The organism is Corallococcus sp. AB045 (assembly GCF_003668895.1).
Lineage (GTDB): Bacteria > Myxococcota > Myxococcia > Myxococcales > Myxococcaceae > Corallococcus > Corallococcus coralloides.
In genome coordinates this window covers 1-57,207 of sequence record NZ_RAWN01000021.1, presented here as the reverse complement: position 1 = coordinate 57,207, position 57,207 = coordinate 1, and the positions used below count along the sequence as shown (strand labels likewise).

Annotated in this window: 45 protein-coding genes and 2 pseudogenes (1 of these 47 only partly in view); 24 read left to right on the top strand and 23 right to left on the bottom strand. The window is 69.2% G+C overall.

Features of this window, described 5'->3' with window-relative positions; all coding sequences use genetic code 11:
* Nucleotides 1–920: the 5' portion of a phosphatidylserine/phosphatidylglycerophosphate/cardiolipin synthase family protein gene (locus D7Y21_RS07695; RefSeq protein ID WP_120561314.1), read on the bottom strand. 349 nt of this gene lie to the left of the window's left edge; the window shows 920 of its 1,269 coding nt (coding positions 1–920); its start codon is at nucleotides 918–920; its stop codon lies off the left edge, out of view.
* 151 nt (nucleotides 921–1,071) lie between these two features.
* On the opposite strand from D7Y21_RS07695, the gene D7Y21_RS07690 reads away from it, so the two are divergent.
* The 4 genes from D7Y21_RS07690 to D7Y21_RS07675 all read left to right on the top strand — a co-directional run bounded on the left by D7Y21_RS07690 (nucleotide 1,072) and on the right by D7Y21_RS07675 (nucleotide 6,164).
* Nucleotides 1,072–3,486 carry an acyl-CoA dehydrogenase gene (locus D7Y21_RS07690; RefSeq protein ID WP_121712202.1) on the top strand — a complete coding sequence of 805 codons (2,415 nt, stop codon included), beginning with the start codon at nucleotides 1,072–1,074 and terminating at the stop codon, nucleotides 3,484–3,486.
* Nucleotides 3,483–3,998: an ester cyclase gene (locus D7Y21_RS07685; RefSeq protein WP_121712201.1), complete on the top strand. Its 516-nt coding sequence runs from the start codon at nucleotides 3,483–3,485 to the stop codon at nucleotides 3,996–3,998. The genes D7Y21_RS07690 and D7Y21_RS07685 overlap by 4 nt, the downstream gene beginning before the upstream one ends.
* A gap of 136 nt (nucleotides 3,999–4,134) precedes the next feature.
* Nucleotides 4,135–5,685 carry an MBL fold metallo-hydrolase gene (locus tag D7Y21_RS07680; RefSeq protein WP_304988558.1) on the top strand — a complete coding sequence of 517 codons (1,551 nt, stop codon included), beginning with the start codon at nucleotides 4,135–4,137 and terminating at the stop codon, nucleotides 5,683–5,685.
* Between the two features lie 29 nt (nucleotides 5,686–5,714).
* A complete protein-coding gene (locus tag D7Y21_RS07675; RefSeq protein ID WP_121712199.1) occupies nucleotides 5,715–6,164 on the top strand; it encodes a DUF3293 domain-containing protein in 450 nt (149 codons plus the stop codon).
* Nucleotides 6,165–6,299: 135 nt separating this feature from the next.
* On the opposite strand, the gene D7Y21_RS07670 is transcribed toward D7Y21_RS07675, so the two are convergent.
* From D7Y21_RS07670 to fumC, 3 genes are all read right to left on the bottom strand, one after another.
* Nucleotides 6,300–6,620, bottom strand: coding sequence for a hypothetical protein (locus D7Y21_RS07670; protein WP_233591344.1), 321 nt, complete (start codon nucleotides 6,618–6,620; stop codon nucleotides 6,300–6,302).
* 213 nt (nucleotides 6,621–6,833) lie between these two features.
* Nucleotides 6,834–7,433: an ATP-dependent Clp endopeptidase proteolytic subunit ClpP gene (gene clpP / locus D7Y21_RS07665; protein ID WP_014399808.1), complete on the bottom strand. Its 600-nt coding sequence runs from the start codon at nucleotides 7,431–7,433 to the stop codon at nucleotides 6,834–6,836.
* Between the two features lie 93 nt (nucleotides 7,434–7,526).
* Entirely contained in the window at nucleotides 7,527–8,924 is a 1,398-nt protein-coding gene (gene fumC / locus D7Y21_RS07660; protein ID WP_120561309.1) for a class II fumarate hydratase, read from the bottom strand.
* Between the two features lie 121 nt (nucleotides 8,925–9,045).
* Here fumC and D7Y21_RS07655 point away from each other — a divergent pair, with 121 nt between their 5' ends.
* Complete coding sequence (locus tag D7Y21_RS07655) at nucleotides 9,046–9,525, top strand: MOSC domain-containing protein (RefSeq protein ID WP_233612012.1); 480 nt, start codon at nucleotides 9,046–9,048, stop codon at nucleotides 9,523–9,525.
* A gap of 4 nt (nucleotides 9,526–9,529) precedes the next feature.
* Here the strand turns inward: D7Y21_RS07655 and D7Y21_RS07650 are convergent, their stop codons facing one another.
* Entirely contained in the window at nucleotides 9,530–10,072 is a 543-nt protein-coding gene (locus D7Y21_RS07650) for a Uma2 family endonuclease (protein ID WP_304988557.1), read from the bottom strand.
* A 258-nt stretch (nucleotides 10,073–10,330) separates the two neighbouring features.
* Here D7Y21_RS07650 and D7Y21_RS07645 point away from each other — a divergent pair, with 258 nt between their 5' ends.
* Complete coding sequence (locus D7Y21_RS07645; RefSeq protein WP_199724150.1) at nucleotides 10,331–10,882, top strand: PDC sensor domain-containing protein; 552 nt, start codon at nucleotides 10,331–10,333, stop codon at nucleotides 10,880–10,882.
* 37 nt (nucleotides 10,883–10,919) lie between these two features.
* Nucleotides 10,920–12,827: a methyl-accepting chemotaxis protein gene (locus D7Y21_RS07640; RefSeq protein ID WP_121712195.1), complete on the top strand. Its 1,908-nt coding sequence runs from the start codon at nucleotides 10,920–10,922 to the stop codon at nucleotides 12,825–12,827.
* Between the two features lie 34 nt (nucleotides 12,828–12,861).
* On the opposite strand, the gene D7Y21_RS07635 is transcribed toward D7Y21_RS07640, so the two are convergent.
* Nucleotides 12,862–13,221 carry a PspC domain-containing protein gene (locus D7Y21_RS07635; protein ID WP_014399816.1) on the bottom strand — a complete coding sequence of 120 codons (360 nt, stop codon included), beginning with the start codon at nucleotides 13,219–13,221 and terminating at the stop codon, nucleotides 12,862–12,864.
* Between the two features lie 241 nt (nucleotides 13,222–13,462).
* Between D7Y21_RS07635 and D7Y21_RS07630 the strand changes: the two genes are divergently transcribed.
* From D7Y21_RS07630 to D7Y21_RS07610, 5 genes and pseudogenes are all read left to right on the top strand, one after another.
* A complete protein-coding gene (locus D7Y21_RS07630; protein WP_121712193.1) occupies nucleotides 13,463–14,017 on the top strand; it encodes a very short patch repair endonuclease in 555 nt (184 codons plus the stop codon).
* Nucleotides 14,018–14,145: 128 nt separating this feature from the next.
* The gene (locus D7Y21_RS07625; protein ID WP_370038273.1) at nucleotides 14,146–15,630 is read left to right on the top strand and encodes a DNA cytosine methyltransferase; all 1,485 of its coding nucleotides are present in this window, start codon (nucleotides 14,146–14,148) and stop codon (nucleotides 15,628–15,630) included.
* Nucleotides 15,627–17,159, top strand: a complete 1,533-nt coding sequence (locus D7Y21_RS07620; RefSeq protein WP_121712191.1) for an McrB family protein — start codon at nucleotides 15,627–15,629, stop codon at nucleotides 17,157–17,159. The genes D7Y21_RS07625 and D7Y21_RS07620 overlap by 4 nt, the downstream gene beginning before the upstream one ends.
* A 135-nt stretch (nucleotides 17,160–17,294) precedes the next feature.
* Complete coding sequence (locus tag D7Y21_RS07615) at nucleotides 17,295–18,845, top strand: DUF2357 domain-containing protein (protein WP_158627250.1); 1,551 nt, start codon at nucleotides 17,295–17,297, stop codon at nucleotides 18,843–18,845.
* A 129-nt stretch (nucleotides 18,846–18,974) separates the two neighbouring features.
* Nucleotides 18,975–20,203 (top strand): annotated as a pseudogene (locus D7Y21_RS07610) (IS3 family transposase).
* A gap of 193 nt (nucleotides 20,204–20,396) precedes the next feature.
* Here the strand turns inward: D7Y21_RS07610 and D7Y21_RS07605 are convergent.
* Complete coding sequence (locus D7Y21_RS07605; RefSeq protein WP_014399816.1) at nucleotides 20,397–20,756, bottom strand: PspC domain-containing protein; 360 nt, start codon at nucleotides 20,754–20,756, stop codon at nucleotides 20,397–20,399.
* Nucleotides 20,757–21,030: 274 nt separating this feature from the next.
* Here D7Y21_RS07605 and aceB point away from each other — a divergent pair, with 274 nt between their 5' ends.
* The 3 genes from aceB to D7Y21_RS07590 all read left to right on the top strand — a co-directional run bounded on the left by aceB (nucleotide 21,031) and on the right by D7Y21_RS07590 (nucleotide 24,617).
* Nucleotides 21,031–22,653 carry a malate synthase A gene (aceB, locus tag D7Y21_RS07600; RefSeq protein ID WP_121712187.1) on the top strand — a complete coding sequence of 541 codons (1,623 nt, stop codon included), beginning with the start codon at nucleotides 21,031–21,033 and terminating at the stop codon, nucleotides 22,651–22,653.
* A 62-nt stretch (nucleotides 22,654–22,715) separates the two neighbouring features.
* Nucleotides 22,716–24,002 carry an isocitrate lyase gene (aceA, locus tag D7Y21_RS07595; RefSeq protein WP_120561304.1) on the top strand — a complete coding sequence of 429 codons (1,287 nt, stop codon included), beginning with the start codon at nucleotides 22,716–22,718 and terminating at the stop codon, nucleotides 24,000–24,002.
* A 219-nt stretch (nucleotides 24,003–24,221) separates the two neighbouring features.
* A complete protein-coding gene (locus D7Y21_RS07590) occupies nucleotides 24,222–24,617 on the top strand; it encodes a hypothetical protein (protein ID WP_147443081.1) in 396 nt (131 codons plus the stop codon).
* Between the two features lie 60 nt (nucleotides 24,618–24,677).
* On the opposite strand, the gene D7Y21_RS07585 is transcribed toward D7Y21_RS07590, so the two are convergent.
* From D7Y21_RS07585 to D7Y21_RS07560, 6 genes are all read right to left on the bottom strand, one after another.
* On the bottom strand, nucleotides 24,678–24,923 hold the full coding sequence (locus D7Y21_RS07585; protein WP_120561302.1) for a hypothetical protein: 246 nt from the start codon (nucleotides 24,921–24,923) through the stop codon (nucleotides 24,678–24,680).
* Nucleotides 24,924–25,004: 81 nt separating this feature from the next.
* A complete protein-coding gene (locus D7Y21_RS07580) occupies nucleotides 25,005–25,349 on the bottom strand; it encodes a hypothetical protein (protein ID WP_120561301.1) in 345 nt (114 codons plus the stop codon).
* 26 nt (nucleotides 25,350–25,375) lie between these two features.
* Nucleotides 25,376–26,662 carry a TIGR04013 family B12-binding domain/radical SAM domain-containing protein gene (locus D7Y21_RS07575; RefSeq protein ID WP_120561300.1) on the bottom strand — a complete coding sequence of 429 codons (1,287 nt, stop codon included), beginning with the start codon at nucleotides 26,660–26,662 and terminating at the stop codon, nucleotides 25,376–25,378.
* Between the two features lie 28 nt (nucleotides 26,663–26,690).
* Nucleotides 26,691–27,614: a type VI immunity family protein gene (locus tag D7Y21_RS07570; RefSeq protein ID WP_120561299.1), complete on the bottom strand. Its 924-nt coding sequence runs from the start codon at nucleotides 27,612–27,614 to the stop codon at nucleotides 26,691–26,693.
* Nucleotides 27,614–28,423, bottom strand: coding sequence for a hypothetical protein (locus D7Y21_RS07565; protein ID WP_121712185.1), 810 nt, complete (start codon nucleotides 28,421–28,423; stop codon nucleotides 27,614–27,616). The genes D7Y21_RS07570 and D7Y21_RS07565 overlap by 1 nt, the downstream gene beginning before the upstream one ends.
* A gap of 92 nt (nucleotides 28,424–28,515) precedes the next feature.
* Nucleotides 28,516–29,562 (bottom strand): polysaccharide lyase, encoded by a 1,047-nt coding sequence (locus D7Y21_RS07560; RefSeq protein ID WP_121712183.1) that lies wholly within the window; start codon nucleotides 29,560–29,562, stop codon nucleotides 28,516–28,518.
* 334 nt (nucleotides 29,563–29,896) lie between these two features.
* Between D7Y21_RS07560 and D7Y21_RS07555 the strand changes: the two genes are divergently transcribed.
* Complete coding sequence (locus tag D7Y21_RS07555; RefSeq protein ID WP_120561296.1) at nucleotides 29,897–30,922, top strand: arginine N-succinyltransferase; 1,026 nt, start codon at nucleotides 29,897–29,899, stop codon at nucleotides 30,920–30,922.
* On the opposite strand, the gene D7Y21_RS07550 is transcribed toward D7Y21_RS07555, so the two are convergent.
* Nucleotides 30,906–31,955: a lasso peptide biosynthesis protein gene (locus D7Y21_RS07550; RefSeq protein ID WP_121712181.1), complete on the bottom strand. Its 1,050-nt coding sequence runs from the start codon at nucleotides 31,953–31,955 to the stop codon at nucleotides 30,906–30,908. The genes D7Y21_RS07555 and D7Y21_RS07550 overlap by 17 nt on opposite strands.
* Before the next feature lie 65 nt (nucleotides 31,956–32,020).
* On the opposite strand from D7Y21_RS07550, the gene D7Y21_RS07545 reads away from it, so the two are divergent.
* The gene (locus D7Y21_RS07545; RefSeq protein WP_120561294.1) at nucleotides 32,021–35,170 is read left to right on the top strand and encodes an ABC transporter substrate-binding protein; all 3,150 of its coding nucleotides are present in this window, start codon (nucleotides 32,021–32,023) and stop codon (nucleotides 35,168–35,170) included.
* On the opposite strand, the gene D7Y21_RS07540 is transcribed toward D7Y21_RS07545, so the two are convergent.
* From D7Y21_RS07540 to D7Y21_RS07515, 6 genes are all read right to left on the bottom strand, one after another.
* Nucleotides 35,167–37,353 (bottom strand): hypothetical protein, encoded by a 2,187-nt coding sequence (locus D7Y21_RS07540; protein ID WP_121712180.1) that lies wholly within the window; start codon nucleotides 37,351–37,353, stop codon nucleotides 35,167–35,169. The genes D7Y21_RS07545 and D7Y21_RS07540 overlap by 4 nt on opposite strands.
* A gap of 91 nt (nucleotides 37,354–37,444) precedes the next feature.
* Complete coding sequence (locus D7Y21_RS07535; RefSeq protein ID WP_121712178.1) at nucleotides 37,445–38,068, bottom strand: DedA family protein; 624 nt, start codon at nucleotides 38,066–38,068, stop codon at nucleotides 37,445–37,447.
* Between the two features lie 279 nt (nucleotides 38,069–38,347).
* On the bottom strand, nucleotides 38,348–39,418 hold the full coding sequence (locus D7Y21_RS07530) for a radical SAM protein (RefSeq protein ID WP_120561291.1): 1,071 nt from the start codon (nucleotides 39,416–39,418) through the stop codon (nucleotides 38,348–38,350).
* Nucleotides 39,415–39,654: an anti-sigma factor gene (locus D7Y21_RS07525; RefSeq protein ID WP_014399836.1), complete on the bottom strand. Its 240-nt coding sequence runs from the start codon at nucleotides 39,652–39,654 to the stop codon at nucleotides 39,415–39,417. Before D7Y21_RS07525 ends, D7Y21_RS07530 begins: the two co-directional genes overlap by 4 nt.
* A gap of 65 nt (nucleotides 39,655–39,719) precedes the next feature.
* Complete coding sequence (locus tag D7Y21_RS07520; RefSeq protein ID WP_121712176.1) at nucleotides 39,720–40,334, bottom strand: RNA polymerase sigma factor; 615 nt, start codon at nucleotides 40,332–40,334, stop codon at nucleotides 39,720–39,722.
* A gap of 35 nt (nucleotides 40,335–40,369) precedes the next feature.
* Nucleotides 40,370–40,954: a DNA-3-methyladenine glycosylase gene (locus D7Y21_RS07515; protein ID WP_121712215.1), complete on the bottom strand. Its 585-nt coding sequence runs from the start codon at nucleotides 40,952–40,954 to the stop codon at nucleotides 40,370–40,372.
* 335 nt (nucleotides 40,955–41,289) lie between these two features.
* On the opposite strand from D7Y21_RS07515, the gene D7Y21_RS07510 reads away from it, so the two are divergent.
* The 3 genes from D7Y21_RS07510 (at nucleotide 41,290) to D7Y21_RS07500 (ending at nucleotide 45,776) form a co-directional block, all read left to right on the top strand.
* Nucleotides 41,290–43,020 carry a hypothetical protein gene (locus D7Y21_RS07510; RefSeq protein WP_120561289.1) on the top strand — a complete coding sequence of 577 codons (1,731 nt, stop codon included), beginning with the start codon at nucleotides 41,290–41,292 and terminating at the stop codon, nucleotides 43,018–43,020.
* Between the two features lie 78 nt (nucleotides 43,021–43,098).
* The gene (locus tag D7Y21_RS07505; RefSeq protein ID WP_121712174.1) at nucleotides 43,099–44,007 is read left to right on the top strand and encodes a hypothetical protein; all 909 of its coding nucleotides are present in this window, start codon (nucleotides 43,099–43,101) and stop codon (nucleotides 44,005–44,007) included.
* A gap of 215 nt (nucleotides 44,008–44,222) precedes the next feature.
* Nucleotides 44,223–45,776, top strand: a complete 1,554-nt coding sequence (locus D7Y21_RS07500) for a 4-alpha-glucanotransferase (RefSeq protein WP_120561724.1) — start codon at nucleotides 44,223–44,225, stop codon at nucleotides 45,774–45,776.
* Nucleotides 45,777–45,828: 52 nt separating this feature from the next.
* Here D7Y21_RS07500 and D7Y21_RS07495 read toward each other — a convergent pair whose 3' ends face one another.
* A complete protein-coding gene (locus D7Y21_RS07495) occupies nucleotides 45,829–46,143 on the bottom strand; it encodes a hypothetical protein (RefSeq protein WP_120561287.1) in 315 nt (104 codons plus the stop codon).
* A gap of 167 nt (nucleotides 46,144–46,310) precedes the next feature.
* Here D7Y21_RS07495 and D7Y21_RS07490 point away from each other — a divergent pair, with 167 nt between their 5' ends.
* Both D7Y21_RS07490 and D7Y21_RS07485 read left to right on the top strand, forming a co-directional pair.
* On the top strand, nucleotides 46,311–48,488 hold the full coding sequence (locus D7Y21_RS07490) for an outer membrane protein assembly factor (RefSeq protein WP_233612011.1): 2,178 nt from the start codon (nucleotides 46,311–46,313) through the stop codon (nucleotides 48,486–48,488).
* Complete coding sequence (locus tag D7Y21_RS07485) at nucleotides 48,485–53,227, top strand: translocation/assembly module TamB (protein ID WP_121712172.1); 4,743 nt, start codon at nucleotides 48,485–48,487, stop codon at nucleotides 53,225–53,227. Before D7Y21_RS07490 ends, D7Y21_RS07485 begins: the two co-directional genes overlap by 4 nt.
* A 46-nt stretch (nucleotides 53,228–53,273) precedes the next feature.
* Here D7Y21_RS07485 and D7Y21_RS07480 read toward each other — a convergent pair whose 3' ends face one another.
* Nucleotides 53,274–54,320, bottom strand: coding sequence for a hypothetical protein (locus D7Y21_RS07480; protein ID WP_120561285.1), 1,047 nt, complete (start codon nucleotides 54,318–54,320; stop codon nucleotides 53,274–53,276).
* Between the two features lie 134 nt (nucleotides 54,321–54,454).
* On the opposite strand from D7Y21_RS07480, the gene D7Y21_RS07475 reads away from it, so the two are divergent.
* Complete coding sequence (locus D7Y21_RS07475; RefSeq protein ID WP_233591340.1) at nucleotides 54,455–55,765, top strand: hypothetical protein; 1,311 nt, start codon at nucleotides 54,455–54,457, stop codon at nucleotides 55,763–55,765.
* A gap of 33 nt (nucleotides 55,766–55,798) precedes the next feature.
* On the opposite strand, the gene D7Y21_RS07470 is transcribed toward D7Y21_RS07475, so the two are convergent.
* Nucleotides 55,799–56,515 carry a DNA alkylation repair protein gene (locus D7Y21_RS07470; RefSeq protein ID WP_121712170.1) on the bottom strand — a complete coding sequence of 239 codons (717 nt, stop codon included), beginning with the start codon at nucleotides 56,513–56,515 and terminating at the stop codon, nucleotides 55,799–55,801.
* Between the two features lie 112 nt (nucleotides 56,516–56,627).
* On the opposite strand from D7Y21_RS07470, the pseudogene D7Y21_RS07465 reads away from it, so the two are divergent.
* Nucleotides 56,628–57,207 (top strand): annotated as a pseudogene (locus D7Y21_RS07465) (hypothetical protein); the annotation flags it as partial.

Here is a 57,207-nt window from a genome sequence, read left to right as displayed (position 1 = left end):
ATCGGCCCCGGGCCCATCACCCGCACGTCCACGCCCTGCCGGACCTTCACCTCCAACTGCTCCAGGATGTCGTTGGGCGGCGTGAAGTACGCGTTCGCGATCCACAGCCGCTTCGTCGCCGCGGCCACCACCAGCCGCACCATCCGCTCCGCCTCGGTGATGCCCAGCCGCCCGGCGCTGTCGATGAACGCCGCGCACCCGCCTCCGTCCGCCTTCAGCTCCGGGAAGCACTCGCGCGGCAGGAACCCTCCGCCTGACTCAATCCAGTGCTTGGAGAACGTCACCTGGATGCGCCGCACCTCCGGCCCCTCCACCCGGATGTGCGTGTCCCTCCAGTTGTCCTCCTTCAACCCGTCCCCCTCCCACACCTTCCAGATGCCGAAGCCGCCCGTGTACGCGATGCGCCCGTCCACCACGACGATCTTCTGGTGCGACCGGCTCAACAGCCGCCCCAGCACCTTGCCCGCCAGCAGCCGGTAGTAGTGCACCTCCACACCCGCATCCGTCAGGCGCTTCTCGATCTGCTGATCGAAGTCCTTGTCCCCGGTCGTCTCCTCGCTACCCACCGGATCCACCACCACGCGGCACTGCACACCCGCGCCGGAGCGCTCAATCAGCGCCTCCACGAACCGGTCCGACAGCTCGCACGGCCGCCAGATGTAGACGAGCATGTGCACGCTGTGCTTCGCGGCGCGGATGTCCTCCAACATCCGGTCGAAGACCTGGCTGTTCTCCAGCAGGTGCATCCGGTGCCCCGGTGACAGCCCCACGCCCGTGGTCTGGTAGAGCGCGAACGAGAAGCCCTCGGGTCCCGGTGGCAGCTCGAACGGGCCCTGCATCTCGTGCTTGCGCGTCTCGTCGCCGCCGTCGAACCCATGCGCCCCCGGCTGGGGCAGCAACTCGTCCGTAAGCTCGCTCATGGTCCCAGCAACGTAGGGACGCCCGCCCTCCCCCGGGAGTCACCGGCTACCTCCCGCTCCGGACGGTGAACAGGACCCCATTCCATCGTTGCCGGAGCCTTTCACCGTGGCGACACTGGCCGGGTTCCGTTCCCTCGTCTGGAGAGTCCGCATGCTCGACGCCCCATCCCGCCCCTCCGCCCGGGAGCTCCTGTCCCTGTCCAGCCTCGCCCCGCTGGTCCCCATGCTGTACGTCGCCTGGACGGACGGCGAGCTGACGGGCGACGAGCTCCGCGCCCTGGGCTCCGCGGCCCGCTCCCAGCCCTGGCTGGACCTCAAGTCCAGCTCCGTCCTGGCCCTCTGGGTGGATCCGCTGCGTCCGCCCCCGCCCCGCGAGCTGGCCCTCGTGCGCGAGCACATCCGCGCCACCGCGGAGCAGCTGGCCACCAGCCAACAGCAGAACCTGGCGGAGCTGGGCGTGCAGCTGGCCCAGGCGCTCGCGGGCGAAGCGCCCCTGAGCATCCCTCCCGCGGAGCTGGCCAGGGCCCTGGCCTCCATCGAGGCCACCCTGGGCGTGGACGGCAAGGAGGCGGTGCGCTCGCTGGTGCCCAGGGCGTCGCGCGTCCCGCACGCGGAGCCCCGCTCGCACACGTCGTCCTTCGACCCGGCGGCGATGACGGCCGTGCTGGACCGCACCTACGCGAACGTGCGCCAGCAGGTGCGCGGTTGGCTGGAGGACGCGGACTTCCGCTACAAGGAAGGGCTCGGCACCACCGCCTACCGCGACCAGGTCTTCGACTGGCTCAAGCACCTGGCCAATGACGGCCTGGGACAGCTCGCCTTCCCCAAGGGCCGCGAGGGCGGCGGCGACCTGGGCGCGTTCATCGCCGCGTTCGAGACGATGGCCTTCTTCGACCTGAGCCTCGTCATCAAGGCGGGCGTCCACTTCGGCCTGTTCGGCTCCAGCATCCTGTTCCTGGGCACGAAGCGGCACCACCAGCAGTACCTGCCCAGGGTCGCCTCGCTGGAATTGCCCGGCTGCTTCGCGATGAGCGAGCTGGGCCACGGCTCCAACGTGCGCGACTGCGAGACGGTGGCCCGCTACGACGCGGCCACGGGCGAGTTCGTCATCCACACGCCGTCGGAGACCGCGCGCAAGGACTGGATTGGCAACGCCGCCCGCCACGCGCGCATCGCCACCGTGTTCGCGCAGCTGGAGGTGGACGGGGAACGCCTGGGCGTGCACGCGCTGCTCGTCCCGCTGCGCGATGAGCACGGCAAGGTCCTGCCGAACATCCGCATCGAGGACTGCGGCGAGAAGATGGGCCTCAACGGCGTGGACAACGGCCGGCTGTGGTTCGACCACGTGCGAGTCCCGCGCGACAACCTGCTCGACCGCTACGGCCAGGTGACGGAGGCCGGCGAGTACACCTCCTCCATCACCGGCGACTCCAAGCGCTTCTTCACCATGCTGGGCGCGCTGGTGGCGGGCCGCGTGAGCGTGGCGTGCGCGTCGTTGAGCGCGGCCAAGAGCGCGCTGACCATCGCCGTGCGCTACGGCGACCTGCGCCGCCAGTTCGGCCCCCAGGGCGCTCCCGAGGTGCGCCTGCTGGACCACCAGGTGCACCAGCTGAGGCTCCTGCCGCTCGTGGCCAAGGCGTACGCGGTGGACTTCGCGCTGGAGTACCTGGTGGACCGCTACGTCCACCGCACGGAGGACGACGCGCGCGAGGTGGAGGCGCTCGCCGCGGGCCTCAAGGCCTACGCGTCGTGGAACGCCACCGCCACCATCCAGGAGTGCCGCGAGGCGTGCGGCGGCCAGGGCTACCTCACCGCGAACCGGTTCGCGTCGCTCAAGGCGGACACGGACGTGTTCACGACGTTCGAGGGCGACAACACCGTGCTCATGCAGCTGGTCGCCAAGGGCCTGCTCACGGGCTACCGCCAGCGCTTCGAGGACGACCGCGTCTTCGCCGTGCTGCGCCTCATCGTCGATCAAGCCGCCACGGTGTTCACGGACAGGAACCCCATCGCCGGCCGGCGCACGGACACGGACCACCTGCGCGACAGCGACTTCCAGCTGCGCGCCCTGCGCTTCCGCGAGGAGGCCCTGCTCGCATCGGTGTCCAAGCGCATCCGCAAGCGGCTCACCGCGGGCGTGGAGGCCTTCGAGGCCTTCAACCAGGTGCAGGCGCACCTGCTGGCCCTGGCGCACGCGAGCGTGGAGCGCATCGTGCTGGAGCAGTTCCTGCGCGGCGTGGCGGAGGTGAAGGACGAAGCGCTCAAGCCGGTGCTGGGGCGCCTGGCGGACCTCTTCGGCCTGTCCTGCCTGGAGTCCGCCAGCGGCTGGTTCCTGGAGCACGGCTGGCTGACGGCCCCCAAGGCCCAGGCCATCCGCAAGGAGCGCGTGAAGCTGTGCGAGGAGCTGCGGCCAGACGCCGTCGGGTTGGTGGACGCGTTCGGGATTCCCGACACCTGCCTGGCGGCGCCCATCGGCCTGGGGCGGCTGGCGCCCGGCGGTGAACGGTTCGACGACACGGCGGCTGACAGCGCCCGTGCGGGCCCGGCAGATTCCCGCGCGTCATGAGGACCTGTGTGTCGTGGGTGGTGTTGGGGCTCGTGGGGCTCACCGGTTGCGCGACGGTGTCCCCGGCGGAACGGGCCCGTCAGGTGGGCGAATCCAACAAGGAACGCGCCCGCCTGTTCACCGAGGAGATCTACAACCAGAAGCGCCTGGAGCGGCTGCCGGAGTACATCGCGGCCGACTACGTGGACCGCTCCGAGGGCGCCCCCCAGGACCTCCGCGGCCCGGAGGTGGTGCGCACCCAGGCGGAAGCCGGGTTCACCCTCTTCCCGGACCTGAAGTTCGAGCTGCTCCACGTGATGGCGGAGGACGACTGGGTGATGGTGCGCTGGCGCGCGACGGGCACGGACACCCAGGGCCCGCCCACCGCGGACGGTAGGTCCCGCCCGCTCACGTTCCACGGGGACTCGCTGTACCGCCTGCGCGACGGCCGGCTGGTGGAGTCGTGGGACCTCACGGACCGGCTGGACCCGCTGCTCCAGCGCGGGTTCAAGGTCGTGCCGCCCGAGTCCTGAAGTGTCCTGACCCGGGAGCATGGTGAACGGCCACGGGTCGGGCTCGACGCCGCCGGAGTCAGGAAAAACCGGGGCGTAGCGGGATGTCTCCCCATTGACACCTACGCACCGGACCCATCAGGGTCCGGGGATGAGGATGAACGCGGGACCCATGCGGGCCGCGGACAAGGCCCGACAGAAGGCCTTCCGCACGGCCTTTCCCTCCTACGGCCAGCGGCCGTCCTGGGGCGGCAGGTTGTTGCGCCTGTTCGGATGGGGCCTGCTCCTGCTGGGTGCCGTGATGCTCGTCGTCGTCATCGACGGGTGGCGTGCGTTCGGCAAGGTGCCGGAAGGGGCGCGGCTGGAGCGGATGACGCGCTCGCCGCAGTGGCTGGACGGAGGGTTCGAGAACCCGCAGCCCATCCTGAACAACTGGGAGCGGACGCTGTCGGAGCTGTTCAGCTCGAGCGAGGAGAGCACGCCCCGGATGCCGGTGGTGGTGGACCGCATCGACCCGAAGCGCTTCGCCACGCCGCCCGAGGACGGGCTGCGCGTCACCTGGATGGGACACTCGTCCACGCTGGTGGAGGTGGACGGGCACCGCGTGCTCACCGACCCCGTGTGGGGCGAGCGCACGTCGCCGCTGGGGTGGATTGGCCCGAAGCGCTGGTTCCCCGCGCCCATCGCGCTGGACGCGCTGCCGCCCATCGACGCGGTGGTGATTTCCCACGACCACTACGACCACCTGGACTTCGCCACCATCGAGGCGATGAAGGACTGGGACACCACGTTCGTGGTGCCGCTGGGCGTGGGCGAGCACCTGGAATACTGGGGCGTGCCGGCCAACCGCATCGTGGAGCTGGACTGGTGGGAGCGCACGAAGGTGAAGGGGCTGGACATCGTGTGCACGCCCGCGCGGCACGCGTCGGGCCGGTTCCTCCAGCAGAACAAGACGCTGTGGGCGGGCTGGGCGCTGGTGGGGCCCAAGCACCGCGTCTACTACTCCGGCGACACGGGCCTGTTCCCCGCGATGGAGGAGATTGGCGCGAAGCTGGGGCCGTTCGATTTGACGATGATCGAGACGGGGCAGTACGGCGCGGGCTGGCCGGACTGGCACCTGGGGCCGGAGCAGGCGGTGCTGGCCCACCGGCTGGTGCAGGGCCGGTTGATGCTGCCGGTGCACTGGGGGCTGGTGACGCTGGCGTACCACGGCTGGACGGAGCCGATTGAGCGCTCGCTGGCCGCCGCGAAGCGCGACGGCGTGGGCATCACCGCGCCCCGGCCCGGGCAGGACTTCCTCGCGCTGGCGCCGCCGCCCATGGAGCGCTGGTGGCCCGACCGTCCGTGGAAGACGGCGGAGGAGGCGCCCATCGTGGCCAGCCAGATTCCGCCCAAGCTGCGGGAAGGGCACCCGGCGCTGCCGTTGCTTCCGGTGCCCGCGGCCGTGAGTCCGCAGGCCGCGAAGCCGGCGACCCCGAAGCCACAAGCCGCGCCGAGCGCGAATCCTCCCGCGATGAACGCACCGCCCGCGGCTCCGCAGGGTGCGGGGCCGACCGCCGCGACTCCGCCAGTCGCTCCGGCGAACACGACGCCTCCGTCGCCGGCTCCGCAAGGCGCGGGGACGACGCCCGCTGTCCCCGCGGCCGTGGCCACTCCCATCCCCAATCCACCGGGAGCGGGAGCCGCGGTCGCGACGCCGCATGAGTGACACGCGGCGCGTACCCGGTTCGCAGTCACATGAGTGACGCACGGCGGGCCGCGCTGCACGGGGCCTTCAAGGCCACGGGCTATGTCGTGCGCCCGCATCCACTCGTCGGCGACCGCAAGCACGTGCTGCGCGTGGAGGCCTTGCATCCAGGGCTCGACGCCGCGCTCGCTGCTCACGGCTTCACCACCTGGGCCTTCCTCACCGCGTGGAACCCGCTCGCGCACGCGCGCCCGCTCCGCACCAACGCGCGCCTCCAGCAACGACTGCTCACGCTGCTTGAAGCACAAGGCCACCCGAGCGTGTCCGCAGTGGGCGTGGCGGAGGACCGTCGCTGGTCCGAGGAGAGCCTCTTCGTCCCCGGCTTGTCCCGCGACGAAGCCCTGCGCATGGGCCGCCTGTTCGACCAGGAGGCCGTGCTCTGGGGTGCCGTGGGCGGCGCCGCGGAGCTGGTGATGTGCCGGGAGCCCGCGCGCGCCTGAGCCCGGTATCGGCCACGTCACATCCGACGGGACGACACGGATTCGGAACCCGGCCCTCACCTCGCCGCGAAGAGCTCGGAGGCCGCGCCGCTCCAGGCCCCCGCGCTCGACCGCATCACGCGGCTGCCGTAGCTGTCACTGGGGGCCCGAGCCGCCCGTCGCGGGGCTCGATTCGCTGGGCAGGGAGGTCCTGGGGATGGGCAGCAAGGAGGGGTTGATGTCGATGACCCGCTCCCTCGTCACGCGCTGGGCCAGCTCGTCGAAGTCCAGCTCCAGGAACTTCCCGGAGCCCTCCTCCGGGAGCGCGAAGCGGACCCGCCAGTAGTTGGGGCGGATCCGCACCGCCTGGCCCGCTTCCGCCAGCACCATGCCGTTCTGCCGGGCGTATTCCGCGCCCGCGTCGACGACGTTGCGCTCCCCCAACTCCTCCTGGACCGGCTGGGAGCTGGGGGGCACGGGCAGGCGTCCCGTGGGGCCAGTGGCACAACCCACACCCGCCAGGAAGGCAGGTAACAGAGCGGCGGCGAGGAGGCGGGGCAGCATGTCCAGACGTTGGACACGCTCCCGTCAACCTGCACCGTGGGGCGGCTTGCGAAACCACCACCCGTCGGATGCTCGCCCGGAGCAGCGGCACGGGGCCTGCTCCTCCGGTCCCTGCTGGAATGAAAGCTACTTGGGTGCCGGCACGCCCGAGGCGCGCTCCACGACCTCGTCGATGAGGCCGTACTGCCGGGCCTCCTCGGCGCTCATGAAGTAGTCGCGCTCGGTGTCCTTCTCGATGCGCTCGATGGTGTGGCCCGTGTGCTTCACGAACAGGCCATTGAGGTACGTGCGCAGGCGGAGGATCTCCTTCGCCTGGATGTCGATGTCCGTCGCCTGGCCCTGCGCGCCACCCAGCGGCTGGTGGATCATGATGCGGCTGTTGGGCAGGGCGTAGCGCTTGCCCTTGGAGCCCGCCAAGAGCAGCAGCGCGCCCGCGGAGGCCGCCTGGCCCACGCAGATGGTGGACACGGGGCACTTGACGTACTGCATCGTGTCATACATCGCGAGCGCCGCCGTGACGGAGCCACCGGGCGAGTTGATGTAGAGGTTGATGCCCTTGTCCGGGTCCTCGGACTCCAGGAACAGCAGCTGGGCGACGATGAGGTTGGCCACATCGTCGTTGATGGGCGTGCCCAGGAGGATGATGCGGTCCTTGAGCAGACGGCTGTAGAGGTCGTACGCCCGCTCGCCGCGGTGCGTGGTCTCAATGACGAAGGGGACGTTCATGGCCCCCGTACCCTAATCGTCCCCCTTCCCGCGCGCTCCCCCCTTCTTGCAGGAGCGTGCGCTGTCCCACGCTTGGGCGGGTCGGAGGCGGGCCTACAGGTTGCCAGTCATCTTCTCCGGGCGCACCCACTGGTCGAACTGCTCGGCGGTGACGAGCCCCAGCTCCACCGCCACCTCCTTCAGCGTCTTGCCCTGCTTGTGGGCCGTCTTGGCGATCTTCGCCGCGTTGTCGTAGCCGATGTGCGGGTTGAGCGCGGTGACGAGCATCAGGCTGCGCTGGAGGTTCTCCTGGAGGCGCGGGAGGTTGGGCTCGATGCCCACCGCGCAGTTCAGGCGGAAGCTGCGCATGCCGTCCGCGAGCAGGCGACAGCTCTGCAGGAAGTTCTGGATGATGAGCGGCTTGAAGACGTTGAGCTCGAAGTTGCCGGACGCGCCGCCCAGGGAGATGGCCACGTCGTTGCCCATCACCTGGGCGGACAGCATGGTGAGCGCCTCGCTCTGCGTGGGGTTCACCTTGCCCGGCATGATGGAGCTGCCCGGCTCGTTCTCCGGGATGTTGATTTCCCCAATGCCCGAGCGCGGCCCGGACGACAGCCAGCGGATGTCATTGGCCACCTTGAACAGCACCGCCGCCAGGCCCTTGAGCGCGCCGTGCCCCTGCACCAGCGCGTCGTTGGCGGCCAGCGCCTCGAACTTGTTGGGCGCGGTGACGAAGGCGTGGCCGGTGAGCCTGGCGATTTCGGCCGCCACGCGCTCGGAGTAACCCGGAGGCGCGTTGAGGCCGGTGCCCACGGCGGTGCCGCCCAGCGCCAGCTCCAGCATGTGAGGCAGGGCCGCCTCGATGTGGCCCTTCGCGCGGTCCAGCTGCGCCACGTAGCCGCTGAACTCCTGGCCCAGGGTGAGCGGGGTCGCGTCCTGTAGGTGCGTGCGGCCAATCTTCACGATGGACTGGAAGGCCTGGGACTTCTGGGCGAGCACGTCGCGCAGGGCGACCAGCTCCGGCAGCACGTGCTTCACCACGGCCTCCACGGCGGCCACGTTCATCGCGGTGGGGAACACGTCGTTGGAGCTCTGGCCCTTGTTGACGTCGTCGTTGGCGTGGACCTTCCGGCCTTCGCCGCGCTCGCCACCCAGCAGCTCGGAAGCGCGGTTGGCCAGCACCTCATTGCAGTTCATGTTCGTCTGCGTGCCGCTGCCCGTCTGCCACACCAGCAGGGGGAACTCCTCGTCGTGCTGGCCGGCGAGCACTTCATCCGCGGCCTTCACGATGGCCTGGGCCTTCTCCTTGGAGAGGGAGCCGTTCTCCTGGTTCACGAGCGCGGCGGCCTTCTTCACCAGCACCAGCGCGTGCACGAGCGCCGTCGGCATGCGCTCGGAAGAGATGGCGAAGTTCTGGCGGCTGCGCTGGGTCTGCGCGCCCCAGAGCCGGTCGGCGGGGACTTCGATGGGACCAAAGGTGTCCTTCTCGATGCGAACATTCTTCGTGCTCACGGTGCTGCCTCCGCGGAAAGGAACGATGTCCCGCGCGATTAACACCGCCGGGCCGCCACGGCAGGCCCGAGTGAAGGGCCGCCCCCTCACCGAAGGGGCCCGCCGGCGTTAGTGTCACGTCGTGAGCACCGCAGGCACCATCCGAGCCCTCTTCCTGGCCCAGGAGCGAGGCACCCCCATGCGCCGCGTCCCGGAGGCCCGGGCCGTGGAGCAGCACGGCTTCGAGGGCGACCGTCACCAGCGCAGGGCGGTGGGCCACAAGCGCCAGCTCCTGCTGCTGGACGAAGCGCAGCGCGCGGCGCTGGACGTGCCTGAAGGCGTGATCAAGGAGAACGTGCTGGTGGAGGGCCTGCCCCTGGACGCGCTGCCACCGGGACAGCGTCTGGCGCTGGGAGGCGAGGTGGTGGTGGAGCTGACCGAACCGTGCGTGCCCTGCTGGAAGCTGGACGCCCTGCGCCCCGGGCTCTTGAAGGACAGCTGGGGCCGCAGGGGTCAGCTCGCGCGAGTGCTGGAGGCAGGCACCGTGCATGAAGGAGACACCGTGCGCCTGCTGGACGTGAACCCGGACGCACCGCGCATCATCCGGCCGAAGCTGCCCTGAGCCCTCACCGGTTCCAGAGCCGGCCCAGATTCAGAGGCACCGCATCGAAGGGAACGGCATTCACGGTTCCACTTCCCAGGTGCACTCCATGCAAGCGCCACTGGCCGTCCTGGAGGTGGTGGATCTCCAATCCCTCCGCCAGCGGGTCGATGAACCACAGCCACTCCACGCCCGCGCGAGCATAGACGCGCATCTTCGGCCCTCGGTCCCACCGGTAGGTGGACGGCGACAACACCTCGCAAATCCAATCCGGCGCCAGGGAGAAGACAGGCGTGTTTGGCATGCGCGGCATCCGCTCGCGACGCCATCCCGCGAGGTCCGGCACCAGCGCATCCCCCGTCCCCGCGAAGCGCAGCTCCGGCTCATCCAGGATGAGCCATCCGCCGGGACCGCTGCTGCCTTCGTCGAACGGCCCATCCAGCCACCCGCCGAGCTTCGATGCGGCCCGCGCGTGGGGAGACGCCGGCCTGGGACTGACGACCAGCTCCCCTTCGATGATCTCCCCCACCTTCGTCGGCGGCACGTCCTCCAGGACGGCATACGACACCGACTTCCCCTTCCCACTCCCGTTACCATCGCCCATGCGCGCAAGGATGCCTCCTACCCCTGACATCCTCAAGCCAAGGGCCGACTCCGTGCCGGTGTACGGAGGCAGGAAGACAGGCCCGTGCAGTGCCGTCTGCCCTGAACCCGATGAAAACAAGCTTAGCTTGAATTATTCAAATCACGCCTGCCTGGGTGACGCCGCCAGCAGGTCCGTGACACACTTTTCTCAATCGTTCTCACGGCTCCTGGGGGCGCCTGGATGTCCATGCAATGGCTGGGTTTGGCGCTGGCGGCCTGGGGGCAGCTGCCGCCGGACGGCGTCGCGCAGCTCCAGAAGGTGGACAGCGTGATGCCCCACCTGCGGCGCCTGGCCGAGGACCCCGAAGTGGTGCGCGCCCTGCGTGCCCAGAACGCGCGCCGCACGCCGCTCGCCACCATCCAGGGGCTGGACGCGGAATGGGTGGCGACCCCGTCGCTCACGCCCCACAAGCAGCGCGTGCTGGACGGCCCCTGCACGGGCGCGCTCCGCCGCTTGAGGAAGCACCTGGGCCCGGCGATGGCGGAGGCCTTCGCCATGGATGATCAAGGCGCGCTCGTCTGCGCCAGCCGGCGCACGTCCGACTACTGGCAGGGCGACGAGGACAAGTGGCGCCTCACCTACGCCCAGGGCCGCGGCGGCCCCGCGCTGAAGGAGGCCCCCTTCTTCGACGAGTCCTCCCAGGCCTACGTCATCCAGGTGTCCCTCCCCGTCCGCGACGGCGCCCGGGTCATCGGCGCGCTCACCGTGGGCCTGTCCCTGCTCGACCTGTGACACCGACCGTTCCCGTTCCCCACCGGGGTCCTCACGCATGCGACTGCTGTCCGGATTGAAGTTGCGGGGCCGCCTCACGCTGTGGATCTGCCTGCTGCTCGTCGCCGCCCTCGTCCCCGCCGTCGGGGCCGGGGTCCACACCATCCGGCGCAACCTGGAGCAGCAGGTGCACGGCGTCCTCCAGGTGGAGGCGGACGGCCTGCAGGACCTCATCGAAGCCTCGCTGCACGAGCGCGAAGCGAACGCCCGCGCGTGGACCGAGGACGCCATCGTGCGCGGCGCGCTCCTCTTCGACACCTACGCCAAGAGCGACGCGGTGCTCGCCTCGCTCAACGGCCGGCACACCAGCTTCGCCGGACTGGTGCTGTTCACCCCCGACGGGCGCGCCGTCTCCGCGAGCCGGCCAGAGCTGCGCCAGGCCTTCGCCGGCCGCGAACAGGAGGTGCGCGCCTCGCCCTGGTTCCAGACCGCGCTGGAGGACCGGCTGGACCCCGCCACCCTCACGGACACCCTCACGAAGGAGGACCCCTTCCTCGCCCGCCCCGTGATGCCCCTGGCCCTGCCCGTGCTCAGCCCCATCTCCGGCGCACGGGTGGGCGTGCTGCTGGCCGCGTATGACTGGGGCCAGTTGGAGAAGGTGGTCGAGGGCGCGCTCCAGCGGGCCCAGGACCGGGGCCAGAAGAGCTTCACCCTGGCCATCCTCGCTCCGGACGGCGCCAGCCTCTTCAGCGCCCGCGCCGAGGGCACGCCGGTCCTCACGAACCCCGTGCGGGCCGAGGCCCACAACGACGTCACCCATCGCTTCGCCGCGGGCGAGGGCTGGCGCTTCGTGGCGGCGATGGAGGCGGACGAGGCCTTCCTGCCCCTGCGGCGCTTCCTGCAACTCAGCCTGCTCTCGGGGGCCGCGCTCCTGGGGCTGGCCGTCCTGGCCGCCTGGGCCCTGGCGCGCGGGGTGACGCGGCCCATCGCCACGCTGAGCCAGCTGGTGTCCCGCGTGGTGCGCGAGGGCGACCTCACCCAGAAGGTGGAAGCCCACGACCACCAGGACGAAGTGGGCGAGCTGGCCTCCGCCTTCTCCCGGATGATGGACCACCTGCGCGAGTCCACCACCAGCCTCCAGCAGGCCACCCGCGTCCTCGGGCAAACGGTGAGCGAGCTCACCGAGGCCACCGAGCAGCAGGAGCGAAACCTCATCCGGCAGGGCACCGCCATCCAGGAGACGCAGGTCACCGCGAAGGAGATCCAACAGACCTCGCAGCTGGCCGCGGAGCGCTCGCAGGCGGTGATTGCGCTGGTGGCGCGGGCGCGTGAAGCGGGCGGCTCCGGACAGACGGCGCTCGGCGCCAGCCTGGACGGCTTCGAACAGCTGCGCGACCACGGCGCGCGCCTGGCCGAGGGCATCTCCTCCCTCAACGAGCGCACGCAGCAGATTGGCGGCATCACCCAGACGGTGAAGGACCTGGCGGACCAGTCCAACATGCTCGCGCTCAACGCGGCCATCGAAGCGGCGCGCTCCGGCGAGCACGGCAAGGGCTTTGGCGTGGTGGCGCGCGAAATCCGCAGCCTCGCGGACCAGTCCATCCAGGCCACCGGCCGGGTGCGCGACATCCTGGACGCCATCCGCGGCGGCATCCACGACACCGTGGCGCTGTCAGAAGAAGGCCAGCGCCGCTCCGAGGCGGGCCTGGCCCAGGTGCGCGAGAGCGGTCAGAGCCTGCGCGCGCTGACGGACATCATCCAGGACAACGCGTCCGCGGCCCAGCAGATCGCCGCCGCCGTCATCCAGCAGAACGCCGGCATCGCCCAGATCTTCGCCGCCGTCACGGACCTGTCCCGGATGATGGACGACACCCTCCAGGCCATGCACGGCACCCAACGCATGACACAAGCCCTGCGCGGCGTGGCCGAGCGCATGGAGTCCGTGGCCGGCGTCTGGCGCGTCTAGCAGCGGACGCGCCAGAGGGACGGCAGCAGCTACGTCAGACGCGCTTCTCCCAGCGGGGCGTGTCGTCGTCCACCGGCGTGTTCGCGACCTTGGACACCCAGTCCAGCGTCCCCTGCAACGGCGCCCGGCCGTAGGCCTTCGCCGGGATGAACGCCCAGAGCAGCAGGTAGAGCGCCGCGCTCATCCCCGCGGACGCGAACAGCATCAGCACGAACGCCACCCGCACCAGCGAAACATCCACGCCCAGCTCGCGCGCCAGCGCCGAGCAGACGCCCAGGAGCGCCCGCCCCTCGCCCCGGTGCATCGGCACCGTCCGCGCACGGCAGTGCGGGCAGCGCTGCGCCTCGCCGGACAGCTCCTTCGAACAGGCCCTGCAGCGTGTCGTGACGTCCATGAGGTGACCTCCCAGTCAGGCCCCCGCTTGGCACGATGGGGGTCCCATACCTACCTACGGACCCCACCGCTGCCTCATGCATCCAGTGCCCCCTACCCACTGGCAAGGAGCAGACCCTAGCGATGTCGGTCTCGCACTTATAGTTCCTCGGTGTGCGGAACCTCCGCCGATGACCTGGATGCGGAGTATGGATGGGTGAGGTTGTTCTGGTGGGAGGTCAGCACGTTGGAAGGTGATTTGCATGGGGCTTAGCCGCTCGGAGCAGATGTCGCGAATCCGAGGCAGCAACACGAAGCCGGAATTGGTTCTGAGACGTGCGCTCTGGCACAGAGGGCTGCGGTATCGGTTACATGTCAGGACTCCCGTGGGCAGGCCCGACATCGTGTTGCAAGGCGCGCGAGTCGCGGTCTTCATCGACGGCTGCTTCTGGCACGGCTGTCCAGACCACTACGTGCGGCCGCGCACAAAAGATGAGTTCTGGTCCCGAAAACTCACCGAGAACGTGGAGCGCGATGCGCTGCAGACACAGGAACTTGGACGATTGGGTTGGAGGGTGTGCCGCCTCTGGGAGCATCAGGTGTGGGAGAACCTCGAAAACTCGGCCGACCGGGTTGAAGAGGCAGTGTCCGCCCCGGACTGGAGGTCGCCTCCAGACTGGCGGGTTGTGCGGGTGGAGGCGCTTGGCGGACCTGAGGACCTGGAGCGGCGTCACCTCCGCGAGTTGAAGAATTGCGCACCCGCAAGAGTTGTGGTCCAGAGCAGGAGTACCCGAAAGTGGTCCAGACGAGAGCGATGAGACAACCAGCCCCTGTCAGTACCGATCCCGCTCCGGTTGCGAGGGCTGAGCGGATCGATCACTACGTCCAGCAGAAGCTCACCCGCCTCCGCTCGACCTCACTGTTTCGGGCAGACCGACGCCCGCGTGTGATCGACCTCTTTGCTGGCGCCGGGGGCCTCTTTCTCGGATTCCATCGCGCTGGCGGACGGAGCGTGGGAGGCATCGAGTTCGATCCACTGGCTGCACTCACCTATGCGACCAACTTCCATGGGGAGAGTCCCGCCGACGAGTTCGCCGTGCATGCGAAGGCGAGGGACATTACGGCGCAGGAAAATGAGCCCGCTGCAGTGATGGCGCAGTGGGGACACTCCGAGGCTGGAACCGAAGTCGACGTCATCGTAGGCGGTCCGCCATGTCCTGCCTTCGCCCGCGTTGGCAGGGCGAAGCTTCGGGAAATCAACCAGCATCCGGAAGCTTTTCGACAGGATCCCAGGGCCAAGCTTTACCTGCCGTACCTTCGATATGTAGAGACGCTCGCTCCCGTCGCGCTCGTGATGGAGAACGTCCCGGACATCCTCAACTACGGTGGGCACAACCTCGCCGAGGAGATCTGCGACACGCTGGAGGAGTTCGGGTACCGCACGGCGTACACACTGCTCAATGCGGCGAACTATGGTGTTCCGCAGATGCGGGAGCGCTTCTTCCTCATGGCCATCCACGAGCGCGTGGGCATCCATCCCACGTTCCCTCTCGGGACGCACAAGGTCGATTTTCCTCCAGGATACGAAGGCTCGCGCCAGGTTGCGCTCAAGCACATCGTCCCCGCGGCCCCCTTCCAGTCGGTGCGCAGCAGGTTTGTAGAAACCCCACGCCTTGTGCAGCGGCCGAGAATGGCCGTAACAGTGGAAGATGCACTGCGCGACCTGCCCCCCATCACCGCTCACCTGGAGGGTACGGACAAGCGTGGGGCTCGCCGGTTCAACCTCGGCGTCCCATACCGAGATGGTGTAAAGCCCAGCGTCTATGCGCGGGAATTGCGCGCATGGCCCGGCTTCGCCTCTTCTGGCCAACTGCGAGACCACGTCACCCGTTCCCTCAGCAATCGGGACTACCGCCTCTTCCGACTGATGAAGGCAGGTGATGACTATCCGCGCGCGTACGAACTCGCCGAGCGCCTTTTCCATGAGGAGCTTGCACGACTGGCAGGAAGAGAAGGTAAGCCGCCTCGGGAAGGGACCAATGCATGGGAGGCAATCCGCGCGGAGTACGTGCCGCCATACGATCACACCAAATTTCCCAATAAATGGCGGAAGATGGAGCCCGACGCACCTGCGAGAACGCTGATGGCTCATCTTGGCAAGGATACGTACAGCCACATCCACTACGACTCAGCGCAGGCGCGGGTCATCTCGGTGCGAGAGGCTGCTCGGCTCCAATCATTTCCCGACGGATTCATCTTCAAGGGGACGATGAATCCGGCGTTCCGCCAGATAGGCAACAGCGTTCCGCCGCTGCTCTCGTTTGCGCTCGGCAAGCACCTTTTCGGGCTTCTTGGCGCCGGAAATGAAGCGGAGCTCCCGCTGACCAAGCCTGGAACCGTGCATCAACTGAGTCTAGGTGACTACCTATGACACCTTCCGAGCTTGTCGCTGAGTTCTCCAGGCGTCTCTCGGCAGCCATCCCAGATGCGAAGCTGCGGAAGCTGGAAGGCGCCAGCAATCTCCCATTCAAGATTGATGCGGGCTTCCGCCTGGGCATTTGGAACCTCACGGGGCTGAAGGCGACAGACACACAACCACTGCTGTTCGCCAGCCGCCTCATGTTGCCGCCGGACCGCACGCTCTTTCTCGCACTCCGTTTCAGAGGAGCTGGACTGGCAGACCTCATCGCTCGGGTGGATCAGATGCGCGCTGAGGGACGCGAGCCCAAGAACGTCCGCTTCTACATCCATCCGAACGGAATCTACCTCGCGCTGTCGGACATCGATTCGCTGGCCACGATTCCCCCGGAGGCCGGGCAGCCTGTGCGCGCAGATGTAGCATACTACGCCGATATCGAACACGGCTCCAACCTCGACCCGGTGGAAGTCTCCTTCGTCCAGTTCGTCCGCCAGTGCATGGGAACAACCCCGCTGGTGCAGTTGGGAGCGGCTGGCGCAAGTGTTGGTGGCGCCCCCATCAACCTTGCCTCGGCTCTCTTCCCTGAGATCGAGCGTCGCATTCATGCGCTGGGGGCCGTGTACATACGCTCGCTTTTGGAGCGCTACCATGTCGCGTTGAACCACCTGTCGCACAAGCACTTCGTCTTGCTGACTGGAATTTCCGGCACCGGCAAGACGATGCTCGCGCGCACCTACGCATATGCCGCTCTGGGCATCGACTCGCTGAAGCTTCCCTCTGCAAACGTCTATCTCATCGCAGTCCGGCCGGATTGGACCGAGCCTGCGCATCTGCTCGGCTTCATGGATATGGTATCGGGCCGCTACCAGAGGACACGCTTCGTAGAGGCACTTCTCCAGGCCCATCACGATCCAACGCGCCCGGTCTTCGTCTGCCTCGACGAGATGAACCTTGCTCAGCCCGAGCATTACTTCGCCGATGTGCTGAGCGCGATGGAGTCGGGAGAGCCCATCCACCTCCATAACGAATCACAGGACGTGGGAGTACCCAGGTCGATAGACTGGCCGGGCAATCTCTACATCGTCGGGACGGTGAACATGGACGAGACAACGCGCCCTTTCAGTCCCAAGGTACTGGATCGTGCAAATGTCATTGACATGAGCGCAGTGGACATTGACGCCTTCTGTGCGGGCCTCAAATCCAGGAGCCCTGAACTGGTCGGCGTGCTCGACCAACCGCTGGTAGATCGACTCAAGAGGCTGTCGAACACGCTTGCTCCGCACGGCCTGCACTTCGGCTACCGCGTCATTGAGGAGATTGCGAAGTACGTCGCCTTCAGCACCGGACACGGGCTTCTCGCTGATGCTCTCGATGTGCAGGTCGAACAGAAGATCCTGACGAAGCTGAGGGGTGGGCCAGAGCACGAGAAGATGCTGAACGACCTATTCGTCATTCTCGACGGACTGCCCCGCTCGCGAGCCGCCGTCGAGCGGATGCGCAGCGAACTCTCCCTCTACGAATCCTTCCAGTTCTGGCGTTAGCCAATGCTGCCGGCGGGACTCTCTCTCGAAGCAGTCGTCCCGGGAGGTGCAAGCTTCCAACTCCTTCCATCAGGCGAACCGATACCACCAGGGGTGGTCACGGAAGCGTCTAACGTCACGTTCCATCTCAAGGGGATGGGTATTGACGTCTTCAAGGTGTCCCTCGCTGTTGATGGCATGGAGTTGGAGCGCGTGGCGCTCTCCAACACCCATGTGCGGTGGCGCTGGCCCGTCGGATTCCATGCAGGGACCGTCGAACTCACGCTCGGCGGCCTGACTGCCTCTCCTTTGGTGGTGGAGGTTCTCACCGACCCGAGCGTCGCAAAGCTCACGCGCGCGCAGTTCGCCCAGATGGTGGGCGACATCCTTTCCGACACCTTGTCGCTCGCCGCGTTGACGGGCCACCGCGTAGGCATTGCCCGAGGGGACAGGCCCCTGGAATTCGCTCGGTTCGAGTTCCTTCGTCAGTGCTTCAACCGTATTGAGGCAGCCGTCGAGGACATCAATCGCAAGCCCTGGCTTCGCCTGGAGCGTGAGACGCGTAGCGTGCCGCTGGGTCGTGCAGGTGGCGTCACACCCTACGCACTGACGCGAGCCTCGCGCTCCATGCGACGTCTGACGGATGCGGAACTGGAACGCCTACCACCCGCGGCGCACCAGCTTGCCGTCCGGCTGAACCAGCATCTGCCGACAATGGTGAAGAAGACATCGGGACGGTTCGACGCCCGGAGGAGGGAGCACGCAGACATTCTCATGGTGCTGGGAATGTGGACCAAGTTCCTCCAGCATGTGGCCCGGCAGTTGGACAGTGCCATGAGGGATGCAGCAGATGCTGGTCGCATCGCACTGATCGCGCGCCATGCACGGCAGATGGGACGCAGGGTGGAGCGGATGACACGCCTGCCCCTCTTCGAGGGCGTGGCGCCCTCACACGGGACTGTTGCTCCCTCACATCTCTTCCGTCGCGTGCCGGCCTACCGCCGCTTCTATCGGGCGTACCGGGACTTTCTGGCTGGACTCTCGGATGTGACCGGCAGCTTTGCGAAGGTGCCTTTGCGGCGCACGTTCGACCTGTACGAACTCTGGTGCTTCCTGCGCCTCGCCCGGGCAGCCGCCCTGCACGCGGGCTCTGAGGCTTCCTGGCGCGAAGCCATTGTCGAACGTACCGAGCATGGTGGGCTGGTGCTGCAGTTGGAGGGTAAGCCGCTCCGTTTCGGAGCCTTCACGCTCATCTTCCAACCCCTCTACCGCGAGATGTGGCGCAGGGCGGGGCCGTCGGTGGGCTCATTCAGTCGCCCGATGCGCCCGGACATCGCTATCGAAACCTCACCGATCAGCCAGGGAAGCGCGAGGCCCATCGTTGTCCTGGATGCCAAGTACCGGGTGGAAGGGGGACTCAGTGATGCGGTTAGCTCCATCCACACCTACCGCGATTCCCTCGTGGAACAGCTTGAGGCGGGCAGGCCACAGCACCACCAACGCACGGTGCAGGCCGCCTTCTTGCTGACGCCGCAACTGCGCGCTGAAGCAGAAGGCGATTGGCAAGATGATGAAGCTCCCGAGGTGTTCTTCCGGGAAGGGTACCGGGAGGCTTTCCGGTTCGGTGCGGTGTCGATGCGTCCAGGCATGTCTGTCGAGCAGTGCCGTGAATTCCTGGAGAGACTGCTCTCCACCTGTCAGACCTGATCGAGTCGCATCTTCCCGAGGGCCTCAGCAACACTGACCCGTGGAGCGAAGAGCGGAGTGACCTAAGCCGCCTGGTGTAGCCCCCCTGAAGAGTCGGACAGGCTCGATCGGCTAAAAGCGAGTCTGACGATGGAGAAGAAGCTTCAAGAGGGCGCCTCGGAAGGGCGCGAGCAGGGCAAGCGCCGCCGCCGGTATTCGGCGGAGGAGAAGCTGCGCCTGGTGGCCGAGAGCGAAGCCCCAGGCAGCAACGTTTCCCTGGTGGCCCGGAAGTACGGCATCAACGCCAGCCTGCTGTTTCGCTGGAGGCACCTGAAGGAGGCGGGAGGCGTGTCCGGACTGCAGGCCGGTGAGGCCGTGGGGCCCGAGTCCGAGGTGCAGGCGCTGAAGGCCCAGGTGCGCGAGCTGCAGCGCTTGCTGGGTAAGAAGACACAGGAGGCGGAAATCCTGCGGGACGCAGTGGAACTGGCGCGCGAAAAAAACTTCTGTCGCCCGCGGCCTTGTCGAGGCTGGGAGGCATCCTGTGAGTGGCGTGGCCCGGGCGCTGGGCGTGGCCCGCTCCACACTGCACCGTCCCCTCTCCCCGCGAGCCCCCCGCCGCCCCAATGCCCAAGCTGACGCCGAGGTGCTCGCGGGCCTCAAGGCCATCGTCGGGCAGCGGGCTACCTATGGCTACCGGCGGGCCTGCGCTGTCCTCAACCGGCAGCGCGGAGCCGAGGGAAAGCCCCCAGTCAACCCCAAGCGGGCGTACCGCCTCATGCGCGAGGGGCAACGGCTGCTCCAGCGACACTCGGGCAAGCCCATGCGCACCCATGACGGCAAGGTGGTGACGCTCAAGTCCAACCTGCGCTGGTGCAGCGACGGCTTCGAAATCCGCTGCTGGAATGGCGAGCGGGTGCAGGTGGCCTTCAGCCTCGACTGCTGTGACCGGGAGGTCATCGCCTTCCAGGCCTCCGCCGGGCATCCACCTCGCTCACCATCCAGGACTTGATGGCCGAGACGGTCGAGGCGCGCTTCGGGCCGGGCACCTCGAAGGTGTCGCACCCGGTGGAGTGGCTGTCCGACAACGGCCCCGTCTACACCGCGCACCCGACGCGCGAGTTCGGACGATCCCTGGGCCTCCTCGTCTGCACCACGCCAGCGTACTCACCGCAGAGCGACGGCATGGCGGAGTCCTTCGTGAAGACGTTCAAGCGAGACTACGTCTCCCTCAACGAACTGCCCTGCGCCGCCCACGTCCTCGCGCAATTGCCTGCCTGGTTCGACGACTACAACCGCTGTCACCCGCACCGTGTGCTCAAGATGAAGTCACCCCGCGAATTCCGTACTGCAAACTCTCAACCCTGAGCTGTCCGATTTGACGGGGGCAACTCCACTCGGTGGAGGCCCTCCGGGACAAGACTCGCGCTTGGGCGCGCGACGCAAACCTCCACCGCGCTCCCATTCGCTGGGCCTTCACCCTGGCCAAGGCCCGCCGCACCTTCCACTACCAACCGGAGGACTTCATCCGGGACGAGGACTAGCAGCGCAACGCGCCAGGGGCCGGCAGCCACCTCAGACGCGCTTCTCCCAGCGGGGCGTGTCGTCGTCCACCGGCGTATTCGCGACCTTGGACACCCAGTCCAGCGTCCCCTGCAACGGCGCCCGGCCGTAGGCCTTCGCCGGGATGAACGCCCAGAGCAGCAGGTAGAGCGCCGCGCTCATTCCCGCGGACGCGAACAGCATCAGCACGAACGCCACCCGCACCAGCGAAACGTCCACGCCCAGCTCGCGCGCCAGCGCCGAGCAGACGCCCAGCAGCGCCCGCCCCTCGCCCCGGTGCATCGGCACCGTCCGCGCACGGCAGTGCGGGCAGCGCTGCGCCTCCCCGGACAGCTCCTTCGAACAGGCCCTGCAGCGTGTCGTGACGTCCATGAGGTGACCTCCCAGTCAGGCCCCCGCTTGGCACGATGGGGGTCCCATACCTACCTACGGACCCCACCGCCCGCGATTGCGTCCGCCCCCCAATGTCGTGATTCCGGGGGTTTCTGTCCGGCTGCGTCAGTGGATTTACAGATTTAATCCAGGCGATGTTGACAGCCTTACAGGCAAGCAGCTTCTAATTCACCAAGACTTCCCTTACCTAGACGGCAGGGACATCTTTCAGCCCGTTGGACCGCTTTTACAACGCATCTCGTCAGGAGCCGACATGGACGCGCGCACCTCCCAGACCCCCCCGGCTTTCGGCCCCGGCGTGACCGTGGAGGGCGACTGGCACCCGGATTACGCGGAGGTGCTGACGCAGGAGGCCATGGCCTTCGTGGCGAAGCTGGTCCGCACCTTCGGTGAACGGCGGGAAGCACTGCTGGAGCGGCGCAAGAAGGTGGCGCAGGGCTGGCGCAAGGGTGAGCGCCCCCACTTCCTCCCGGAGACGGCGGACATCCGGAAGGGTGACTGGACCGTGTCTCCGGTGCCCGCGGACCTGCAGGACCGGCGCGTGGAGATCACCGGTCCGGTGGACCGCAAGATGATCATCAACGCGCTCAACTCCGGCGCCAGCGTCTTCATGGCGGACTTCGAGGACGCCAACAGCCCCACCTGGGACAACGTGGTGCGCGGCCAGCTGAACCTGCGCGACGCCGTGCGCAAGTCCATCTCCTTCACGGCGGAGAACGGGAAGCACTACGCGCTGAATGAGAAGCACGCCGTGCTCTTCGTGCGCCCGCGCGGCTGGCACCTGCCGGAGCGCCACGTGCGCATCGACGGCAAGCCCATCTCCGGCTCGCTCTTCGACTTCGGCCTGTTCTTCTTCCACAACGCGCGCGAACAGCTGAAGCGCGGCACGGGCCCCTACTTCTACCTGCCCAAGATGCAGAGCCACCTGGAGGCCCGGCTGTGGAACGACGTGTTCCACCTGGCCCAGAGCGAGCTGGGCATCCCGGGCGGCAGCATCAAGGCCACGGTCCTCATCGAGACGCTGCCCGCCGCGTTCGAGATGGACGAAATCCTCTACGAGCTGCGCGAGCACTCGGCCGGCCTCAACTGCGGCCGCTGGGACTACATCTTCAGCTTCATCAAGACGCTCCAGTCGGACGCGTCCGTGGTGCTGCCCGACCGCGGGCAGGTGACCATGGACAAGGGCTTCCTCAACGCCTACTCGCAGCTGCTCATCCAGACCTGTCACCGCCGCGGCGCGCACGCCATGGGCGGCATGGCCGCCTTCATCCCCATCAAGGGGGACACGGCCGCCAACGACGCGGTGATGGCCAAGGTCCGCGCGGACAAGCAGCGGGAGGCGAAGAACGGCCACGACGGCACCTGGGTGGCGCACCCCGGCCTGGTCCCCCTGGCCAAGGAGATCTTCGACGCGCAGATGCAGGGCGCGAACCAGGTGGCCAACAAGCGCGAGGACGTGCGCATCACCGAAGCGGACCTGCTCAAGGTGCCCTCCGGCACACGCACGGAGGAGGGCCTGCGCCACAACATCCGCGTGGGCATCCAGTACACCGCCGCGTGGCTGGGCGGCCTGGGCTGCGTGCCGCTCTACAACCTGATGGAGGACGCGGCCACGGCCGAAATCTCCCGCGCCCAGGTGTGGCAGTGGATCAACCACGAGGCCACGCTGGAGGACGGCCGAAAGGTGACGCCGGAGCTGTTCCGCAAGCTGCTCGCGGAGGAGATGGCGCAAATGGGCCGCGAGGGCGCCGTCGAGCGCTACGGCCAAGCGCACATGGAGAAGTCCCGCGCCCTCTTCGAGCAGCTGTCCACCGCGCCCGCCTTCGAGGACTTCCTCACGCTGCCGGCCTACGAGGCCCTCGACGCGCGGTCCTGACGCTTTTCCAGACGCAGCACCGAAGTCTTTCAACCCTTCACCGCAGTCCGAGGAGTCCTGGCATGTACGACGCGACGCCGACCACTTCCGATGCCTCCCCTCACGCGAAGCTCCATGCGCAGCGCTTCGAGGGAATCAAGCGCAACTACTCCGACAAGGACGTGGAGAAGCTGCGCGGCTCCATCCGCGTGAGCTACACGCTGGCGGAGCTGGGCGCCCGCCGCCTCTGGGAGCTGCTCCACACGGACGAGTACATCAACGCGCTGGGCGCCCTCACCGGCAACCAGGCCGTGCAGATGGTGCGCGCGGGCCTCAAGGCCATCTACCTGTCCGGCTGGCAGGTCGCCGCGGACGCGAACAACGCCGGCCAGATGTACCCGGACCAGAGCCTCTACCCGGCGGACTCCGTCCCCTCCGTGGTGAAGAAGATCAACAACGCCCTGCGCCGCGCGGACCAGATCGACCACGCGGAAGGCCGCAAGGACCGCTACTGGTTCGCGCCCATCATCGCGGACGCGGAGGCCGGCTTCGGCGGTCCGCTCAACGCCTATGAGCTGATGAAGGGGATGATCGAAGCGGGCGCCGCGGGCGTGCACTTCGAGGACCAGCTGGCCAGCGAGAAGAAGTGCGGCCACATGGGCGGCAAGGTGCTGGTGCCCACCAGCCACTTCGTGCGCACGCTGACCGCGGCGCGCCTGGCGGCGGACGTGATGGGCGTGCCCACGCTGCTCGTGGCCCGCACGGACGCGGACAGCGCCAAGCTGCTCATGAGCGACGCGGACGAGTACGACCACGCCTTCATCGACAAGGCGGCGGGCCGCACGGGCGAGGGCTTCTACCGCATCAAGGGCGGCCTGGAGTGCGCCATCGCGCGCGGCCTGGCCTACGCGCCGTACGCGGACCTGGTGTGGTGCGAGACCAGCACCCCGGACCTGGCGCAGGCCAAGGCCTTCGCCGAGGGCATCCGCAAGCAGTTCCCCAACAAGATGCTCGCGTACAACTGCTCGCCGTCCTTCAACTGGAAGAAGAACCTGGACGACAGCACCATCGCGAAGTTCCAGCGTGAGCTGGGCGCCATGGGCTACAAGTTCCAGTTCGTCACCCTGGCGGGCTTCCACGCGCTGAACTTCTCCATGTACGAGCTGGCCCGTCAGTACAAGGACCGCGGCATGGCGGCCTACAGCGAGATGCAGCAGTCGGAGTTCGGCGCGGAGAAGCACGGCTACACCGCCACGCGCCACCAGCGCGAGGTGGGCACCGGCTACTTCGACCAGGTCGCCGAGGTCATCTCCGGCGGCAGCGCCAGCACCCTGGCCCTGCACGAGTCCACCGAGGCCCACCAGTTCTAGGCCCGGCGGATCATCCCGGGGCTCGGACGCCCTGAAAAGGCACGGAAGGCCGCGGCGTCCCAGGGGAAATTCCCTGGGATTTCGCGGCCTTCGCCGTTCGCGCGGCGAAAGAGGCAACTTACCCAGGGCTGGGGCGATAATGGAGAGAACGAACTTGAAGCCCCACAGGCACGCCTCCGCGTGTGCCGCGCAGACCGGGGCCTTTTGACGGGAGCCGCCATGAATCGCATCACGTCTCTCTCCGGTCCTCGGGTGCAGCCGGCCACGACGAACAACGCCTCCTCCGTGTCGGGCAGCCGCTTCGGCTCGCTGATGTCGGGCGCGGCCTCGCAGCCGAAGATGGGCGCGCAGGTGACGGGCGGGTCGGTGGTGGCGTCGGCGCTGGCGCAGATGGGGGCCACGCCGCACGGCGGGCTGGTGAACGCCTACACCGCGGGCGCCACCCCCATGCAGGCGAATCAGACCCAGCAGCAGGCCGCGGCCTCGCAGACGGGCGCGGAGCCCAAGAGCGAGGAGATGCAGGCCATCGAGGACCTGGCCACCATGTCCGCGGTGTCCATGTCCCAGTCCATCCTGCACATGGGCGGAATGAAGCTGACCCTGGACCGCGAGTAGTCCCCGCGCCCCAGGGCCGTCCTTCACAGCATCGGCTTCACGCGAGCCCTGGGGGAGACCTCAGGGCTTTTTCTTGTCGCTGTCGTCGCTGTACTGGTCGCGGATGCCGTCGTGCCGGTGCCGCGTGTCCTTCCAGGGCTTGTCCACGTCGGTGCGCTGTCCGCCGTTCTGCCCGGTGATGTCGTTGAGCTCCTCGGCGCGCCCTTCGGCGGGCACCCGGTCACCGTGCTCTTCCGGGTCCTTCTGCTTGCTGGGGTCCAGCGGGATGCCGGCGCTCTTCTTGAGGTATTCGTCCTTGGGGTCCATGCCGTCATTCCTCCCTTGAGCCCTCAAGGTGGTGACGGAGTGCCGTACCGGGAGCGGCCGGGCGGCCCGGGGGACGCTTCCTCAGTTGAGGTACTTCGGCCTCGCCGGAGCCGTGGGGGCCGCCGGTGCCTGGGCCTTCATCATCTCCAGGCCCTGGCGGGTGAGGACGAAGCGGACGACGCCGGAGCCGCGCTCGGTCTCGATTTCGGCCTCGAAGGCGGGCCCGGCGATGCCGCCCAGGGACACGTCCTTGCGCAGGTTGTTCACGCGGCCGGAGAGCAGATCGCCGGCCACCTCCCGCGAGCCCTCGCCGCGCGTGTACAGCTCGAAGGCGGCCTCGTGCAGCGTCATGGCCAGCGCCGGGGTAAGGGGCTGGGAGCTGAAGAGCACGGAGATGAGGAGCCAGTAGGGCGTCTGTTCAGCCATCGCGGAGCGCAGTGTAACGCCCGCGGCTAGCGGGCGCGCGGCTGTCTGCGAGCGGCGATGGCTTCCGCGAGCACACCCTGCGCCCTCCAGTGGCCATACAGGCGGCCCTGGGACGCGAGGAAGTCCAGGCGCTGGCGGGTGCGTTCGTCCAGGCGGCCGGGGGCCGCGTCGCGGTAGGGCGTGCCGGGCAGCGGCATGAAGGTGTGGCCGTGCACGCGGGCGCCCAGGTCGGACAGCCGCTGCATGAGGTCCAGCGTGGCGTCCACGTCCGCGGGCTCCTCGCCGGGCAGGCCCAGGATGAAGTCCACGTTGGGCACGAAGCCGCCCTCCACCGCGAGCCGAGCGGCGCGCACCACGGTCTCCACGTCGTGGCCACGCCGGGTGGCCTGGAGGATGCGCTCGGAGCCGGACTGGCCTCCGATGATGAGGTTGTCGTTGGCCACATAGCGCTTGAGCAGGGCCAGGGACTCCGGCGTGACGTGCTCCGGGCGCACCTCCGAGGGGAAGGTGCCGTAGTAGATGCGCCCGTCCGGGGCCATGGCCTCCGTCACGGCGGCGAGCAGTTCCTCCACGGCGGCCAGGTTCACGGTCTCGTCGGGGGTGCCGTAGGACAGGGACGTGGGGGTGATGAAGCGCAGGTCGCGCCGTCCCGCGCGGCGCAGTTCGCGGGCCCAGTGGGCGATGTTGGCCACGGTGCGGTGCCGGAAGCGCGCCTTGGACATGAAGGGCGTCTGGCAGAAGCGGCAGGCGTAGATGCAGCCGCGGGTGATCTCGATGGCGCCGAACTTCACGTGCTTCGCGGCGAACGGGGGGAAGTCGTCCAGGCGCACGCCCTCGCCGTGGCCGTGCTGCACGAGCTTGCCGTCCTTCAGGTGCGCGGTGCCGTGCGTGGTGCGCGGGTCCTCGCCCTTGAGGACGCGGGCCAGCAGGGCGCGCAGGGTGTGTTCGCCCTCGCCCACGGCGACGAGGTCGAAGCCGGCCTGGAGCGTCTGGAGTGTTTCGGCGGTGGCGTGCACGCCGCCCGCGATGCAGAGGACGCCGCGGCCCTCCAGCCGTTCGCGCACCCAGGTCAGCTCCTCCACGGAGGGACCGAAGCTGGCGGAGTAGAAGGACCACGCGGCGACGACGGTGTCGCCCGCGTCCGAGCGTTCGCGCACGGTGGTCAGCAGGTCCTCGCGGTTGCGAGGGAAGTGCAGTGACACATCCGCGAGCGCGGGGTCCGCCTCCACGGCGCCGGCGAGCACGGTGAAGGCGTACTTGCCGGGGTACTGGTAGCTCAGGACGAGCGAGACCTTGCGAGGCGTCTGCGACATGACGACCGCGGATGATGCCACAGCGCGGTCAGAGGAAGCGGCGCTCCCACTGGCGGACCTCGGCTTCGGTGAAGAAGCCCCATTCCCCCCGGTGCGCGTAGAGCCACGGTTCCAACACGCGAGCCAGCTCGCGGTACGCGGGCAGCGTGTCACCGGCCTCCAGGTCCCCGGCTTCGGGAACCGGGCCCAGGGACACCACTGCGCGGTCCGGGGACAGGGATTCGACCTGGGTTGAAGGTGAGTGCAACCGGGAGCGAAGTGCTTCCGCGCCGCCCAGTTCGTTCAGGACCGGTGGTCCCAGGAAGTTGAGCCACGCGGGGGGACGGAGCTTCGTGCCCAGATACAGGGCGAGTCTGTTCAGCCGGTGCACCAGATCGAAGCCCGGGTGACGCCGGGTCACTTCATGGAGGCGCGGCGTGATCGCCTGGGTCCAGGCATGGGCTTCGAGCGACAGTCCCGCGTGCCCCGAGTTCCACGGCAGTTCGCTCCCCAGGTCGATGGCCAGTGCGCGGATCCACTCCGGCCCGCGTTCGTCCAAGAACTCGGTGGGCAGCCGGAACTCCAGGCAACAGGTGTTCTCAGGGTACGTGTCGTGGAAGTTGGGCGCCGTGGTGCCACGGCCTTCGTACTTGAAGCAGATGCCGGTCGCGGAGTGATACAGCTCGTGCACCTCGGCTGCGCCGAAAACAGACTCAACCATCCGGGACCGAAGAACCACTTCTCCCTTCGCATCAAGCCGTGGCCTATCCCCCGTGTAGATATCCAGGTACGCGTCGAACTGGCGTGGCTCGATGGCCTTTCGATAACGCTCGAAGGCACGCCAGACCGCCGAAGCGATCTCCTCGTGAGGAGCCCGCACGTAGTACGCAATGCTGAGACCCTCTCGAAGCAGGACCACGTTATTGCCCTCGATATCGAGGGTCTCACGGACTCTCGGGACTCGCGTGACCATCACCTGACTCCGTAGTTGGGAGACACTGTCTTCAGCATCAGGTCATTCCCCAGAAGATCCCTGTACACCTCATCCTGCCACCGACCCGCGTAAGGGCTTCCTGGCGGGTATGGAGACCAGGCGGCGGGGCTATCCACCGGGCACGGGAACTTGAAGTCATAGACCCGCTGAATTTGAAGCGGGTTCCCCAAGGCGTGCAGCACCACATCCGGCGCGATGGTCCCCGTCAGTAGGAAGAACTGTCCTGCGGCCAGCCAGCGCGCCACCTCCTCCGGATCCAACCAACGCGTCCGGCCCGTCTTCGCATCACGAAGGTAGCGCGGCTCCAGGCTGAACCGTCCCGCATCCGTGGCGCCCAGTGCCTCCTGCACGCACGCCAGTGCCGCCTCGTGCTTCGCGTTCCCCAACTGCACGGCCCGCGTCGTCTCTCGGCCGTTCGCGTCCACAACCCGCTCCTCGCAAATCTCTCGAGTCGCCCACCGCCCGGGCCCCAACATCCGTTCGTTCACGTCGAAGTTCGCCCGCTTCGCGCACTCCACCAGCACGCGCTCCACGCGGGCCACCTCCGCCGCTTCCCACAGGCGCATCACCGCCGCGGCCTGACCTGCCCGGGCCGCCGCGCGGGTCAGCCACGGCAGGATGGCGTCCTGCCCCACCTGCGACGCACACGCCGGATTGCGCAGGCACCCCGCGGTCGCGGAGTCCATCGCGAGCTGGGAGTAGCTCCGGGGCCTGCGCACCGCCGGGCCCGCGCACGCGGTCCACAGCAGGAGGCAGCACAGCCACCACATCCATCGGGGAGGAGTCATTCCGCGCCTCCTCGCATGGAAGCGCGGACTCCTTCAACCCACCTCCCGCCCCGGACGCACCGGAGCGGGAGGGACCTTCATCGACCCGCGCTTCAGTTCCGGCGACGGCGCGCCCGCATCAGGCCCAGCAGGCCCAGCAGCGAGAACGCGGCCAGCGACCCACCGCTCGCGGAGCAGCCGCCCTGGAAGTTCGCGTCGCCTTCACCCTCATCCAGCGGAGCCGGCTTCACGCCCGTGTTCGTGCCCGCGTCCACGGTCGTGCCCGCGTCCACCACGGGAGCCGGATCCTGCGGCGAGCCTGCGTCCACCACGGGGTCCGGATCCACCGGACTGCCCGCGTCGAACACCGGGTCCGGGTCCTGCGGCGAGCCCGCGTCCACGGTCGTGCCCGCGTCCACCGGCGTGCCCGCGTCCACCACGGGGTCCGGGTCGGGCTGCACCACCGGGAACACGTCCTCGCGCTTCGTCGCCTGCATCATGCCGTCGTGGTAGACGACGCCCACCGGCTTGATGGTGTCCGCCCGGTACAGGCCCAGCTTCAGGTAGTTGTTCTGGCCAGAGAACATCGTCTTGGCCTGGGTCTTCTTCAGCACCTGGACGCCGTTGTGCCACAGCTCCACGTAGCCCACGGACGCGTCCGGGGACCACTTCACGTGGAAGATGAACTCTTGCCACGCGCCACGCTTGAGCGCCGTGCTCCACACCGTGCCGCTGTCGTTCAGCGTCAGGCGGATGAGCTCGCCCTTCACGAAGAACTCAATCGGCGGCGACCCGCAGCACCCGTCGTGGTGCCACTGCGTGAAGAGCTGCCACGCGTCCACGCTGGGGAAGTCGTTCGCGAACATCACCTTCCAGCGGTACCAGTACTCCGAACCCACCTTCTCGTTGCTCAGATAGACGAGCTCGTTGCGGTTGCCGCTGGAGTTGATGGGATCATCGCCCTGCTTCACCGTGGCCTTGAGGGCGTACTTTCCTTCCGACACCGGACTCGTCACCACCTGGAGCCGGTCCGAGCTCACCATCTGTTCCTTGCTGTATTGGGAACGGTTTCCCGTCTCGAAATCGCCCCGCCAGACGATTTCCGCCGCAGCGAGGCTCGGGAGCAGACACGCCACGAGCCAGAGGTGCAGTGCTTTCAATGCTGAATCCTTGGGGAGGGGGAAGTGCCGATGCTTTGACGGCAAAGCTTTGACAGACACTACCCCAAACCATTCCCTCACTTCATTCCCCCGCCAAACCATTCCAAGACGCCTGACAACACAGCATGCAACCAGGCAGGCCCCCACCTGGATTGAGACATGTTTCACGTCGGGGCCGGGCCGCCCGCACCCACCGAGCGGACGGCGGAGCGATGTCCTGAACGCAACGCGTCATTGACAGGGGAGCATCCAGGGGGCTGACGGGACGGGGGCGTGGTGTAAGGTCACGGGCCCTTCCGGCGCTCCCTTCCCGGGGCGCTCATCCGTGTGCCCCATGCTCGTACTGCGAGACGTCCAGAAAACCGATTTGCCCGGCCTGAAGCGTCTTGCCGCGGTGCTGAACACGGTCAACCTGCCGAACAACGAAGAGACGCTCGAGGCCATCATCGACAAGTCGGTGAAGAGCTTCGCCGGCAAGGTGAAGGACCCGTTCGAGCGCGAGTACCTCTTCGTACTGGAGGACGTGCGCAACAACCTCATCATCGGCACGTCGATGATCATCGCCCAGCACGGCACGTACGACGCGCCGCACATCTACTATGAGGTGAGCGAGCGCGAGCACTACTCCGCCTCGCTGGAGCGGCACCTGCGGCACAAGGTGCTGTCCATCGCGTACAACTACGAGGGCCCCACGGAGATTGGCGGCCTGGTGGTGGACCCGCCCTACCGCGCGACGCCGGACAAGCCCGGCAAGCAGCTGTCCTTCGTGCGCTTCCTCTTCATCTCCATGCACCGGCGGCTGTTCCGGCCGCGCGTGCTGGCGGAGCTGCTGCCGCCGCTGCTCCCCGACGGGCGCAGCCTGCTGTGGGAAGCCTGCGGCAAGAAGTTCACCGGGCTCACCTACCTGGAGGCCGACCGGCTGAGCCGCCAGAACAAGGAGTTCATCAAGGAGCTGTTCCCCGCGTCGGACATCTACGCGTCGCTGTTCCCGGACCGCGTGCAGAAGGTGCTGGGCGAAGTGGGCCCGGCCACGCGCGGCGTGCAGCGGATGCTGGAGCGGGTGGGCTTCCGGTACGTGGAGCGCATCGACCCGTTCGACGGCGGACCGCACTTCGAAGCGAATACGGAGGACATCTCCCTGGTGCGCCGCTACCGCACGATGAAGCTGGCGGAAGAGGACTTCGAATTGGTGGGAGACGACGTGCTGGTCGCCGCCGAGCGCGAATCCGGCCGCAACCGCTTCCGCTCCGTGCGCTGCCAGGCCCGGCTGGACAACACCGTCATCCACCTGCCCGCTCGCGCCAAGGAGATTCTGGAAGTGAAGCCCGGCGCGAAGCTGTCTGTCATTCCGTTCGAGTAGCGCGCACCACGCGGAAGTCTCCGCGCAGGAGCGACAGCCAGCGCGCCCCGGCCTCCAGCGCGGGGCCTTCCGGCGGCACCAACGCCAGCGCCAGGTGCGTGTCCGGGCGCACGGGGTCCAGGGACGTGGGATCCAAATCCAACGTCCCGCCACCCCGCAGCGCCACCCGCACCCAGGCGTGCGGCCGGGCGGGGCCGCCATCCACCACCAACAGCCCGTGCACCAACCCCACCCGCTGGCCGCGCGCGCGAGCCAGGGACGCGTAGCGCAGGGCGTGCGCCAGGCAGCCTCCGGCTTCACCCTCCCCTCCCGCGCGCCAGTCCGCCGCGGAGGGCCCCTTGTCCGGGAAGGCCGCGTGCACCTTCGCGGACAGGGCCCGCGCCTCCGCGGGCGTCCACTCCGTCATCTCCGGCAGCCGGGTGGGGACCGTGGCCGAGGCAGCCCGTGACGGCCCTCCGGGAACGAGCCTCAGCGCGCCCTCCGTGCCGCCCTCCACGGGCACCCCTTCCGCGAAGAGCTCCGGCGGTGCACGCAGCCGCTCTCCGGGAGCCGCCAGGGTGAAGCGGGAGTCGCCCACCTCCAGCGCCTGGAGTTGTCCCTTTTCGTCGTAGCGGGCGCGGAAGCGTGCGCCCAGCATCGTGCCCTCCGCGCTCGTCGGGCCCCTCGCCGTAACGCAGTGGGGGCCCTCCTGGCCGGACAGCTCCTCGCGGCCCTTCACGCAGCCCTCGGGGGGTGGGCCCCGCCACAGCCACAGCCCCTGGGGCACCGCGTCCGCGCCCGTCACGCGCCCTGCCGCGTCCACCCGCAGGGTCACCTCCCGCACGCGCTCGCCCGCGTGGCCGTCGCGCACGTGCAGGTGCCGGCTGGTGTACGTGAACCGCCCCGCGTCCAGGGACAGCCCCACCGTGCCCACCGGCACGCCACGCCACGCGAACACGAACCGGGCCGAACTTCCGGCCCTGGCGGCCTTGGCGCCCGTGCTGGCGGGGTTTACGGGGAGCGCCAGCATGGCGATGGCGAGCAGGGCCTTCATGTCCCATGAAGCATGCGTCGAAATCAGGACCGGCGCGAGAAGGCGGGTTAGCGTCCACCCCGTCCATGGGCGCCAAACGATACCTCTTCTCGTTCGGGCTGGTGGCAGCCCTGGTCTCCGCACTCATCCTGGGCTTCGTGCTGTATTGGGTGACGGGCAAGCCGGATGACACGGCGGGCTGGGCGGTGCTGCTGCTCGGCGTGCCGTTCCTCTGGCTCATCGGCAGCTACCTGTCGTGGTTCCGCTTCGCGGCCATGCGGCGGCGCGAGCGGCGCGACCTGATGTCCCGGCTGGCCGAAGGCGACCTCACCACGCCCATCCACACCGGCTTCGAGGGACAGGAGGACCTGCGCCGCCTCATCCTGTCCCTGCGCCGGGCCATGTCCCAGGTGCAGCGCGTGACGAGCAACCTGCACCGCACCGGCAACGGCGTGAGCGAGCAGGCCCGCATGCTGCTGGAGGCCGCGCGCCGTCAGGGCGGCGCCGTGGAGCGCACGCTCACCGCCGTGGGCGGCAACGGCACCAGCCTCCAGGTGGCCATCAAGCGCGTGCAGCACATTGAAACCTTCGCGCACGAGACGACGGGCGCCCTGCTGGAGATGACCGAGCGGCTGCACCAGGTGGTGGACGGCCTGGAGACCGTCAACGACTTCAGCCAGCGCACCAGCGGCCTCACCCAGGCGATGACGGAGAGGCTGACCCACATCGCCGCGTCCGGCGACGAGTTGGGCCGCTTCGCTTCGGAGGCAGAGGACTTCGTCGCGTTGGTGGAGGGCGGCATCGACGCCGTGCGCCGCCGCGCCACGGAGACCAACAGCATGGCCATCGCCGTCACCGCCACCGCCCAGCGCGGCGAGGCGCTGGTGGGCGACAGCGTGCAGGGCATGTACCGGGTGGAGGAGACGGTGCGCAAGGCGGCCGAGCTGATGGAGATGCTCGGCACGCGGTCGCTGGAGATTGGCCGCATCGTGGACGTCATCCAGGAGATCGCCGACCAGACGAACCTCCTGGCCCTCAACGCCGCCATCATCGCCGCGCAGGCGGGCGAGCACGGCCGCCCCTTCGGCGTGGTGGCCAATGAAATCCGCAGCCTCGCCGAGCGCACCACGCGCTCCACGCGCGAGATTGGCACCATGGTCACCGGCATCCGCGACGCGGTGGAGACCGCCGTGGCGCTGGTGCAGGAGGGCCGCGAGCAGGCCACCGCGGGCGTGGCCCTGGGCGACCGCGCCTCCGAGGCCCTGAGCGAGATCCGCTCCATCACCCAGCGCACCTTCGCCGCCGTGGAGGCCACGGTGATGGAGACGCAGCGGCTGGAGGCGCAGGGCGCCACCGTCGTGGAGGCCAGCAAGCGCGTGGCCCGGCGCGTGGAGGACATCACGCGCATGGCCATCGAGCAGTCCGGCAACGCGCGGGACCTGGTGCGCCAGATTCAGGAGATGTCGCGCGTGGGCCAGAGCGCGGGCCAGAAGGCCGAGGCCCAGGCGCGCACCGGCCGCGACCTGTCCGAAGCGGTGATGCGCCTGAGCGCGGCCATCGAGGAGCTGAGGGCCGCGCACCAGGTGCTCACCCGGGGCGACGCGTCCATTCGGGAAGAGGTCGCGCAGGTGCGCGAGGACGCGCGCCGGGTCATCCGCATTGGCGACGGGTTGGACCGCACGGTGGATCAACTGGGCCACGAGACGGCGAGCCTGGAGGCGGAGGTGTTCCGCTTCCAACTGCCGCGGGCCCGCGTGGGCGGCACGCTGAGGGTGGGCCTGCATCAGTCGGGTTCGCTGCGCGCGCGGCAGACGGTGGATCCGCTGTTCGCCGTGGAGAACCAGATGACGGAGCTGACGGCGTGCCTCTTCTCCTGCCTCGTACGGCTGGAGGACGGCATGCTGGTGCCCGACCTGGCCGAGCGATGGGACGCGGATCCGTCCGCTCGCCGCTACCGCTTCTACCTGCGCCGGGGCGTCACCTTCCACGACGGCGCCCTGCTCACCGCGCAGGACGTGAAGCGCCACCTGGAGCGGCTGATGGACCCGGCGCTGCGCTCGCCGGACCGCAGCCTGCTGGAGGACGTGGAGGGCGCGCGCGAGTACGCCAGCGGGCTGGCTCGCGAGGTGACGGGCATCGAGGTCCTGGACGAGGGCACGCTGGAGATCCGCCTGCGCGAGCCCAAGGCGTTCTTCCTCCAGCTCATGGCGCTGACCGCCACGGCGGTGGCGAAGATGGACCCGGCGGGGAAGCTGGTGGGCACGGGGCCGTTCCGCGTCGTGGGCATGCAGGCGGACCGGATGGTGCTGGAGCGCAACGCCACCTACTGGCGCGGCGGGCTTCCGCTGCTGGACCGGTTGGAGTTCGTCCTCGCGGAGACGCGCCCGCAGGCGGTGCGGCAGTTGTTGGATGGGCAGGTGGACCTCGTGTCGTTCCTGCACGTGGAGCACACGCAGGCGCATGGGCTGGACGCGCATCAGGTGGTGACCAGCACCACGCCCTCCACTGCGTTCCTGGGCCTCAACCTGAACGAGGCGCCGTACAACGACGTGCGCGTGCGGCGGGCGCTGCGCGCGGGCATGGACATCCCGGGCGTGGTGGAGCAGTTCCATCCGGGCGCACGCGTGGCCCGCACCTTCACGCCGCCGGAGCTGCTGGACGGGGCCCAGGAGCTGGGGCCCACGCCGGTGCCGGACCTGACGTTGGCGGAGCGGCTCCTGCGCGAAGCGGGCGTGCGGCGGTTGCAGCTCACCCTGCACCACGCGGTGGGCCGCGACACGTCCGCCGAGGACGCGGTGCTCTTCCGGCCGCTGATCCAGGCGGGGCTCGTGGAGCTGCGGCATGAGCAGATGCCCCCGGAGGAGTACCTGGCGCGCCTGCGCGAGGGGAAGGTCCCGGCGTTCCGCACGCTGTGGCTGGCGGACTTCCCGGACCCCGACGCGTTCCTGCACTTCCTGCTCAACTCCAGCGCGCAGACGGTGTACCCGATGGGCTACCGCAACCCGGAGCTGGACCGGATCACGGCGGAGGCGCGCGTGTCCATCGACCCGGAGCTGCGCTCGCAGCTGTACCGGCGCGCGGAGCTGCTGGCGCGCGAGGACTGCCCGCTCATCCCGCTGTACCACGACCGCACGCACGCGGTGGCGGTGGCCTCCGTACAGAACCTGCGGCTGCACCAGACGCCACCGCAGGTGCGCTTCGAGGACCTCTGGGTGGACCCGGCCGCGGGCGGCTAGGGCACGGTCCGGCGCGCTCCGGCGGGGCTGCCGTTGCGCTGGGGCCAGCCCCGGGCTTCGGTGCGCCCCCCGAGGGGGAAGGACTCCAGGAACCAGACCCCGTCGCGGCGCAGGGCCACGTGCAGCAGGTCGCCCGCGAACACCGCGCCCGCTACCTCCACGCGGCCCGGCAGGGAGCACTGGTTGAGCTTGTTGCCGAAGGCGATCCATTCGAGCCACGCCTGGCGCTGACCGTTCGGCAGCTCCGCGTCCGCGAGCACGCCCACGGTGTTCCGCTCCAGCAGCGCGGCTTCGTGGAAGGCACCGGGAAGCAACGGCGAGGGCAGCACGTCCACCTCCGAGAGGACATGGCCGTCGTCGGAGCTGAAGGAGCGCAGCACCGTGCGCAGCTCCGCGCCGGCGCAGGGAGTGCCGTCCGTGTGGTCGCACGCGAACGCGAACGCATGACCGGTCGTGCCTCCGGGGGACATGAGCACGGGCTCGGCCAGGGCAGACAGCATGCGCGTGCCCGCGTCCCAATCCAGCGCGGTGAGGGTTCCCCCATCCGTGTCCACGAAGGCCTGCGTGCCCACGAGCAACCGTCCCGACGCGAGCGCCAGTGACGGTGCACCGCCTGGGACACCCGCACCGAGTGGTTCGAAGCTCAGCGATGCGATGCCTCCGTCCACGCTCGCATCACCGAACGCCATGAGTGTCCCGCCGTCCGTGCTCACTTCAGGCGGTGCCCAGTCCGTGAAGGCCAGCCGTCCATCCCATGGCGTGTAGAGGTACGCGCCGCGCGCATCGTCCACCGCGAGCCTCGCCTCTCCGCCGCCGTCCTCCTCCGGCCCCATCGCCAGCGGCACGCCAGCGTCCGCGCTCAGCAACATCAGCCGGGAGCGCAGCGGCTCCGTGCCCGCGTCGTCGCTCCACGTGACGTACGTCAGCACGTCCCCTTCCTTCGTGAGCGCCACCCTGCCCGCTCCCGTTGTGCCGGGCACACCCTCCGGCGTCCCTCCATCCAGCGCCGCATCGGCGAACGCCAGTGACGTGCGCCAGCGCAGCTCGCCCACGCCTCGCGGCGCGTATGCCTCCAGCGCTTCCGGCGCGAGCACCACCACACCCGCGTCCGATGCCGCGAGCAGCGTCCTCGCGCCTCCGTCGTCATAGGGCGACTCGTAGCGCAGCAGTCCGCTCTCCGTGTACGCGGCGAGCCAGCAGCCCGCGTCCTCACCGCACACCGACACATAGACCGTCTCGTCGTCCACCAGCAGCACCGGCCCGCCGTCCTCCGCGACGGGCATCCCGCCCAGCTCCGCGCTGAAGACGGACTCCAGGTCTCCTGCGTCCGGACGCATGCACTCGCCCGCGCTGCACGTGCCCTCGTCCTGGCAGGGCGTGGCTGGCGCGCAGACGAAGCCGTCCGGCGGCGTCACTGACTGGCACGTGCCGCTGAAGCAGACCTGCGCCGCCTTGCAGCTCACCGCGCCGCAGGGGCTGAAGTCCGCTACGTCCACCTCCTGGCAGCCCGAGTTGCGGTCGCACACGCCCACCTTGCAGGGGTTGCTCGGCACCGGGCACGCGACGTTCGCCGTCACGCAGCCCTGCGTCGGCGAACAACTGTCCACCGTGCACGGGTTGTCGTCATTGCACGTGCGCGGCTGCCCCACGCAGACACCCGCCTGGCAGCGGCCGTTCTCCTGACAGCGGCTGCTGGGGATGCATGACGCTCCGTCCTCCTGCGGGGACTCGATGCACAGGCCGGACTCCAGGTCGAAGCGCGAGTCACGGCACTCGCCCTGCGGCACGCACGGCAGCGGGCGCACGCCCACGCCGGTCAGCTTCACCTTCGCCGTGGTGCGCCCCGCGGTGAGCACCAGCTCCCCCTCCACCGGCGTGCTGCCCGCGGAGAACAAGATGTCCACCGTGCCCGTGCCGCTGCCTCCCACGACAATCTGGGACACAACGACGAAGAAGGGCGCGTCCGTCACCGCGTCCACCGTGACGCCCGCGCGGCCCGTGGCCACCAGCGTCAGCGAACGGCGCACCTGCGTGCCCTCCAGCACCCGGCCGAAGTCCACCACCTCTTGCTGCGGCCGGAAGCTGGCGCTCGCACCGCCCACGTTGGGGCCGTCGCCACAGCGGCACCCTCCCACCAGGACGAGCAACAGGAGCAGCCACCAGCGAGCACGGGCGCGGAACATGCCCCGACTCAACCGCGCCACCCCGGGCCCGCGCAACGTGCGCCCACCCTGGCGGGTCGTCCCCGCACATTTTCCTGCCCGGCCGGGCCCGCTACGGTTCCACGGCCGACTCACGCCGCCGCGTCAGCGCCCGCACGCCGAAGCCCAGCGCCGCCACCACGAGCAGCCCGATGACCGCGTACTGGTAGCGCGACACCAGCACCGTCAGCCGCTCCAGGTTGCCGCCCACCGCCATGCCCAGCGCCAGGATGAGCCCGCTGTGCGCCAGCGCGGAGATGGCGCCCAGCACCAGCGCGTTGAAGCGCGGCATGCGCGCCGCTCCCGCCGCGATGAAGATGACGCCCCGGATGCCCGGCAGGAACCGGTTCACCAAGAGCAGCCACGGCCCCGCGTGCCGCATCCGCGACTGCACCTGCTCCAGCCGCGCGTGCGTGAGCCCGAAGAAGGAGCGCCCCGGCTGCGCCTCGAAGCGCTTCGCCAGCCACTTGCCCACCGAGTAGTTGATGAACGCCCCCACCACGCTGCCCGCCGTCACCACCGCGAGCACCAGCCACCAGGGCTTCACCCCGCGCACGGCGTAGACACCGCCCATGAGCACGATGGTGTCCCCGGGGAATGGCGGCACCACGTACTCCAGCATCGCCGCCACGCCGAGCACCAGGAACCCAAACGGCCCCAGCATCCCAATCAGCTTGTCGACATGCTCGATCCACATCCGCGCGGTGCCCTCCAGGCCCGGAAGCCCTCCGCACGAGACTTAAGTCGCATCCCCGCCCGGCGGAACCCATGTTCTCCACCAGCCGCGCGGCGGTGAACACGGGCGGGCCGGGACGCCCCGGACCCGCCCACCCCTGGCGTCAGCCGAGCGAGACCCCTCCATCGGCCGTGAGGACACTCCGCGCTCCGGTTCTTGCCGTCGAAATCACGAACGCCGCGCGAAGCCGCGAGTCCTCCCACCGCCGGGCACTCAAGCCCAGGCCGGCAGAAGCGGACGTCAGGCCTGCCGGGGCGAAGCCGCGGGCGTCGGCAGCACCGTGCCGCCGTACTGGCTCGCCGCCAGCGTGCCGCACGCCGCGCCAATCTCCTTGCCGCCCGAATAGCGCCGCGCGATGGGCGCCTTCAGAATCTGCAGGTGGTCCCGGAACGCGCTCAACTCCTCCGCCGTGGGCGGCAGGTACTTGCCCGTCGGATCCGTCACGTCGATGAGGTCCACCTTGATGGGGATGCCCTCGAACGCCGCCTTCAGCGCCTCCGCGTCCTCGCGCTCCAGGTTGAAGCCCTGGATGGCCACGTAGGCAATCATCGCCCGCTCGCGCCGCGCTTCGCTGTACTCGCGGATGGCCTGGATCAGCTCCGGCAGCGGGTGCGTCTTCTCGATGGGGAGCACCTTCGCGCGCTTCTCCGGGATGGCGCTCGTCACGCTGAACGCCAGACGGAACGGGTGCCCTTCCTTCGTGTAGCGGCGAATCGCGGGCACGTGCCCCGCCGTGGAGAACGTGATGGCCGTGCCGGAGATGGAGAACCCGGCCGGGTGCGACAAAATCTGCGCCGCGCGGATGGTCTCCTTGTAGTTGAGCAGCGGCTCGCCCATCCCCATGAACACCACGCCGCCCACGCGCCGGTCCGCCTCCGCGCGCACCTGCATCACCTGGTCCAGAATCTCCCAGGTCTGAAGGTTGCGCTGGAAGCCCAGCTTGCCCGTCATGCAGAAGTCGCACGCCAGCGCACAACCCACCTGGCTGGACACACAGACGACGTACTTCTCTTCGAAGATGGGGATGCGCACCGCTTCGATGCGGCCGCCCAGCGGCGACTCGAAGAGGTACTTCACGAAGCCGTCTTCCGCCTGCCGCCGCTCGACAATCTTGAGGGACGGCATTTCCGCCTGGGCGCGGAGCAGGTCCGCGACCCGGCGCGGCACCTGGGGTGCCAGCGCGACGGCATCCACCGTGGGACGGGCGTGGGCGAAGACACCCGCGAACACCTTGCGCACCGCGGTCGCGGACGGCTGGGCCGGCGCGAGCGCCGCTTCCAGCTCCGGCAGCGACAGTTGTTTCAGGTTCACGAGCAGGACTTGATCTTCGAGCGCAGGAACTCGGTCAGCTTCGCCGACACTTCCCGAGGCATCTTCAGCGCCATGGCGCGCTTGCACAGGCCGGGAGTCGCCCGATAGGTGCTGAGGAATTCCTCGCAGGGCTTGCAGCCCGACAGGTGTTCCTGCAGGTGCCGCGCCTCCTCCTCGGGCATTTCACCCTCGAGGAACTCGAGCAGGAGGTTGATGGAATCTTTGCAGGTATACATCCGAACCTCGGCTGGCTGCGGCTCCCCTCGTTCCTGTTCGAAGATGCCGAGGCGCCCTGGGGGTTTCACACCCCGCGATTGTCCCGGTTGTAGAACAGGTCGATGGCCTCTCGCAGCGCGAGCCGTGCCCGGTGCAGGCGGCTCTTGATGGCGGGGATGGAAGCCCCCGTCACTTCTGCGATCTGTTCGTAGCTGAGGCCGTCCACGTCTTTCAAGAGGAAGACTTCCCGGTAGCCCTCCGGCAACCGGTCGGCCGCCTGCTGGATGGCCTGCCCCAGCTCCGCGTCCAGCGCCTTCTCCTCGGCGTCCCGGCTCCAGTCCGAGACGGGGTAGTCCGCCAGGGTGCCCCGCTCCGTGAACTCAGGCGTCTGGAGCTCCGCCTCCGCCGCCTGGGCCACCCGGCGGTGACGCAGGCGCATGAGCGCGTGGTTGGCCGCGATGCGGTGCACCCAGGACCCGAAGGCCGCCTCGCCCCGGAAGTCCTTCAGGTGTTGGTAGGCGGACAGGAAGGTGTCCTGGGTGATTTCCGCCGCGTCCGCTTCCGAGCGCGTCATCCGCAGCGCCAGGCCGTACACCCGGTCCTGGTGCAGGCCCACCAGGGCCTCGAAGGCGGACACGTCACCGTCCTGGGCCCGCGTCAGGAGCCGCCGGTCTTCTTCCTGGGGAGCCTCTTGGGACATGACGTTTCCCACCCAACCAGTCGAAAGGTTCCGCGTCAAGGCCGACGGCGAGGCCGCCGGGAGACGAAGCGGCTGACGTGTCCACTGTCCCGGTCCCACAGCCGGAAGGGTTCAGCGGCCCACGCCCCGGCGTACTCCACGCCGATGCGAGGCCCCCGCTCCACCCGCGCGTCCGGCACCGGTGTCCCCAGCGACAAGTACAGCCCCTCCGAGTCCAGCGTGAGGCCGTTGTGGTTCAGGTTCAGCCCCATCACCCGGCACAGCCTTCCCGGTCCGTCTGTCCGCTCCCCGGGCGGGATGCCCTCCACCGGCTCCACGCCCCGCACCAGCACCGCCGCCGCCACCCCGGGCGCGTCCGTCACCACGTTGAAGCAGTGGTGCATTCCGTAGATGAGGTAGACGTACGAGCGCCCCGCCGGCCCGAACATCACCTCCGTGCGCGGTGTGCGGCCCTTGGACGAGTGACACGCCAGGTCATGCTCGCCCAGGTAGGCCTCCACCTCCACGATGCGGCCCACGCGCCGGCCCCGGACGCCGTCCACCACCAGCAGGGTGCCCAAGAGGTCGCGCGCCACCTCCAGGGTGGGCCGCGCGTAGAAGGACAGGGGGAGGAGGCTCATGGGCGAGGGGCTTGTCCGGGCGCGGAGGATGATGGCGGACGGCCTCATGCACAACCCTCCGAAGGGGCTGGTTTCCTTCCGCCGTCCCTGTCCGCACGGCGTCTTCTCCGCGACGCGGCTCCAGGCACGACTGTTGCCTTTCAAACCATCCCTGGAGTACGAACCCACCGACACGCTCAGCGAAACGGGGAGCCATCCCCCTCGCGCGCATCGGGCCTTGGAGGGGGGCAAGCCAGTCCTCGAAGCGCGCCAAGCCACCCGACCCATCGGGCGTCCCCGGCCGCTTGCTGCCCCCTGGGGATGCCTGGCCCCATCGCAAAGGACTCTCCGCAACCATGAAACAGGCGAACCTCCTCCTCGCGACCCTCCTCTCGCTAGGCTTCGGCGACGCGCTCGCGGCAAAGCCGGCACCCAAGGTTGAACCCGCCGCTCCAGCGGAGGCCGTGCCCTCCGGCGCGCCGACCTGGTGCGACGGCGTGACGGAGAAGCTCTCCTCGACGCCTGACTCCCTCGAGCTGGCGTCGGAGTACTTCAACGGGATGACGCTGGGGGAGATGCGCGACCTGGTGCTCTACAGCTGCGAGAACGCTGGCGACGAAGGGCGCCGCGCGTGGGTCCAGGCGGTGCGGCAGAGCCTGAGCAACCAGCACGGCCTCACGCTCGCCGACAACGAGCGGCTGATGAAGCTGGCCGCGAAGACGTATGGACAGGGCGGGCGCTACCAGGCGCCCAGCATGAATGACAACCCCGTCTGCCAGAAGCTGGCCCCCATCACGACCGGCCCCGAGAACCTGCGCCTGATTCGCTCGCTCGAGCGCATCGGCGTGGGCTGTGGCGACTGGAACACGCGGGAGAATCGCTCGGTGCTCGGCTCGCAGCATCGCAGCGAGGAGCCCGCGTTCTGGGTGGTTGACTACGAGGGTGGCTTCGACAGCGAGCTCGCGAAGGCCGTCTTCGTGAAGTCCCAGATGACCAACTTCCGCGCCCTGGGCGAGTCCACTCGGAAGGACCTGCGCTACTACCGCAACTGGGTCAACGCGTCCGGCGTCACCCTGGATGACGCGGCGTTCCGGCGGCAGCTCGCGGCCATGGACCTGCCCGAGGAGGCGGCGATGCAGGCGGTGCTGACCTTCCGCGGCGCCATGGCGGAGTTCGCGGAGCGCCAGCGCTTCATCGAGGACGCCGCGAAGAAGGACAAGGCGGTGGCCGCCATGTTCTTCAAGGGCCCCGAGGCCGCCCGCGCGCAGTGGGCCAAGGAGGCCGCCGCGAACAAGGCCGTCTTCGAGTCGGTGCTGGCCCTGGAGGCGAAGCGGACGGACACGCCCGGAGGGATGACCGGCTGCGCCAGTCAATTGTTCCCGGCCTTCCAGGGCTGGGCGCGAGACCACGCCAAGGCGAACCCCTCCACCTCCGTGCAGGAGATGACGATGGGGGGCTATCTCGGCTCCTCGCTCGCGTACGGCCTCACCCTGTGTGGCCTCAACGACAAGGAGGCGCCCGTGATGGAGCGGGTCTTCGAGTACTACCTGAGTCGGACCCTGGTGCAGCGCGGTCCCATCTCCGCCTCGGTCCAGGGCATGGTCAATGGCGCCAACGAGAGCCGCGGCACGAGCGGCCTCACGGACCTGGCGAGCCCCGCCGTGCAGCTCCCCAGCCTGGGGATGAGCGTGCACACCGAGGACTCGCCGATGGACCCGACCCGGCTGCCCAGCGGCGTCGTGGCGAAGGTGACGCCCAAGGGGAACCAGGTGCTCATCACGTTCAAGAAGGAGACGCGCAAGGAGCCGGTGTACGAGTGCTTCGACACGAAGGAGATCTGGTACGTCACGCCCGGAGGCAACGTGCGGTACCGGAGGGCCTGCAAGAAGGTGAGTGATCAGACGGTGACCGGGGCTCCCGCGCCGCTCACCGTGCCGCGCTTCGCGGCCGGGGGCATCAAGCCGGGCAATCTGATGCGGTTCTGGAAGTACACCAACGGCGAGAGCGCAGGCAGCGGCTGGCCGGTGGAGGTGTTCACCGATGGCAGCCGCAAGCGCCGGGTGAACCTGCTCGGCGCACAGCTCTGAGGTGTTCGCGCCACCCCGTCCGGAGTCCCTGGCGGGGTGGTGCTTCGAGCAGTACCGCCAGGTGGACAGAGGTCCCCCATGACCGAAGAGACCGGCTCCACGCCCAACGGCATCCCTCCCGCCTGCACGCCGAAGGAGGCGCCGCTGTTCGTTGGCCCGGAGGGTGTGTTCGGGCTCTTCGCCGGGTACTTCCCGTTCCTGTACGGCCTCGTCCCCCTCATCGGCCTGCTCGAAGGGAACGTGAGCGCCGGGGAGCTCGCCCTGGGCTGCGTCGCGCTCGGGGTCGGCGGGTACGGCATCGTCTGGGATCGCAAACGGGTCCGTCGTTCGAAGCGATTGCGCGCCGCCATCGACGCCGCCATCCCGGACGAAGACCGCATCGCGGAGGACCAGGTTCTGCCCACGCTCGCCCGCGCCTTCTCGGGGGCTGTCGTGCCAGCGACGCCGCAAGGCCTGATGGACTCGCTCCGAGATCCGGAACAGGGGCGCGCGCCCGAGCGCCACGAGCGAGTGTGCGTCACCAGGGATGGCGTCGAGCTCACCATCTACTTGAAGAGCTTCCATGCCTCATCCGGCGAGTTCGATGACCGGGGGCCTGGGATGATTCATCTCCTGGCCTACTGGCGGGTCCAGGCCCGGGTCGCGACGGAAGTGGAGTTCCGCCTGTCGCCGCGCGAGATGGCGGAACCGTTCTCCTTTCGCTGGGACCCAGTCTGGAAACCCGGCCCGCGAACGTTCGAGGCGCTCTTCCAAGTCGAGGACCCCTCGGGATGGGTGCGGACGCAGCTCCCCGCGGAGGTCCGCGCGCTGCTGCTCCAACGAACGGCGTTCGTCGTGCGGTGCACCCACGGCCGCGTGGAGTGCATGTGGCCCCAGACCGTCGTCGGCGTGACGCGCTCCCGCTTCGAGGACGCCGCGCGCATCGTCTCCATGGTTGCTCGCCAGTTGGGGGCCGGCACGGCCAGCCAGCGCGACGTGGGGACATGACACACCCGGTCACGCCCCAGCGAGTCCGGGGCGGGGCTCACGGCAGGGGGACGCCGCCGAGGTCGGCCTGGACTTCGCCCCCCCTTCCGAAAGGCGCCGCGCCCCCGTCCAACTTTCACCAGCCAACCTCCGCACGCTGGCCAGGCAGGCACGGGTGAACACCCGGGCGACGGCAGTTCACACCGGCCCGGGGCTGGGGCAGATTGCGCCGCATCATGTCCACTCCTGGCCGGCTCTCCGGTCTCCTGCTGCCTCTCTTCTCCCTGCGCTCGCGAACGGACTTCGGCATCGGTGACTTCGGTGCCATGGACGGGCTCTTCTCCTGGATGAAGGCCGCGCGTCAGCGCATGCTGATGGTGCTGCCCCTCCTCCCCACCGCGCCCGGCGACCCCAGCCCGTACGCCACGCGGTCCGCGTTCGGTCTGAATCCGCTCTTCATCGACCTGAACCAGGTGCCGGAGTTCCAGGCCACCGGCGCAGAGGGCGCGCTCAGCGACGCGCAGAAGCAGCAGCTGGCGGAGGCCCGCGCCGCGGCGCGCGTGCGCTACGACCTGGTGTTCCCGCTGAAGGACGCCGCGTTCGCGCGCGCCTTCGACCACTTCGAAAAGCACGAGTGGACCCCGCGCACGCCGCGCGCCCAGGAGTTCCAGAAGTGGCGCGAGGCGCAGGGCGAGTGGCTGGAGAGCTACGCGCTCTTCACCGCCATCAGCGAGAAGGAGGACCGCCGTCCCTGGTGGCAGTGGCCCGAAGGCCTGCGCACGCGCCAGCCGGACGCGCTGCTCGCCATCCAGAAGGAAGGCATGGAGCGCCGCGTGCGCTACCACGCCTGGCTCCAGTGGCTGGCGGAGGCGCAGTGGAACCAGGTCCGCGCGCAGGCCAAGGCGAAGGACGTGCTCTTGTGCGGGGATGAGCCCTTCATCATCGGGCAGGACAGCTCCGACTGCTGGGCCCACCCGGACATCCTGCGCCGCGACGCGCGCCTGGGCGTGCCGCCGGACGACTTCTCCGCCACGGGCCAGGACTGGGGCCTGCCCTACTTCGACTTCGCCGCGATGGAGAAGGACGACTACGCGTGGCTGAAGAAGCGCGCTGCCAAGGCGGCCAGCTACTACGACCTGCGCCGCGTGGACCACGCGGTGGGCTACTTCCGCCAGTGGATCCGCGACGAGAAGAACCCCACCGGCTACTTCGTCCCCGGAGACGAGCCCACCTGGCGCCGCCAGGGTGAGAAGCACTTCCGCCTGCTGTCGGAGGGCGCGGGCATCGTCGCCGAGGACCTGGGCGTGATTCCCCCGTTCGTGCGTCAAATCCTCGCGGACCTGAAGCTGCCCGGCTACCGCGTGCTGCGCTGGGAGCGCGACGACAACACCTACCGCGACCCGCATCAGTTCCCCGCCGTGTCGCTGGTCACCACCGGCACGCACGACACGGAGCCGCAGGCGGAGTGGTGGGAGCAGGCGCGCGAGGACGAGCGCCAGAACGCCGCGCGCACGTGGCCGGAGTTCCAGGGCGTGGCGGTGACGCGCGAGTTCACCCCGGACATCCACCGCGCCACGCTGGCCGCCGCGCTCAACGCGGGCTCGGACCTGTGCGTGCTGCCGTGGCAGGACGTGCTGGGCACGCGCGACCGCATCAACCTGCCCGGCACCATGGGCGACGCCAACTGGGCCTACCGCATCGCGCAGAACACGGACGCGCTGCTCACGGACGCCCAGACGAAGGACGCCGCGGAGCGCCTGGCGTGGCTCACCGCCTCGTCGCGCCGCTAGCCTGAAGGCCTTCCGCCCCGGGGCCGCTACCCCGGGGCTCCTGGATGACGGCCTACTGCTGGCCGCCGTCCTCGATGCACTTCACCTGGCCGGGGAAGCCGTTGAACACGGCGCAGCGGCGGCCCTCCTTCGCGCACTCCAGCCGGTCGCAGATGTTGTCCACGACGCACAGGGGCGGCGAGCGGCCGAACTCCAGGAACAGCTCCGCGCAGAGGCGGTACGGATCCGCGCAGCCGAGCGAGCCGCAGTAGGGCGTGTCGGAGAGGTTCTCTCCCTCCTTGAGTTGGACCACTTCGTCTTCGCTCACGCCGCAGCCGGTGGCGAGCACCAGCGTGGCCGACAGCAGGAGTGCGATTCGCCGGACCATAGGGGCCCGAATCTGACGCACCCCGGGCCCGGTTGCACGCGCCACGGCGGAGCCCGGAAGGTTGGCGGACAATGACCCCGTCCCCGAGGTCGTGGAATGCGACACTCTCCGCACAAAGAAACATTGCGAAACGCGTCAGGGGCTGGCCTTCCGGTAAGAAACCTGACGTGGCCGACGTCCGACTCCTCCGATTCCGCTCCGCCGTGCCCCTCGCGCTGACCGTGCTGCTCGCGGCGTGCGCCACCACCTCCAATCAGCCCACCGGACCGAAGGTGAAGTCCCTGGACATCGAGGGGGCGAAGCAGGTGGACGACGGGGACATCAAGGACCGCATCCTCACGTCCTCCACGCCCTGGTACGCGTTCTGGCCCTTCGGCAAGGCGCACTACTTCGACACCAACGCGTGGCAGGCGGACCTGCGCCGCATCGAGCGCTTCTACCAGGCGGAGGGCTTCTACCAGGCGCAGGTGGAGTCGAACGAGGTCATCCCCGACGGCGACAAGGCCGTGCGCCTCAAGGTGGTGGTCAACGAGGGCGCGCCCACCGTCATCGACCGCATCGAATCCCACGGCCTGGAGTCCCTGGGCCAGGGAAAGGACCAGCCCTCGCAGCGCGAGCGGGAGCGCATCCTGGAGGAGCTGCCGGTGAAGACCGGCGACGTGTTCCGCGAGGAGACGTGGGCGGCCACCAAGGACCTGGTGCTCCAGCGGCTCAAGGACCTGGGGTACGCGGAAGCCGAGGTGGGCGGCGAGGTGCGCGTGGACGTGGCCACGCAGAAGGCCGTGGTGGACCTGCAGGTCGCACCGGGCCTGCGCTACCGCTTCGGCAACATCTTCATCGCCACGGACGCGAACCCGCAGGTGCCGCCCCGCCGCATCATCGAGCAGGCGCAGGGCGCCGTCATCAAGGGCGCCTACTTCAGCGAAGCGGCGCTGGCGGAGGCGCAGGCGCGCGTCTTCCGCATGGGCGTGTTCGGCGCGGTGAAGGTGAACCGGGGCGCGCCGGACCGGCAGAACGCCACGGTGCCGGTGGTGGTGGACGTGCGCGAGTCGCCCTTCCACTCGCTGCGGTTGGGCGGCGGTATCGGCGTGGACGCCGCGCGGCAGGAAGGCCGCATCCTGGGCGAGTGGACCAACCGCAACTTCCGCGGCGGCCTGCGAAGGCTCACGCTGCGCGGACGCCTGGGCTACGCGTTCATCCCCAACGTGCTGGCGAGCCTCCGCAACGACCCGGGCTCCGATGAGGCCCCCGTCTTCACCTTCACCACGGAGTTCGAGCAGCCGCGCTTCCTCTTCCGCGACCTGGCCCTGCAGGCCTCCGTCACCGCGGAGAAGGGCCTCCAGCAGGCCTATTCATTCTACGGCGGCTACCTCAAGACGGGCGTCATCTGGACACCCCACCCGTCCTTCTCCGTCTTCCCCTCGTACAACCTGCAGCTCTACCGGCTGACGGGACAGGTGAGCCTGGAGGAGAGCGTCCCGCCCATCATCCTGGGCTGTGAAAACACGAACGAGAAGGGGAAGTGCGACCAGGCGCTGAGCTTCCTGGAGGTGGCGTTCGCCTGGGACCGGCGCGACGACCGCACCGAGCCGCGCGACGGCTACTACCTGGGCTTCTCCATCCAGAAGGGCGGCGGCCCCTTCTTCGGGCAGTACCACTACGTCCGGCTGCTGCCGGACCTGCGCTACTACCACTCCATTGGGGACAAGAAGGACCTGACGCTCGCGGTGAAGCTGCGCGCGGGCACGTTGGATCCGGCGGGCGGCGGGCAGAGCTCCATCGTCACCCGCTTCTTCTCCGGCGGCGCCACCGCGATGCGCGGCTTCAACGGCCAGCGGCTGTCGCCCATGACGCCGCTCACGCCGACCTTCAAGAAGGACGACGACGGCAACGTCCTGTTGGACGCGAACGGCAACCCCATCCTGGACTCCTGGGACACGGTGCCCGTGGGCGGCAACAGCCTCTTCGAGAGCTCCGTGGAGCTGCGCTACATGCTCACGGACAGCCTGATGGTCGCCATCTTCTATGACTCCGGCCTCGTGGGCACGGAGGCGCTGTTCGGCAAGAACGCCCCCAAGCTGTTCGGTCCCGAGCACTACCACGCGCTGGGCGCCGGCCTGCGCTACCTGACCGTGGTGGGCCCCATTCGATTGGACCTCGCCAGGCGCTTGAACATCGGGCGGGGATTGCCCGTCAGCGATCCCGGATACATCTATCCGTCCTCTGGTGGATGCCTGGGCTTCGGGCGCAAGTTCGACAAGGCCACGATGTCCGCCGATGCAGCGTACGCGGGTGCCCCGGAAGGGCTCTGCGCGGTCCATATCTCCATCGGAGAGGCGTTTTGAGCGAACCCACGACCCCCGCCTCCAACGCCCCGCCCCACCGGCGCAAGCGCTGGGGACGGCGGCTCCTGTGGGGCCTGCTTGGCTTCCTGGGACTCATCGTCCTGCTGGTGGTGGGCGCGCTCGTGTACGCCACCAGTCCCGGCGGGTCCGCCCGCATCGCCCGCTTTGGCGTGGACCTGGCGAACAAGCAGTTCGCCGGCCGGCTGGAGCTGGGCGGGTTCGACCTGGACTTCAACGGCGCGGTCCTCACCGGCATCAAGCTCTACACGCCGGAAGGCGACCTGGCGGCGGAGATCGCCCGCGTGGAGGCGCGGCTGAACCTGTCGCCCCTGCTGGGCCAGCAGGTGGACCTGACCAAGGTCCGCATCGAGACGCCCCGCCTGTACCTGGTGCAGGACGAGCGCGGCCTCAACCTGATGCGCGCGCTGGAGCCCCGGGAGCCCAAGCCCGAGGAGCCTCCCACTGAAAGCAAGAGCGCCCTGCGCATCCACCTGAAGGACTTCGAGCTCAGCCACGGCTACGTGGACTTCCAGCAGGAGCTGCCGGACGGCGGCGAGCGTCAGGTGCGCCTGGAGGAGCTCGGCGCGAAGGGCGAGGGCCACTACGCGCTGGCGGACATGGACTTCGCCGCGGACCTGCAGGCCACGGGCGGCCTCACCCGTCCGCTCACCGGTCCGGTGCGACTGGTGCTCAAGGGCCAGGGCAAGGACGTGGTGCGCCAGGTGGACGCGCAGCTGGGGCTCGCGGGCATCGAGGCGGACCTGGGCGCGAAGCAGACCGGTGAGACGGCCGCGGCCGTGGAGCTGCGCAGGCTGGCCGTGCCGCCCGAGCCGGTGAGGGCCTTCGTGCCCGCGTACCCGCTGGTGGTGCCCATTGAAGCGAAGGGCACCGCGTCCATGGACGGCGACCTCGCGAAGGCCCAGTTGGGCGCTTCCGCGGGCAAGGCCACGCTGGACCTGACGGGCGACGTGAACCTCAAGACGTTCCGCACCTCGGAGACCACCGTGAAGGCGCGCGGGGTCAACCTGGCGGAGCTGATGGAGAACGGCATCCCCACCAACATCGCCGCGGACCTCATCGCGCACGGCGGTGGTGACAGCGTGGAGACGCTGGACGGCGACGTGGCCCTCACGGTCACCCCGTCCGAGTTCCGGGGCCAGTCGGTGGGGCCCATCGAGCTGAAGGCCAGCGCCAAGGACGGCCGCTACAACGTGGGCAACCTGCGCGTGATGATGCCCGGCGCGGCGCTCGTCGCGTCCGGCGAAGGCACCGCGAAGGCGCTGGAGGCGCGTGGCAGCCTGTCCGCGGGCAACCTGAAGCTGCTGTCGCAGGCGCTCGACAAGCTGTTGCCCGGCGGCACCGTGCCGCCCATGTCCGGCAGCGGCTCGCTGGAGCTCCTGGTGAAGGGGCCGCCGCGCTCGCCGGGGGTGAAGGCGGACGGCAACTTCGTGGCGCTGAACTACGGCGACATCGCCATCCAGGACCTGTCGCTGAAGGCGAGCGTGCCGGACGTCACCCGTCCACTCACCACCGACGCCACCGTGCTGGTGAGCGAGCTGAAGACCGCGGGAAAGACGTTCCGCGACCTGTCCCTGGCGCTCACCACCGGCGAGAACCGCGAGCTGAAGGCCAGCGTGCGCGTGGACGGTGACGCGAAGCTCGCGCTGGGCGTGGAGGGCACGGTGGACGAGGACAACGAGGGGCTGGCCATGCGCGCCTTCTCGCTGTCCTGGCCGGAGGCCACCTGGACGCTCCAGCAGCCCACGCACCTGGCCTTCGGTGGCGGTCGCATCGCGCTGCAGCCGCCGCTGGCGCTCGCGTCGGGGCCGCAGACCTTGAAGGTCGCCGCGGTGAAGGACGGCGAGCGCGTGGACGCGCGCATCGACCTGGGCGCCTTTGATTTGTCGAAGCTGCCGCGCATCGCGGTGCCGGAGGACCTGGGCCTGGGTGGCACGCTGTCCGGCCATGTCGCGGCGAAGGGGCGCATGGCTCGGCCGGACGCGGACGTGGACCTCACCCTGGCGGATGGCCGGGCTCGCGGCTACGAGGGCCTGGGGCTCCAGGTGAAGGCGCGATACGTGAAGGACCGCGCCACCGGCACGCTGGGCGCGGAGCTGAACGCGGCGCGTGTGTCCTCGAAGTTCGACGTGCCCGTGCAGGGCGTGCTGCGCCGGCGCAACGAGCCCCTGTCCCTGACGGTGAGCCTGGAGAAGCTGGACGTCGCGGAGGTGCTGAAGCTGGCGAACCAGCCGCCCGGCCCTTCCGGTCAAATCACCGGCACGCTGGTGGTGGACGGCTCCGCGAAGGACCCTCGCCTGGACCTGAAGGTGGTGGGCGAGGACCTGCGCTACCCCGGCCGGCCGGAGGCCCTCTTCGCGCAGGCGCTGGGCTTCGAGCTGCGCGCGAGCTCCGCCGCGAACGACGCCACGCTGAGCGCGCGGCTGGACGTGAAGGGTGTCGCGCCGCAGGCCTACGTCCTGGTGAAGACGCCCTTCACGCTGGGCGGCGTCATCGCGAAGCCGCCCACGCCCGCGCAGGCGCTGGAGGCGCCGCTGCACCTGGAGGCGCTGGTGGCGGAGCTGCCCTTGAAGCTGCTCCAGGGCGCGGAGGGCGTGGACAAGCCGGACGGCACGGTGACGCTGAAGGCGGACGTGAACGGCCCCGCGCTCGCGCCGCAGGGCCGCGTGGAGATGCAGGCCCGGGGCGTCACCGCCAACGGCCTGCCGCCCCTCAACGGCACCGCGCTGGCGCTGGCGGGCAATGAAGACGTGAAGCTGACGCTGGACGTGCAGCGCCCCAACGGGCCGCTGGCCACGCTGGAGGCGCGCGTGATGGCGCCGCTGGCCGCGCTCCAGGACCGCGAGGTGGTCAGCCGCGTGCCCTTCCGGATGAAGGGACGCGTGGGGCCCGTGCCCCTGAGTGAGATTCCCGGCATGGCGGTGCAGCCGGCGCAGGGCAACCGCGGGCCGCAGGGCGTGCTGTCCATGGAGCTGGTGGCGCGCGGCACGCCGGAGGCTCCGGAGCTGGAGCTGAACGCGGGCATGCAGGGCCTGGGCGTCGCGCAGACGGCGCTGGGCCAGGCGCGGCTGCACTACTCCTATTCCCAGGCGAAGTCCCTCTTCGACGCGATGCTCACCGCGCCCGGCGGCGGGTCGCTGCTGATGGGCGGCACCATGAACCTGGACCTGTCGCTGCCCGCGTTCCAGTCCGCGCAGGGGCCCGCGCAGAAGGCGGAGCGGGCGCCGGTGGAGGTGTCGCTGCGTGCGCGCCGCTTCGACCCGACGTTCCTCTCCGGCATCTCCCCGTACGTGCGCTCGCTGGGCGGCATCATCCAGGCGGACGCGAGCCTGGGCGGCACCGTGGGCGCGCCCACCTTCAAGGGCGACCTGGCGTGGAAGGACGGCCGGCTGGGGCTGATGGGCTTCGGCGAGTACCACGACATCCAGCTCGCGCTGAACGCGTCACAGGAGCGAATCGACCTCAAGAAGCTCACCGCGAAGTCCGGCAACGGCACGCTGGAGCTGACGGCCACCGCGAACCGCCAGGGCAAGAGCGGCGAGTTCGTCCTGCAAGGCAAGGGCAACACCAAGAACCTGCCCATCGTGGTGGAGGACCAGCTCATGGCCCTGCTGACGCTGAACCTGTCCATGAAGGGCAGCCTCAGCGAGCGGCTGGTGAACATCAGCGACCTGTCCATCCCGGAGGCGCACGTCGAGCTTCCGGAGGCCAAGCGCAAGGACCTGCAGCCCCTGGAGCGCCCCGTGGACGTGGTGATGGTCCGCAACGGCGTGCCGGTGGACAAGCGCAAGAAGAAGGAGAAGGCGCCCACGCAGGTGGCCACGTCGCAGAAGGCGCAAGACCCGCGCAACGCGCCGGACTCGCCCGGCATGCCCGGCAACCCGGAGTCGACGCTGGGCAGCGGCGGCGCGGGCGGCCCCACGTCACAGGCGGAGGCGGAGACCCTGGCTGAGGATGGCGAGGAGGAGGAAGGGCCGCCGCAGCGTCAGTTCTGGGTGAACATCAACGCGCCCCGCAACCTGTGGGTGCGCGGCACGGACCTCAACGTCCAGCTGGGTCTGTCCGAGGGCTTCCGCGTCGAGTACGCCAACGAGGCGCGCATGTTCGGCGAGGTGATGGTGCTGCTGGGCCGCGTGGACGTGCTGGGCCGCCGCTTCGACGTGCAGCGCGACAGCCAGGTGCGCTTCACCGGCCCCGTGATGATGCCGTACATCAACGTCACCGCCGAGCACCGCAACGACAACGCGAACGTCACCGTCTTCGTCACCGTGCGCGGCCAGGGCAAGGAGGTGACGCTGAAGACGACGAGCGAGCCGGCCCTGCCGGAGTCGGAAATCTACACGCTGCTCGCCACCGGCCGGCGCACGCTGGAGCGCGGCTCCGGTGCGTCCATGAACGCGGGCGCGCAGGCCGCCTCCGTGGTGGGCTCGTTCGTCGCCAACGAGGCGCGCAAGGCCATCGCCTCGAAGCTGCCCCTGGACGTGCTCTCCATCGAAGCGGGTGACAGCGGCATCGCCGGCACCAAGCTGGAGGTGGGCACGTACGTGACGGATAAAATCTACGTGGGCTACACCGGCCGCGTGGGCGCCAACCTCCAGCGGGGGGAGAACGCCAACGCCGTGCGCTTCCAGTACCTCTTCAGCCCGCGCTGGAGCCTGGAGGGAATGTACGGCGACGCGCGCTCCGGCGGCCTGGACCTCATCTGGACCAAGGAATACTGACCGCCCGGACGTGTAGCGCGTCCCGTCCGGGCGGCGGTGTGATGCCCTACAGCGAGTACGCCGCGTAGCACGTGCCCACGGGCCCCACGCCCGTGCTGCCCGCGCCCGGCGCGTCCCGCCACACGCCCTCCGCGCCGCACTGCTGCCAGAGGGTGCTGCTCACCTGCACGCAGGTGCGCAGGGGCACGCTCCGGCCCAGGCGCGTGGAGGCGCAGTACGGGAAGGACACGTTGCAGTTGGACGGCTTCGCGGTGGTGCCGCCAATGAAGACGCCCTGCGAGCACTGGCGCCACAGCGCGTCCGACGAGCTCTGCACGCACGAGCCCTCCGGCACCGTGGCGTCCACCGTGCCGGAGTAGCAGCCCTCCGCGGTGGTGAGCGTCCACGCGTACGCCGTCTTGTAACGGTTGTAGATGGACGCCATCAGCGACGAGCCGCCCACCGTGGTGCGTCCACACTGGATGGCGTACGCGCCCACCCAGGGCGTGTACGTGTAGAGCGCGGCGGTGGCGTGGTTCACCGGCTTCACCGAGCACGGGTCCGACGTGGACTTCGTCACGCCCGTCTTCCAGCCGGAGATGGTGGCGCGCCCCGCCTCCAGGTCGGTGAGGTAGCCGCGCATCTTCTTCGCCGCGCACTCCACCTGCTTGCCGAAGCCCACGTATTGCGCGTCACAGCCGCTGCCGTCCGGACAGCCACAGCCCGTGGCCTTGCTCAGGTTGGTGGACGTGCCGCTCTGGATGAGGCTGGACTCACCCTGGATGCGCGCCAGCATGTAGAGCGGGCTGATGTTGGACGCGCGCGAGCGCTCCACGATGAGCGTCGCCGCCGTCTTGCCGTAGGCCGGGTCCGTGTAGCCCGCCAGGTACGAGCCCTGCTGCTGGAGGAACGCCTGCACCTGGGCCGGCGTGATGCCTGTCCCACCCGTGACGTCCGAGTCCTCCAACAGGCGGTGCATGTCGTACTTCGTCGTCGCCTCCTGGAGCACCTGCCCGGTCAGCTCGTCGATGACGGGCTCGGGGGTTTCATCCAGGGGACCGCAGCCGGCCGCCAGCAGCGCCGGCACCAGCAGCACACACCATCGGAGCTTCATCACGCACACCTCGGGGGAAGGCCGGCCGTGGGCCGGTGGGGCGAGCGTGACTCAAGACTTCCAGGCAAGGGAGGGAAAAGCTCCCAGCGGTGAGGGGCATGGGAGGACGGGGCCGGAGTAGAGTTCTGGACATCATGCGGACCCCTGCCCTGTTTCGTCGGAAGTGTTGGCCGTTCCTCGCCGCGGGCCTGCTGGCCGTGGCGGGCTGTTCGGATTCGAGTGAGCCGGGTGAAGAGCCCGGGCCGGGCACGGATGGGCCCGGGGTGACGCCGGGCGAAGGCTCGGAGTGCCTGGGCGCGAAGTTCCTCACCACGCTGGGCAAGAGCACGGTGCTGGTGGGCGCGCAGATGGAGGAGGAGACGTCGGGGAAGGCGCCCTTCGACGTGCGCTACCTCTACGTCGCGGCGGGCCTGTTCGATTCGAAGGACGCATGCCAGTCGTGCACGTCCGGGTGCACGTCCGACGGCAAGTCATGCGTCGGCGGCAGCTGCAATTGGTGGGGCTGCTGGCAGTACGACCAGGACCCGCCCGGTGCCTACGTGCGCGACTTCATCAAGGCCACCCAGGCGAAGGGCCAGCTCCCCTTCATCACCTACTACGAGGCGTTCCAGGCCAGCGGCTACACGGAGGGCGAGGAGCAGCTGAAGGCGCTCAACGACTCGGCGTTCCTGGGTCGCTACCTCGCGGACTGGCGCTTCCTGCTGAAGCAGGTGGGCCAGGAGAAGGCGCTGCTCCAGATTGAGCCGGACATGTGGGCCTACCTCCAGTTCTTCCCCAAGGACGGCAAGGCGCAGTCCACGCCGGTGGCGGTGAAGGCGGCGAACCCCACGGACTGCGGCAGCCAGGAGAACAACGCCGCGGGCCTGGGCAGGTGCATGATCGCCATGGCGCGCAAGTACGCGCCCAACGCGAAGGTGGGCCTGCACGCGAGCGCGTGGGCGACGAAGACGGACGTGTCCGGCAACACGGACGCGTCGTTCGACGTGGCTGGCGAGGCGAACAAGGTCGCGGACTTCCTCCTGTCGGTGGGCGCGGGCGACACGGACTTCGTCACGGTGGAGGCGTCCGACCGCGACGCGGGCTGGTACCAGCAGACGACGGGCAGCGCGGTCTGGTGGGATCCGGAGAACCGCAAGCTGCCGCACTTCCACCAGGCGTTCACCTGGGCGAAGGCGGTGTCCACGCGGCTGAACAAGCCGCACATCTGGTGGCAGCTGCCGGTGGGCAACATGTCCCTGCCCAACATCAAGGAGCAGTGGCGCGACAACCGCGTGGACTACTTCCTCACGCACCCGGGCGAAGTGGCAGCCGCGGGCGGCGTGGGCATGCTCTTCGGCGCGGGCAACTACGAGCAGACCACGCCGGAGTCGGACGGCGGCAACCTGGTGAAGCGCGTGAAGGCGTACAAGGACGCGGGTGGTCAGGCTGCGTGCGTGAAGAACTGAGCCGCTGAGCGGTGCCGTGCGCCCGGGCCGCGTTCAGGCCCGGGCCCGCGTGCGCTTGGAGGCCGCGGGCTTCTTGGCTTTCGCTTCCTTCCGGGCCTGGATCTTCCGGATGTATTGCGTGGCCTCCGGCGTCTCGCAGGCCGTGTCGCCGTGGTCCACCTCCACCTTGCCCAGCCGCTTCGCCGTCGCGAGCGCCGCGGTCTGGACCGCGCCTCCGGTGGAGCCCACCGCGATGAGCGCGCCGTTCATCGCCTCGCGGACGCGGTTCTTCGCGCCGGGCAGCTCCTGCTCAATCCGCGTCACCCACGGCAGCAGGTCCTCCCCGGCGAGCACCGCGGTCTTCATGAGCAGCGCGGACAGGCTCTGCCACCCTGCCCGCCCCACCCATTCGGACTTCGACTGTGTCCACGTCAGCGCCTTCGCCGCGTGCGGTGAGCGCAGCACCACGTTCGTCACGAAGACGTCCGTGAGCGTGTGCCAGTCCAGCCCCTTCGCCCAGGCGTCCAGTTCCTTCCAGGGCATCGCGGGCGCGTCCACCACCATCGTCGCCAGCAGCCGCGCCTCCGTGTGGCCCGACGCCCAGAGCGCCCGGGCGAGCACCGCGTCCGTGCCGATGCGCTTCTTCAACGCCGTCAACGGACCGAAGTTCACACCGGACAACGGATGTGGAGCCCCGTGGCGCAGATAGGTCTTCCGCGTCTGCTCCGTGCCCAGCCGCTCCAGCTCCCGCATCGTCTCTTCCAGGGTCATGTCGCGCGGGATTCTGCCAGCACTAGCTCAAACGAGTGACTGTCACTCCCCGTGTCCCTTCTCCAACTTGCGGCCCGTGAAGGGTGGAGGTCTCACCTGCGAGGGGGAAGCGATGACCAGCGCTGAATACCTGTCCGATGTGGAGTCCCTCGACGCCATGGATCCCTGGGAGGGCGCGGATGCCCTCCAGGAGTTGGAGGACCTGGCGGATGAGTTCAGCGAACTGGAGGGCTTCGAGGCGGACCCGTTCGAGCCCTCGGGCTTCGAACCGTCGGGTTTCGAGCCCTCGGGTTTCGAGCCCTCGGGCTTCGAGGATGACGGCTTCGAGGAGCTGTTCGCCGAGGCCGAGGCGGAGGACGCCTTCCTGGAGGAGGACGGCTTCGAGGGGTTCGAGGCGAGCCCGGCCAGCGGTCTGTTCGTGCCGGCCACCAGCAACCGCCTCGTGTCCGGTCCCGCGGCGGTGGCGCTCGCGCGGACGCTCAACCCCTTCGTGCTGGAGTCCATGGACGCGGATGACGCCGAGGCCTTCCTCGGCCGCATCACCCGGCGCATCCGCAGCGCCGCGCGCGGCATCGCCCGGGGCGTGCGGCGGGCGGGCCAGCTGGGGGCCGCGGCGCTGCGCCGCGCGGGACCGCTGCTCGCCCGCGCGCTGCCGGTGGTCCAGCGCGTGGCGGGGCTCGCGGGGCCGTGGG

Coding starts and splice junctions, on each gene's coding strand:
- D7Y21_RS07585 (WP_120561302.1), bottom strand. CDS start 24,923: ATGGACCCCAAGGACGAATACCTCAAGAAGAGCGCCGGCATCCCGCTG.
- D7Y21_RS07570 (WP_120561299.1), bottom strand. CDS start 27,614: ATGGTCACGCGAGTCCCGAGAGTCCGTGAGACCCTCGATATCGAGGGC.
- D7Y21_RS07635 (WP_014399816.1), bottom strand. CDS start 13,221: ATGGACGTCACGACACGCTGCAGGGCCTGTTCGAAGGAGCTGTCCGGC.
- D7Y21_RS07520 (WP_121712176.1), bottom strand. CDS start 40,334: ATGTCCCAAGAGGCTCCCCAGGAAGAAGACCGGCGGCTCCTGACGCGG.
- D7Y21_RS07470 (WP_121712170.1), bottom strand. CDS start 56,515: ATGACCCTGGAAGAGACGATGCGGGAGCTGGAGCGGCTGGGCACGGAG.
- D7Y21_RS07535 (WP_121712178.1), bottom strand. CDS start 38,068: ATGTGGATCGAGCATGTCGACAAGCTGATTGGGATGCTGGGGCCGTTT.
- D7Y21_RS07580 (WP_120561301.1), bottom strand. CDS start 25,349: ATGGCTGAACAGACGCCCTACTGGCTCCTCATCTCCGTGCTCTTCAGC.
- D7Y21_RS07690 (WP_121712202.1), top strand. CDS start 1,072: ATGCTCGACGCCCCATCCCGCCCCTCCGCCCGGGAGCTCCTGTCCCTG.
- aceB (WP_121712187.1), top strand. CDS start 21,031: ATGGACGCGCGCACCTCCCAGACCCCCCCGGCTTTCGGCCCCGGCGTG.
- D7Y21_RS07525 (WP_014399836.1), bottom strand. CDS start 39,654: ATGTATACCTGCAAAGATTCCATCAACCTCCTGCTCGAGTTCCTCGAG.
- D7Y21_RS07680 (WP_304988558.1), top strand. CDS start 4,135: ATGAACGCGGGACCCATGCGGGCCGCGGACAAGGCCCGACAGAAGGCC.
- D7Y21_RS07675 (WP_121712199.1), top strand. CDS start 5,715: ATGAGTGACGCACGGCGGGCCGCGCTGCACGGGGCCTTCAAGGCCACG.
- D7Y21_RS07640 (WP_121712195.1), top strand. CDS start 10,920: ATGCGACTGCTGTCCGGATTGAAGTTGCGGGGCCGCCTCACGCTGTGG.
- D7Y21_RS07480 (WP_120561285.1), bottom strand. CDS start 54,320: ATGAAGCTCCGATGGTGTGTGCTGCTGGTGCCGGCGCTGCTGGCGGCC.
- clpP (WP_014399808.1), bottom strand. CDS start 7,433: ATGAACGTCCCCTTCGTCATTGAGACCACGCACCGCGGCGAGCGGGCG.
- D7Y21_RS07510 (WP_120561289.1), top strand. CDS start 41,290: ATGAAACAGGCGAACCTCCTCCTCGCGACCCTCCTCTCGCTAGGCTTC.
- D7Y21_RS07605 (WP_014399816.1), bottom strand. CDS start 20,756: ATGGACGTCACGACACGCTGCAGGGCCTGTTCGAAGGAGCTGTCCGGG.
- aceA (WP_120561304.1), top strand. CDS start 22,716: ATGTACGACGCGACGCCGACCACTTCCGATGCCTCCCCTCACGCGAAG.
- D7Y21_RS07620 (WP_121712191.1), top strand. CDS start 15,627: ATGACACCTTCCGAGCTTGTCGCTGAGTTCTCCAGGCGTCTCTCGGCA.
- D7Y21_RS07685 (WP_121712201.1), top strand. CDS start 3,483: ATGAGGACCTGTGTGTCGTGGGTGGTGTTGGGGCTCGTGGGGCTCACC.
- D7Y21_RS07550 (WP_121712181.1), bottom strand. CDS start 31,955: ATGAAGGCCCTGCTCGCCATCGCCATGCTGGCGCTCCCCGTAAACCCC.
- D7Y21_RS07515 (WP_121712215.1), bottom strand. CDS start 40,954: ATGAGCCTCCTCCCCCTGTCCTTCTACGCGCGGCCCACCCTGGAGGTG.
- D7Y21_RS07505 (WP_121712174.1), top strand. CDS start 43,099: ATGACCGAAGAGACCGGCTCCACGCCCAACGGCATCCCTCCCGCCTGC.
- D7Y21_RS07590 (WP_147443081.1), top strand. CDS start 24,222: ATGAATCGCATCACGTCTCTCTCCGGTCCTCGGGTGCAGCCGGCCACG.
- D7Y21_RS07565 (WP_121712185.1), bottom strand. CDS start 28,423: ATGACTCCTCCCCGATGGATGTGGTGGCTGTGCTGCCTCCTGCTGTGG.
- D7Y21_RS07540 (WP_121712180.1), bottom strand. CDS start 37,353: ATGTTCCGCGCCCGTGCTCGCTGGTGGCTGCTCCTGTTGCTCGTCCTG.
- D7Y21_RS07495 (WP_120561287.1), bottom strand. CDS start 46,143: ATGGTCCGGCGAATCGCACTCCTGCTGTCGGCCACGCTGGTGCTCGCC.
- D7Y21_RS07630 (WP_121712193.1), top strand. CDS start 13,463: ATGGGGCTTAGCCGCTCGGAGCAGATGTCGCGAATCCGAGGCAGCAAC.
- D7Y21_RS07555 (WP_120561296.1), top strand. CDS start 29,897: ATGCTCGTACTGCGAGACGTCCAGAAAACCGATTTGCCCGGCCTGAAG.
- D7Y21_RS07475 (WP_233591340.1), top strand. CDS start 54,455: ATGCGGACCCCTGCCCTGTTTCGTCGGAAGTGTTGGCCGTTCCTCGCC.
- D7Y21_RS07645 (WP_199724150.1), top strand. CDS start 10,331: ATGTCCATGCAATGGCTGGGTTTGGCGCTGGCGGCCTGGGGGCAGCTG.
- D7Y21_RS07575 (WP_120561300.1), bottom strand. CDS start 26,662: ATGTCGCAGACGCCTCGCAAGGTCTCGCTCGTCCTGAGCTACCAGTAC.
- D7Y21_RS07615 (WP_158627250.1), top strand. CDS start 17,295: ATGGGTATTGACGTCTTCAAGGTGTCCCTCGCTGTTGATGGCATGGAG.
- D7Y21_RS07500 (WP_120561724.1), top strand. CDS start 44,223: ATGTCCACTCCTGGCCGGCTCTCCGGTCTCCTGCTGCCTCTCTTCTCC.
- D7Y21_RS07545 (WP_120561294.1), top strand. CDS start 32,021: ATGGGCGCCAAACGATACCTCTTCTCGTTCGGGCTGGTGGCAGCCCTG.